55 protein-coding genes and 2 pseudogenes (1 of these 57 cut by a window edge) are annotated in these 57,671 nt (G+C 41.1%); 40 read left to right on the top strand and 17 right to left on the bottom strand.

Going from position 1 to position 57,671, the window contains the following annotated elements; translation table 11 throughout:
* The 7 genes and pseudogenes from CXF95_RS29730 to CXF95_RS24620 form a co-directional block, all read left to right on the top strand.
* Window positions 1–594: the final stretch of a hypothetical protein gene (locus CXF95_RS29730; protein ID WP_157828236.1), read on the top strand. Its footprint begins 765 nt before the window's first position; only the last 594 of its 1,359 coding nucleotides appear in the window; its start codon lies off the left edge, out of view; the stop codon is at window positions 592–594.
* Window positions 595–752: 158 nt separating this feature from the next.
* Window positions 753–1,067 carry a DUF2956 domain-containing protein gene (locus tag CXF95_RS24635; RefSeq protein ID WP_101201147.1) on the top strand — a complete coding sequence of 105 codons (315 nt, stop codon included), beginning with the start codon at window positions 753–755 and terminating at the stop codon, window positions 1,065–1,067.
* A 165-nt stretch (window positions 1,068–1,232) separates the two neighbouring features.
* A complete protein-coding gene (locus CXF95_RS30095; protein WP_198556694.1) occupies window positions 1,233–1,409 on the top strand; it encodes a hypothetical protein in 177 nt (58 codons plus the stop codon).
* 32 nt (window positions 1,410–1,441) lie between these two features.
* Window positions 1,442–1,564, top strand: a complete 123-nt coding sequence (locus CXF95_RS31225) for a hypothetical protein (protein ID WP_255418956.1) — start codon at window positions 1,442–1,444, stop codon at window positions 1,562–1,564.
* 94 nt (window positions 1,565–1,658) lie between these two features.
* Window positions 1,659–2,285 carry a hypothetical protein gene (locus tag CXF95_RS24630; RefSeq protein WP_101201146.1) on the top strand — a complete coding sequence of 209 codons (627 nt, stop codon included), beginning with the start codon at window positions 1,659–1,661 and terminating at the stop codon, window positions 2,283–2,285.
* A gap of 95 nt (window positions 2,286–2,380) precedes the next feature.
* A pseudogene (locus tag CXF95_RS24625) lies at window positions 2,381–2,725 on the top strand (cold-shock protein); the annotation flags it as partial.
* Window positions 2,726–3,123: 398 nt separating this feature from the next.
* Entirely contained in the window at window positions 3,124–3,843 is a 720-nt protein-coding gene (locus CXF95_RS24620) for an extracellular solute-binding protein (RefSeq protein ID WP_157828235.1), read from the top strand.
* Here the strand turns inward: CXF95_RS24620 and CXF95_RS24615 are convergent, their stop codons facing one another.
* Window positions 3,844–5,283, bottom strand: coding sequence for an IS66 family transposase (locus tag CXF95_RS24615; RefSeq protein WP_101197042.1), 1,440 nt, complete (start codon window positions 5,281–5,283; stop codon window positions 3,844–3,846). It abuts the gene before it with no gap.
* 89 nt (window positions 5,284–5,372) lie between these two features.
* Here CXF95_RS24615 and CXF95_RS24610 point away from each other — a divergent pair, with 89 nt between their 5' ends.
* The 7 genes from CXF95_RS24610 (at window position 5,373) to CXF95_RS24580 (ending at window position 14,554) form a co-directional block, all read left to right on the top strand.
* Window positions 5,373–5,819: a hypothetical protein gene (locus CXF95_RS24610; protein ID WP_101201144.1), complete on the top strand. Its 447-nt coding sequence runs from the start codon at window positions 5,373–5,375 to the stop codon at window positions 5,817–5,819.
* Window positions 5,816–7,876: an EAL domain-containing protein gene (locus CXF95_RS24605; protein WP_198556693.1), complete on the top strand. Its 2,061-nt coding sequence runs from the start codon at window positions 5,816–5,818 to the stop codon at window positions 7,874–7,876. The genes CXF95_RS24610 and CXF95_RS24605 overlap by 4 nt, the downstream gene beginning before the upstream one ends.
* 192 nt (window positions 7,877–8,068) lie before the next feature.
* A complete protein-coding gene (locus CXF95_RS24600; RefSeq protein WP_101201142.1) occupies window positions 8,069–9,583 on the top strand; it encodes an Hsp70 family protein in 1,515 nt (504 codons plus the stop codon).
* 296 nt (window positions 9,584–9,879) lie between these two features.
* A complete protein-coding gene (locus tag CXF95_RS24595) occupies window positions 9,880–11,043 on the top strand; it encodes a histidinol-phosphate transaminase (RefSeq protein WP_232788024.1) in 1,164 nt (387 codons plus the stop codon).
* A 206-nt stretch (window positions 11,044–11,249) separates the two neighbouring features.
* Window positions 11,250–11,705, top strand: coding sequence for a (2Fe-2S)-binding protein (locus CXF95_RS24590; protein WP_101201141.1), 456 nt, complete (start codon window positions 11,250–11,252; stop codon window positions 11,703–11,705).
* A gap of 21 nt (window positions 11,706–11,726) precedes the next feature.
* Window positions 11,727–13,922 carry a molybdopterin cofactor-binding domain-containing protein gene (locus CXF95_RS24585; protein ID WP_101201140.1) on the top strand — a complete coding sequence of 732 codons (2,196 nt, stop codon included), beginning with the start codon at window positions 11,727–11,729 and terminating at the stop codon, window positions 13,920–13,922.
* Between the two features lie 272 nt (window positions 13,923–14,194).
* Window positions 14,195–14,554 (top strand): DUF2750 domain-containing protein, encoded by a 360-nt coding sequence (locus tag CXF95_RS24580; protein ID WP_101201139.1) that lies wholly within the window; start codon window positions 14,195–14,197, stop codon window positions 14,552–14,554.
* A gap of 43 nt (window positions 14,555–14,597) precedes the next feature.
* Here CXF95_RS24580 and CXF95_RS24575 read toward each other — a convergent pair whose 3' ends face one another.
* Entirely contained in the window at window positions 14,598–15,479 is an 882-nt protein-coding gene (locus CXF95_RS24575) for an AraC family transcriptional regulator (protein WP_101201138.1), read from the bottom strand.
* Window positions 15,480–15,708: 229 nt separating this feature from the next.
* On the opposite strand from CXF95_RS24575, the gene CXF95_RS24570 reads away from it, so the two are divergent.
* The 4 genes from CXF95_RS24570 to CXF95_RS24555 all read left to right on the top strand — a co-directional run bounded on the left by CXF95_RS24570 (window position 15,709) and on the right by CXF95_RS24555 (window position 20,158).
* Window positions 15,709–16,992, top strand: a complete 1,284-nt coding sequence (locus tag CXF95_RS24570; protein ID WP_369809346.1) for an MATE family efflux transporter — start codon at window positions 15,709–15,711, stop codon at window positions 16,990–16,992.
* Between the two features lie 214 nt (window positions 16,993–17,206).
* Window positions 17,207–18,142: a glutathione S-transferase family protein gene (locus CXF95_RS24565; RefSeq protein WP_101201136.1), complete on the top strand. Its 936-nt coding sequence runs from the start codon at window positions 17,207–17,209 to the stop codon at window positions 18,140–18,142.
* A gap of 37 nt (window positions 18,143–18,179) precedes the next feature.
* On the top strand, window positions 18,180–19,085 hold the full coding sequence (locus CXF95_RS24560; protein ID WP_101201135.1) for an oxidoreductase: 906 nt from the start codon (window positions 18,180–18,182) through the stop codon (window positions 19,083–19,085).
* Between the two features lie 179 nt (window positions 19,086–19,264).
* Window positions 19,265–20,158, top strand: coding sequence for a sulfotransferase domain-containing protein (locus tag CXF95_RS24555; RefSeq protein ID WP_101201134.1), 894 nt, complete (start codon window positions 19,265–19,267; stop codon window positions 20,156–20,158).
* 194 nt (window positions 20,159–20,352) lie between these two features.
* Here the strand turns inward: CXF95_RS24555 and CXF95_RS24550 are convergent, their stop codons facing one another.
* Together CXF95_RS24550 and CXF95_RS24545 are read right to left on the bottom strand one after the other, a co-directional pair.
* A complete protein-coding gene (locus CXF95_RS24550) occupies window positions 20,353–20,730 on the bottom strand; it encodes a hypothetical protein (protein ID WP_157828234.1) in 378 nt (125 codons plus the stop codon).
* Between the two features lie 62 nt (window positions 20,731–20,792).
* A complete protein-coding gene (locus CXF95_RS24545) occupies window positions 20,793–21,287 on the bottom strand; it encodes a hypothetical protein (protein WP_101201132.1) in 495 nt (164 codons plus the stop codon).
* Between the two features lie 316 nt (window positions 21,288–21,603).
* Here CXF95_RS24545 and CXF95_RS24540 point away from each other — a divergent pair, with 316 nt between their 5' ends.
* Window positions 21,604–21,819 (top strand): tautomerase family protein, encoded by a 216-nt coding sequence (locus tag CXF95_RS24540; RefSeq protein WP_101201131.1) that lies wholly within the window; start codon window positions 21,604–21,606, stop codon window positions 21,817–21,819.
* 102 nt (window positions 21,820–21,921) lie between these two features.
* On the opposite strand, the gene CXF95_RS29725 is transcribed toward CXF95_RS24540, so the two are convergent.
* On the bottom strand, window positions 21,922–22,098 hold the full coding sequence (locus CXF95_RS29725; RefSeq protein WP_157828233.1) for a hypothetical protein: 177 nt from the start codon (window positions 22,096–22,098) through the stop codon (window positions 21,922–21,924).
* 250 nt (window positions 22,099–22,348) lie between these two features.
* Between CXF95_RS29725 and katG the strand changes: the two genes are divergently transcribed.
* Window positions 22,349–24,622: a catalase/peroxidase HPI gene (gene katG / locus CXF95_RS24535; RefSeq protein ID WP_101201130.1), complete on the top strand. Its 2,274-nt coding sequence runs from the start codon at window positions 22,349–22,351 to the stop codon at window positions 24,620–24,622.
* A gap of 81 nt (window positions 24,623–24,703) precedes the next feature.
* On the opposite strand, the gene CXF95_RS24530 is transcribed toward katG, so the two are convergent.
* A complete protein-coding gene (locus CXF95_RS24530; RefSeq protein WP_101201129.1) occupies window positions 24,704–24,952 on the bottom strand; it encodes a DUF6482 family protein in 249 nt (82 codons plus the stop codon).
* 89 nt (window positions 24,953–25,041) lie between these two features.
* Between CXF95_RS24530 and CXF95_RS30915 the strand changes: the two genes are divergently transcribed.
* The gene (locus tag CXF95_RS30915) at window positions 25,042–25,569 is read left to right on the top strand and encodes a DUF4403 family protein (RefSeq protein WP_232788022.1); all 528 of its coding nucleotides are present in this window, start codon (window positions 25,042–25,044) and stop codon (window positions 25,567–25,569) included.
* 246 nt (window positions 25,570–25,815) lie between these two features.
* On the opposite strand, the gene CXF95_RS24520 is transcribed toward CXF95_RS30915, so the two are convergent.
* Window positions 25,816–27,552, bottom strand: a complete 1,737-nt coding sequence (locus tag CXF95_RS24520; RefSeq protein ID WP_101201128.1) for a gamma-glutamyltransferase family protein — start codon at window positions 27,550–27,552, stop codon at window positions 25,816–25,818.
* A 390-nt stretch (window positions 27,553–27,942) separates the two neighbouring features.
* Between CXF95_RS24520 and CXF95_RS24515 the strand changes: the two genes are divergently transcribed.
* The 3 genes from CXF95_RS24515 to CXF95_RS24505 all read left to right on the top strand — a co-directional run bounded on the left by CXF95_RS24515 (window position 27,943) and on the right by CXF95_RS24505 (window position 29,951).
* Window positions 27,943–28,860, top strand: coding sequence for a M14 family metallocarboxypeptidase (locus CXF95_RS24515; RefSeq protein ID WP_101201127.1), 918 nt, complete (start codon window positions 27,943–27,945; stop codon window positions 28,858–28,860).
* 66 nt (window positions 28,861–28,926) lie between these two features.
* Window positions 28,927–29,466: a hypothetical protein gene (locus CXF95_RS24510; protein WP_101201126.1), complete on the top strand. Its 540-nt coding sequence runs from the start codon at window positions 28,927–28,929 to the stop codon at window positions 29,464–29,466.
* Window positions 29,467–29,735: 269 nt separating this feature from the next.
* Window positions 29,736–29,951: a hypothetical protein gene (locus CXF95_RS24505; protein ID WP_101201125.1), complete on the top strand. Its 216-nt coding sequence runs from the start codon at window positions 29,736–29,738 to the stop codon at window positions 29,949–29,951.
* A 283-nt stretch (window positions 29,952–30,234) separates the two neighbouring features.
* Here the strand turns inward: CXF95_RS24505 and CXF95_RS24500 are convergent.
* Window positions 30,235–30,438: pseudogene (locus tag CXF95_RS24500) on the bottom strand (hypothetical protein); the annotation flags it as partial.
* A gap of 422 nt (window positions 30,439–30,860) precedes the next feature.
* Between CXF95_RS24500 and CXF95_RS24495 the strand changes: the two are divergent.
* The 4 genes from CXF95_RS24495 (at window position 30,861) to CXF95_RS24480 (ending at window position 35,526) form a co-directional block, all read left to right on the top strand.
* On the top strand, window positions 30,861–31,049 hold the full coding sequence (locus CXF95_RS24495; protein ID WP_101201124.1) for a hypothetical protein: 189 nt from the start codon (window positions 30,861–30,863) through the stop codon (window positions 31,047–31,049).
* A 560-nt stretch (window positions 31,050–31,609) separates the two neighbouring features.
* Window positions 31,610–33,322, top strand: a complete 1,713-nt coding sequence (locus CXF95_RS24490; protein ID WP_101201123.1) for a diguanylate cyclase — start codon at window positions 31,610–31,612, stop codon at window positions 33,320–33,322.
* 191 nt (window positions 33,323–33,513) lie between these two features.
* Window positions 33,514–34,164 (top strand): signal peptidase I, encoded by a 651-nt coding sequence (gene lepB / locus CXF95_RS24485; protein WP_101201223.1) that lies wholly within the window; start codon window positions 33,514–33,516, stop codon window positions 34,162–34,164.
* Between the two features lie 381 nt (window positions 34,165–34,545).
* Complete coding sequence (locus CXF95_RS24480) at window positions 34,546–35,526, top strand: SDR family oxidoreductase (protein ID WP_101201122.1); 981 nt, start codon at window positions 34,546–34,548, stop codon at window positions 35,524–35,526.
* A 109-nt stretch (window positions 35,527–35,635) separates the two neighbouring features.
* Here CXF95_RS24480 and CXF95_RS24475 read toward each other — a convergent pair whose 3' ends face one another.
* The gene (locus tag CXF95_RS24475) at window positions 35,636–36,475 is read right to left on the bottom strand and encodes a DUF2797 domain-containing protein (RefSeq protein ID WP_101201121.1); all 840 of its coding nucleotides are present in this window, start codon (window positions 36,473–36,475) and stop codon (window positions 35,636–35,638) included.
* A 437-nt stretch (window positions 36,476–36,912) separates the two neighbouring features.
* Between CXF95_RS24475 and hpf the strand changes: the two genes are divergently transcribed.
* From hpf to CXF95_RS24435, 8 genes are all read left to right on the top strand, one after another.
* The gene (gene hpf / locus CXF95_RS24470) at window positions 36,913–37,269 is read left to right on the top strand and encodes a ribosome hibernation-promoting factor, HPF/YfiA family (RefSeq protein ID WP_101201120.1); all 357 of its coding nucleotides are present in this window, start codon (window positions 36,913–36,915) and stop codon (window positions 37,267–37,269) included.
* Between the two features lie 192 nt (window positions 37,270–37,461).
* A complete protein-coding gene (locus tag CXF95_RS24465) occupies window positions 37,462–37,776 on the top strand; it encodes an EF-hand domain-containing protein (RefSeq protein WP_101201119.1) in 315 nt (104 codons plus the stop codon).
* A 131-nt stretch (window positions 37,777–37,907) separates the two neighbouring features.
* Window positions 37,908–38,906 (top strand): oxidoreductase family protein, encoded by a 999-nt coding sequence (locus CXF95_RS24460; protein ID WP_101201118.1) that lies wholly within the window; start codon window positions 37,908–37,910, stop codon window positions 38,904–38,906.
* On the top strand, window positions 38,903–39,322 hold the full coding sequence (locus CXF95_RS24455) for a DUF2177 family protein (RefSeq protein WP_232788021.1): 420 nt from the start codon (window positions 38,903–38,905) through the stop codon (window positions 39,320–39,322). Before CXF95_RS24460 ends, CXF95_RS24455 begins: the two co-directional genes overlap by 4 nt.
* Window positions 39,319–39,738 (top strand): hypothetical protein, encoded by a 420-nt coding sequence (locus tag CXF95_RS24450; protein WP_101201117.1) that lies wholly within the window; start codon window positions 39,319–39,321, stop codon window positions 39,736–39,738. The genes CXF95_RS24455 and CXF95_RS24450 overlap by 4 nt, the downstream gene beginning before the upstream one ends.
* 168 nt (window positions 39,739–39,906) lie before the next feature.
* Entirely contained in the window at window positions 39,907–41,655 is a 1,749-nt protein-coding gene (locus tag CXF95_RS24445) for an ABC transporter transmembrane domain-containing protein (RefSeq protein ID WP_101201116.1), read from the top strand.
* Between the two features lie 193 nt (window positions 41,656–41,848).
* On the top strand, window positions 41,849–42,367 hold the full coding sequence (gene def / locus CXF95_RS24440) for a peptide deformylase (RefSeq protein WP_101201115.1): 519 nt from the start codon (window positions 41,849–41,851) through the stop codon (window positions 42,365–42,367).
* Between the two features lie 68 nt (window positions 42,368–42,435).
* Window positions 42,436–43,683, top strand: a complete 1,248-nt coding sequence (locus CXF95_RS24435) for a lytic murein transglycosylase (RefSeq protein ID WP_101201222.1) — start codon at window positions 42,436–42,438, stop codon at window positions 43,681–43,683.
* 98 nt (window positions 43,684–43,781) lie between these two features.
* Here the strand turns inward: CXF95_RS24435 and CXF95_RS24430 are convergent, their stop codons facing one another.
* The 6 genes from CXF95_RS24430 to CXF95_RS24405 form a co-directional block, all read right to left on the bottom strand.
* A complete protein-coding gene (locus CXF95_RS24430) occupies window positions 43,782–44,687 on the bottom strand; it encodes a hypothetical protein (protein ID WP_101201114.1) in 906 nt (301 codons plus the stop codon).
* A gap of 5 nt (window positions 44,688–44,692) precedes the next feature.
* The gene (locus CXF95_RS24425; protein ID WP_101197018.1) at window positions 44,693–45,577 is read right to left on the bottom strand and encodes an IS1595 family transposase; all 885 of its coding nucleotides are present in this window, start codon (window positions 45,575–45,577) and stop codon (window positions 44,693–44,695) included.
* Window positions 45,578–45,774: 197 nt separating this feature from the next.
* Entirely contained in the window at window positions 45,775–47,388 is a 1,614-nt protein-coding gene (locus CXF95_RS24420; RefSeq protein ID WP_101201113.1) for a M56 family metallopeptidase, read from the bottom strand.
* Window positions 47,389–47,392: 4 nt separating this feature from the next.
* Window positions 47,393–47,794 carry a BlaI/MecI/CopY family transcriptional regulator gene (locus CXF95_RS24415; RefSeq protein ID WP_101201112.1) on the bottom strand — a complete coding sequence of 134 codons (402 nt, stop codon included), beginning with the start codon at window positions 47,792–47,794 and terminating at the stop codon, window positions 47,393–47,395.
* Window positions 47,795–47,935: 141 nt separating this feature from the next.
* Window positions 47,936–49,141, bottom strand: coding sequence for an NnrS family protein (locus tag CXF95_RS24410; protein ID WP_232788020.1), 1,206 nt, complete (start codon window positions 49,139–49,141; stop codon window positions 47,936–47,938).
* A gap of 16 nt (window positions 49,142–49,157) precedes the next feature.
* A complete protein-coding gene (locus CXF95_RS24405; RefSeq protein WP_101201111.1) occupies window positions 49,158–49,379 on the bottom strand; it encodes a hypothetical protein in 222 nt (73 codons plus the stop codon).
* A gap of 52 nt (window positions 49,380–49,431) precedes the next feature.
* Between CXF95_RS24405 and CXF95_RS24400 the strand changes: the two genes are divergently transcribed.
* The 3 genes from CXF95_RS24400 to CXF95_RS24390 all read left to right on the top strand — a co-directional run bounded on the left by CXF95_RS24400 (window position 49,432) and on the right by CXF95_RS24390 (window position 53,481).
* Entirely contained in the window at window positions 49,432–49,926 is a 495-nt protein-coding gene (locus tag CXF95_RS24400) for an Rrf2 family transcriptional regulator (protein ID WP_232788019.1), read from the top strand.
* Window positions 49,927–50,115: 189 nt separating this feature from the next.
* Window positions 50,116–52,425, top strand: coding sequence for a YgiQ family radical SAM protein (locus CXF95_RS24395; protein ID WP_101201110.1), 2,310 nt, complete (start codon window positions 50,116–50,118; stop codon window positions 52,423–52,425).
* Window positions 52,426–52,593: 168 nt separating this feature from the next.
* A complete protein-coding gene (locus CXF95_RS24390) occupies window positions 52,594–53,481 on the top strand; it encodes a prenyltransferase (protein WP_232788018.1) in 888 nt (295 codons plus the stop codon).
* A 247-nt stretch (window positions 53,482–53,728) separates the two neighbouring features.
* On the opposite strand, the gene pckA is transcribed toward CXF95_RS24390, so the two are convergent.
* Together pckA and CXF95_RS24380 are read right to left on the bottom strand one after the other, a co-directional pair.
* Complete coding sequence (pckA, locus tag CXF95_RS24385) at window positions 53,729–55,327, bottom strand: phosphoenolpyruvate carboxykinase (ATP) (protein ID WP_101201109.1); 1,599 nt, start codon at window positions 55,325–55,327, stop codon at window positions 53,729–53,731.
* Window positions 55,328–55,572: 245 nt separating this feature from the next.
* Complete coding sequence (locus CXF95_RS24380) at window positions 55,573–55,965, bottom strand: phasin family protein (RefSeq protein WP_101201108.1); 393 nt, start codon at window positions 55,963–55,965, stop codon at window positions 55,573–55,575.
* A 266-nt stretch (window positions 55,966–56,231) separates the two neighbouring features.
* Here CXF95_RS24380 and CXF95_RS24375 point away from each other — a divergent pair, with 266 nt between their 5' ends.
* Complete coding sequence (locus CXF95_RS24375) at window positions 56,232–57,470, top strand: serine hydrolase domain-containing protein (protein ID WP_101201107.1); 1,239 nt, start codon at window positions 56,232–56,234, stop codon at window positions 57,468–57,470.
* Window positions 57,471–57,671 lie beyond the last annotated feature (201 nt).

Genomic DNA, 57,671 nt, shown 5'->3' with positions numbered 1-57,671 from the left:
GGGAAAGAGGAAGATGACGTCCAAGCCACACTAAAATTAACCGAAGACGAAATGCTAGAACGGCAACAATTGGCATTCAAAAATGTTGAGCGAAGCAGCCTAGGTCAAATCATATTATTGCTAGCTTTGGGTATTTCAGGTGCATTTCTTGGGGGCGAAAGTATTGCCGATTTTGCTTCAGTCGCAATAGAAGAAATGGGACTCAGTGGAATTGTCGCGGCAATGATCCTGGCCGGTTTTGCTGGTATGAGTGAATACGTAATATTGTGGACATCTCATCGTAAAAAAGAATACGGAATAGCTTTGGCAAATGCCTTTGGTGGCATTGCACAGTTACTATTTTTGATTGTGCCTTTTACCTTTCTTGCCATCGCTTATTATCAAGCATTTGTTAACCCAACCCAACCCGATTTACCTATCTTGTTTTCGGTGCCAAATATTTTACTGTTAATATTTCTGTTTCCTACCTTACATACTCTGGCGTCGCTATTAGAAAATGATCATACAATGGACATTCTTGATACCACAATAATGGTGGCGCTGGTGGGGTTACTGCTAATACTGCTGGTAGCCTATGGGACAGCCCCTGGATAAAACCCCGTGAACAAAAAAATCATGATTGAGTTAATCTGATTTTTTTCCTACGCAAATTAGCAAGGCCATTAAGATGATAAACATTAAAAAAGTACTTGTCTTAAAGTCACTCATAAACTGCTAATATTCGGATAAATTCTTATATACTAAATCCAAAAATGAAACATAAAGTATCTCCTGAAGTTGAAGTGCAAGCGATGAAAATGGCCAAAGGCACCCAAAAAATGGGTCAAACTAAAGACCAAACTAAGTTAATAGCTCAAGGTATTGAGAAGGGGATTGCTGAATATAAAAAACAGCAGGGTAAAAAGTTACGTGAAATAGATAAACAGCGTAAACAAAGAATAAAACAGCGAGATAATGAAAGTACCGAAACCGTGGAATCGGCATCTAATCATAATCCTATGAAGGCTTTGCCATGGATATTGCTAGGGTTAAGCTGGTTAGGTTTTACCGCTTATATTGTTCTGTAACACTTAAGGTTTCGGGGCAAGGTATAGAGGCACGTTGTAAGCCGTTACCAGTGAAACAATAGTGGATATTCTTGACGCATTTGACACCAATTATATTTGCGTATATTGTTTGTATATACATTGTGTAGCATGTTCGAAAGCTCTCCTTATATGGTTATAGATTAGATGATCAAAAAACAGCGGACTAAGCTAGGTAAAAAAGATAGCCAATTGGTTATCCGTATTAATAGCAAAGAAAGAGACGAATTTGTATCACTTTGCGAAGACTTAGATTCCAGCGCAGCAAGGGAACTAAGAAAATTTATTCGTCGTTTTGTGGCTGAACATAAAGCGGTAAATTAAAATGTGCAATTTTGCACTTAGGAGAAAATGAAATGGCTAAAGCATCCAAAAAAGTAACTAAGATCAAAGATGAGATCAAATTAAGAAAAGCAAAAATGAAAAAACAGGCAAGTAAAATAAGCAAACTTAAAAAAGCGTTGAAGAAGGCAGCCTAACGCTGTTTTTTAAATAAAGGAAAGGGCGGAGAATTACAACGTCCTTTAGACTTCACTTTTTTCTTAAACCCTTCTGAACATTTAGAGCCTTAAAATGACTAAAAAGACCGCAAAAAAATCTGCAAAGAAAGTAACAGTAGAAAAAACCAAAAGTGCAGCTACTTTAAAAGAAATTAATAATACACTTACGTCGACCAAAAAAGATCTAGAAACTCAAGTAGAAGACTTAAGTGCCCAATTAAAAAAACTGCGTAAAAAATCAGGTAAAAAAGCATCGAAAATGCTTAAAAAATTAGATGCAAGCTATCACCGAAGATTAGTTCATTTGCAAACTGAATTCGAACAAGGACTTGCGGCGTTATCAACAGTGCAGGATAAGGTGCTTGAAAGTTTACCCAATATTTTCTCTGTCAAAAGCAATCCAACTAAAACTGGTAAAGCCAAATCCACTAAACCTGTCGCTCTCAAAACTAAAACGCCAATATCAAAACCACGACCTAAACCGCCTGTTAAGACTCCGACCATTGCATCAATCAAAGGCATTGGACCAGTCATGCAAAAAAAACTAGCTGAACAGGGTATTACGACCCTTGCAGATATTGGAAATACCCCGAAAAGTAAAATTGAGGCATTAAAGCAGTTTGAAAAGGAAAGAGGATTTAATACCTGGAAAGAACAGGCAAAGACACTGTTAGCCAATAATGAATCTAAAAATAGTTAATTGTGAGCAGACTCTTTGTTCCTTTGAATGATAGTTTTAACTTTCACCATGATTAGGCTAAATTTTTATTAGGAACAGAGGGCAATGTTGATAAGGCCTTTGGTTTTATCCAGCCAAATGCTGGTGGTGATGATATTTTTATTCATAAATCGGCATTATTTAATAGAAAACGTACTCCACAGATTAACGACATTATTAGCTTCTCAATGTCTAAAGGTAAAGACGGCAGACGTTGCGCAAGCGATGGGACTTTTTCAGGTGAAAAGCTAAAAAACTTGCAGTCAAAAAAGAACAAGTCGCTCTCAACGTATCTATCATTGTTGTTTTTAACAGTGATAACCACGGCTTATTATGCTGGTCAATTCCCTCAAAAATTGTTACTGAGTTATTTTTGCTTCCTTATCATTCGCAAAGTTGACGTTACGAATTGGAAAGATTAACGTTTGTATTCTACGAAAACGCTATATATAAACTTCATGTTAGAGGTGTTACTTTGATTACTTCAATCCCAACTAAGTTTTTGAGATGTTACCACTGCCGATTTTAGTTGTAGAACAAAGTGAAGAGACTCTTAATCATTCCACTGTGTATATAAATTCAAGCTTTATTAACATTATTGGTTGGAGTCTAGATGCCTCTTTCTTAAACTTCACCTCAGATTGAATTTTTTACATTTGTTACTATTTAATCGCGGACAAAAACTATGTAAAGTTAAGTAAAAAAATTAGAAGTCATAGCACTCCAATGCGTAACTTTTTTTTTCTTGTCTTATTCAATGCTAATCGAATCCTTAATATTCGTTAACGTCTGTTTTAAATAAATGGAGTTTGCATCAACAATGTTAAAATACATCGCCCAAAAGCTCGCATTCATTTGCATGGGAGTATCTATTAATATTGTTTCTGTTTGTGTATTTGCAGAAAAACAGCAAGTACTCCGTTTACTGGTTTGGGAAGGTTATGCACCCGTAACACAGCGTGAAAAATTTAGAAAACTCATATCTGAAAAGTATTCTATTGATGTCATATTAAAGGTAAATTATATAGTAGATGCAGAAGATGGCTTTGCTGCACTACGATTAAAAAAAGCAGATATTGTTAGTCCCGCTCATAATCGTATCAACGATAAACGTTTTAAAATGATTGATTCAGGACTATTGCTCCCGCTTAACCTTGATAATTTGCCAAATTACCAACAACTTAACCCCTCCTTTAAATATTCAAAGTATTTGGTTAAAGATGGTGTTCATTATGGTTTGCCCTTTGCCTGGGGACCTTATGGACTGGTATATAACACAGCGTATTTTGATGAGCCACCTCAAAGCTGGAATATACTTTGGGATCCTAAATATAAGGGGCAATATAGTGTTGCTGATTACGGTGAGATTAATGTTTATCTTACGGCTTTAGCAATGGGTTATGACAAAAAGGCCCTAAGTGATTTTGATCAGTTAAATAATAAAGCATTCCAAGCAAAATTAACTTCATTGATAGCCAACGCAAAATCTCTATGGGAAGGTGTTGATACTGCAGATGATTTAATGCAAAACAAATTGTAACTATTCAGGTCGCGCAGATGAAAAGATGTCAGGAAGCCTGCCCTTGAACAATAGTCGCAACGCCTCACTTGCTGAAACATCTTGCTTGCGACAACTGGATATGTAACTGCGAAGCAAACAAAACATATCCGCACCGTTTTGACTTCTGAAACATCCCGATATTTTTTGATGTACTTTTGTCATTCGAATATCGTTTTCCCCTTGATTGTTAGTAAAGGGGACATCTTTTATTTCGATAAATCTAAGCGCATCATTTTCAAATTCTCTGAGCCGTTCAAGCAAGGCGCGCGCTTTGGTTCGTTTTAAACGACCCCGTTGTCCTGCTGGTCGGTCCTCCTCATTTGGTGGCGGACACTCCTTATCACCCTCAAAGAGTATTTCACGGTACTGTTCTCTGGCGACGCGGGCAGACTCTGGCGTTAACTTACCGTCATTATCCTTCACGTCCTGACAAAGCTTGGTCAGCAGTGCACGCATTTCATTGGCCCATTTCTGCTTGTCTTGCTCCCACGCTCTTTCCAATTCTCTCAAATGATGGGCATTGCACAGAGAATGTTCACATAGGATATATTTGTAGTAAGGTTTCCAGTGGTCATGGCACAGAATGCCCGTAAAGCATGGCAGTATCTCGGCCGCATCCATGGCCTCTTTCCCACGTTTATCGTGGGCATGGAAATACGTCCAGGTAAGTGATGAGGCACAATGTAACCAACGCCGCTTGCCGTTAATGTTGACGCCTGTTTCATCAACATGCAGCACGGGTGATGCTCGTAGTGCGGCTTTGATCCGATCCGCGGCACCTGTTTGCTCAATTAAATCTGACGCTTTTTGATTGAAGTTAAACAAGGTTCCCGCACTGATCGGAATATTGAGTTGATCGGAAAAATACTCTTCAATACGTTTATAAGGCAGCAATTGATATTGTGACAGGTAAACCGCGTGCGCTTTAATGCCATCGCCATATTGGATAGCACTGTTAACACCTTGTGGAAACTCAGCTGTGAATTTCTTGCCTGTTTCGTTGAGCAGTATTTGCGCTCTGTATTCGGTGACCATGCGTGATATTTCTATGTCAACCACTTGACGACACTGGACGCCAGCATCACGATACTTCCCAGGAGGCAATAGCGCCCTGTTTACGGGAATATCCTTGACTACATCGGGCTCTTCGAACGGGCTCAGCGTTTTACCCTCCCGCCCTTTCTGGCCGCCGGCCGGATTGTCAGATTTAGTCCTTGAATTCTTCTTTCTATCAAAATCTGTGGAGGGTGGTTTACTGCTGTTTTGGCTATTTAGTCCTAATCGATTAGCAAGCAAAGACACAACCAGCATGATCAATTCAATTGCCGCTCTTAAGGCCGGCGAAATTGATTTATCCTCTGTAAGCAACTTTTTTGTTGAATCGATCACACTGTCGATTTCAATGCCGTCAATCTTCATTGGTTAATAACTAAAGTGATATTAAGGCAAGTCTGACATCCTAGCGGGATCAGTCAATACGATCGCTGGGATCGTCAAAATATATTTTCATGAGGCTGAATAGTTACAACAAATTAGCGTCTTCCTGGGGGTTTTCTCTACCAGAGTTAAAAAAGCGCGGTGAGATTTGGAAATGGGCTTACCCTAGAGAAGGTGTTCCTGGCTGGATTGATAATCACGTATTAAGTCAAGAGCTCGCAGATAAGCCAGAATTGAAACGTATTGCAGAGGAATGGATAAATTTTACTATCAGTACTGAATTCCAGAACAGTGTACTAGTTGAAGCATTAGGTACTAACCCCGTTAATATGATGACAGTCGAAACGGCTACTGAGGCTCAGAAGCGAGGGTTCTACGCTACGTCTCTGAGTGAATCAAAAGCTCTAATCGTGCTCATGCCCCAGCTTGATCGGCGAACTCGCAATGGAATCGACAATTTATGGAATACAGCATTAAAACACTTTTCAGAAAGTTCAAAAGGTTCAAACACCCAATGAGACAAAGTAGCCAGCCTTTTACTGATAGTTTGTCATACACGCTGGCTAAAAATAGTGTTTTAGTGACACTATTAGTTGGCTTTTCTCTTAGTTGCATTCAGATTGCTGTTGATTTTGTGCGTGAACAGAATGAGATAGAACAGTTTGCCTCGGAAATTCTGGCAGCTAATCAGTTTGCTGCGGCTGATGCTTCTTTCCACCTTGACGCACCTGCCGCTGAAGAAGTAGCTAAAGGTATTCTTCAGTATTACTCTATAACATCAGTCACTATTACTAATGAACGTGATGAGGTGCTGACTCAACTGGCTTCTGAAAAAACTGGGAGAACAAACCTCACTCAGGGGTTTGAAATCTTTGGGGAAATTAAAGGTTTTAACCAACCTTTATATTTGAAAAGTGGTGAGAACATTGGTAATTTGAGAATTTATATTGACCCAGCTTTAGCCTCAGACAGATTTATTGATCGTTCTATATTGGTTATTTTGTCTGGATTAGTGCGAAATATTCTTTTGGCTTTTATCCTTGTCTTTTTGTTTTATCGAACCACAACAAAAAAAGTTATTGCTATAGGCGCAGCGCTCAATGATTTTGATCTAAACAATCCCAGACAGAATCGTATTCCCCCAGTTAATAAGAAGCAAAAAAATGAACTTGATGATTTAGGCGACTCAATCAACCGATTATTAGACATTATTTATAGTGATATAAAAAAGCGTGAACAAAGGGAACAAGCGCTTCATGTCAGCCAAAAAGAACTTACCTATCAAGCTAATCATGACTTACTGAGCGGCCTAGTCAATCGAAGAGGTTTTGAACTTCATTTATTTCAAGCAATGCAAAGTAGACAGGCCGAAAATTATGAACATATATTTTGTTACCTCGATTTAGATCAGTTCAAGGTTATCAATGACACTTGTGGTCATATCGCAGGTGATGAATTATTGCGCCAAATAAGTCGGATACTAAAAACGCATATCCGTAGCCATGACGTATTAGCCCGTTTAGGGGGGGATGAATTTGGTATTTTGATGCTAAATTGTAATATTAAAAACGCCAAAGAGGTTGCTCAAAAACTGATTGATAAAGTTAATCAGCATAGGTTTTTATGGGAAAATAAACCTTTTGCTATTAGTGTCAGTATCGGTATTGCACCCATTAGTGAAAGTATTAATAACACCAATGACTTACTCCGTAACGCAGATATTGCATGTTTCGCTGCAAAAGATGCTGGTCGTGATTGTTTCCGTATCTACACTGAAAGTGTTTCCGACATAGCCAAGGTTCATGGAGATATGCAGTGGGTGACAAAAATTAATTCGGCTCTAGAAAATAATAGCTTTTGTTTGTACGCCCAAGTTATCCAACCCAATAAACCAACTGATAGAAATGGACTTCACTATGAGGTGCTTTTGCGTATGGTTGATGAATCTGGTTCGCTTATTTCGCCCAATATTTTTCTGCCCGCAGCGGAACGTTATCATTTGATGACAAAAATCGACAAGTGGGTGATCGAAAACCAATTTAATTATCTATCCAAACATCCAGAACATTTGGCCGCACTTGAACTGTGTTCAATTAATTTATCTGGACCATCACTTACGGCGTCCGGCTTTCTAAAGATTGTGATTGATTGTCTTGATCATTACCAAATTCCGGCAAAGAAGATATGTTTTGAAATCACAGAAACGGCGGCTATCTCTAACCTCTCCGATGCGACAACCTTTATCGAAGCAATGCACAGTAAGGGTTGTAGTTTTGCACTAGATGACTTTGGCACTGGATTGTCCTCATTCGCTTACTTAAAATATTTACCAGTCGATTTTTTAAAGATTGATGGTTTGTTTGTTAAAGGAATAGTGGACGACCCCATCGATTATGCCATGGTAAAATCAATTCACGAAGTGGGTCGTGTGATGGGTAAAAAGACAGTAGCAGAATTTGTTGAAAACACTGAGATTGGATTAAAACTGAAGGAAATAGGCATTGATTATTCGCAAGGATATGGCATCGCTAAACCTTGCCCAATTAATGAATTGAAAATAACGGGGCATTCTTGACCTCTATAATTTAATGAGATAGGTATCATCCATTTATCTTGACCTGATATTGTTCTTTATTTATCGAGAATGCTATTTTGTTTAGATTATATTTCTTTTTTTTTGATTCCATTTATGCCAAATCATCTAATGAATTCAACGTTCATTTCAATTACAATTCTCGGCCTAATTTTTAGGTGACGAACGGCGGATATGGCAGCAATAGGTATAGATTATGGGACTTCGAACTCCGAGGTGGTGTATTTTGATGGTCAGCAGCATCATTTTGTTAAACTCGATCCTAGTCTAGAAGCAGTAAACAAAATTCGTTCATCGGTTTTTATTTATTATAAAGACGAGTTACCTACACCACCTATTCCAATGATTGAAGGAAAAATCGCGCAACTAAAGCGCGCTATTTCTGACAAAATTGATAAAGCCAAAGATGGATATTACGAGGCTTCAGAACCAAAAGAGCAGCGTATACACAGCACAAGAATAAATGAACTGCGGGCTGAATTTCATGATGTTCCTGCTTTGCAAGAGCTTGCTATTGAGCTTTTGTTGGAAAACATGACAGTGCAAGATTTGCCTCTACAACAGCTAGTTGAAACGGGTGAGTTTGCTTTTGGTGAAGATGGATTTAGACGATATTTGAAAACCCCTGAAAAGGGTCGGCTCATCTATTCTCCCAAAAACTTTTTAGGTGCCAACTTAGTGGCAGGCCAGCATCAGGCATTTGTCGGTTTGATAGCCAAACAATTAGAATTTTTCCGTTTAAGTGCCGAACAACAATTAGGACAATCTGTGGATACTGCCGTTATTGGTCGCCCAGTACGCTTTCATGGTACACGCGGGCTAGATGGTAACAACCAAGCCATTGATATCATGACTCAAGCAGCAAAAATTGCAGGTTTTACCCAAGTTGACTTCCTTGAAGAGCCTATAGCCGCTGCATACAAGATTGAACGTACTCTTGATAAACACACTAACGTATTAGTAGTGGATATTGGTGGTGGTACTACGGATATTTGCTGCATTAAGTTGTCACCAGAGAAACTAGCCAATGTCGATCGTCAACAAGATGTGATGTCGGTAACCGGCACTCGCTTAGGCGGCATGGAATGCGATAAAAACCTAATCATAAAATCCATTGCGCCAACGATGGGACAAGGTTTATTGATGTATAACGGCTTGCCTGTGCCACCTGCTTATTTTTCTGATATGTGTGCAGTAGACGACATTCCAAAACTCAATCGGTTTTTCTCAGAAGAGTACTGGTTGGATATTGCTAACACAAAATCCTTGGTTAAAGAGCCTAAATTGTTAGAGCGGTTGTTAGAAGTACAAGAAGAAAAACTCTCAGCTAGGTTAGTGAATTCATCACGCTTAGCCAAAGAATTACTATCTTCAAAAGATGAGATCATCTTACCATTGCATTATATAGAAGAAGACTACGATGTTAAGCTGAACGTTGCGGAGCTTAAACGCTCAATGCAATCCTGGTTAGCTAGGGTGAAGAGTTTAGTGACCGAATGTTTAGAAAATAGCTCGGAACCACCAGAGATGTTATTTATTACTGGCGGTATGAGTTTGTCGCCTATAGTCAAAAAAGAGCTATTAGACATGTTGCCCGGTTTGCCCCTTATGGAAGGAGATGCATTTAACTCAGTGTGCGAGGGTTTGGGCATTCAAGCTGCAAAATTATCTAGTAACAATTTATCCTAACGCATACAAACCTCTAGCTTAATCTATTTATGTGGGGTGGGTTGTGTTGAATTTCAACGAACCTGCTGCTCTTCCCTCTAAGCGCTGATGGAGGTGTCTTAACCAAAGATATATTGGCTTCTTCATACACTCCTACCACTTGGGCAGAGGCATGCATAACCCGTCACAATACCTAATCATTAGTTAACCTGAGCTCGGGTTAGTTAAGCAATAAACGCAGGTTTGAGCATTTGCGTCATTTCTTTTTTGCGCAAACCCCTTTAAAGTTGTTGTAATTCAAGAAAGGAATACAAACAATGAAGACTTTGGGTATGCAACCTTCTCGTAGACAATTTATACAACAATTAGGTTTAGGCGCTGCTTGGTTAGGACTGGCCGCGAACACCTCATTTGCATTGGCTAACAACACGCCCATTTTACCTTTTCGCCAAAACGCTTCGCCTCTTTTGTTGCATTATAATGAAAACTCTCTTGGCATGTCGCCCAATGCCTTGTCTGCGGCAAAATTTGCCATTGAACGTTATGGTAACCGTTACCCAAGTGAGTCAATTGATGAATTCAAAGTTAAACTCGCAGACCATCATCAGGTTAAGCCCGAACAATTAATTTTTGGCAACGGTTCAACTGAAGTATTACAAGCCATTGCTACCTATGCTGCTCGACAACACGCTACTATGATTGAACCTTCGCCTACATTTGGTGCGCTCAGAGGATATTGTAAAGCAGAAAACTTGAATGTTATTCAGGTCCCTGTTGCTCAAAATTTCGAAATGAATATCGCGGCTATGAAAAAACAGGCAATGGCACAGTCTGGCCCAGTCTTGATCAATATCTGTAACCCTAATAATCCCACCGGAAACATTGTCGATTTCAGCATCATGTTCGACTGGATAAATAATGCCCCTGATACCCATTTGTTTTTGCTCGACGAAGCCTATTTTGACTACGCCCAAGCTAATCCCCGTTATAAAAGCGGATTAGATTTAATTAACCAAGGTAAAGACAACGTGGTGATCAGTCGAACGTTTTCTAAAGTGTTTGGTATGGCGGGTATGCGAATGGGTTACGGTATTACTACCATAAAAACAGCGAGTAAAATAAAACCCTTTGCCGCAGGATTTAACCTAAGTGCAGCGGGTATCGCTGCCGCTTCTGCAGCACTGGATGACAAAGCATTTTATAAAAAGAGCATTGAATACAATCAGGTTTCTAAAACGATATTAATCAATACCTTGAATGAATTGGATCTAGAGTCTATTCCCAGTGATACCAATTTTGTATTACACAGGATTGGCACGCCATTGGTTGATTATACCGAGCATATGCAGCGTAACGGTGTGCGCGTGGGTAGAAAAATGACCGTGGACGATCGCTGGAATCGGATATCCTTGGGCACGCCTGATGAAATGAAGATATTCGCTCAAACCTTAATGGCATTCAGGCAAAATGGCTGGGTGTAGCGCCGCTTTTATTAGAAAGAAAGGACTCGTTTTATATTCCAGAATCAACAACAGTTGAGCTAGCCAATTCTACAATGGAGTGTATTGGAAGCTTAATAGAAGCGTATTAAAATCTAATTACGCTGTTATAGAATAGGCATAATATGCGAATAATTTCTGTATGAATTAGACGTTGATAGCCATGTTATTTTAAATAAAGGTAAAACATGATTGAACTCAAGGTTAATGACCAAATACAACAAGTTGACGTAGCAGCCGACACGCCACTTTTGTGGGTTATCCGTGAACAACTGAATCTGGTCGGCACCAAGTTTGGCTGTGGTATGGCTCAATGTGGTGCGTGTACGGTGCATCTCAATGGTCAACCTATCCGTTCTTGTGTAATGCCTGTTTCTGCAATCGCAGGGCGAGCCATTACCACGATAGAAGGTATCGCGGATGACAGCGGGCAGTTATCCAAGGTGCAACAAGCATGGATTGATGAACAAGTACCACAATGTGGTTATTGTCAGTCAGGTCAAATTATGTCTGCTGTGGCTCTGCTTAAAAGCAATCCCAATCCTTCTGATAGTGATATTGACGCCGCAATGAGCGGTAATGTGTGTCGCTGCGGCATGTATGGCCGCATCAAACAAGCAATCAAAAACGCTGCGTCGGTTTAACAATATTGCAAGGGTAACATTATGAGTAAATTGACACGAAGAGCTTTTTTGACCGCTGGCCTTATTGTTGGCGGTGGACTGATTGTTGGTGTGGCGATCCGGCCCGGACATCGCACCCCTAAATTGGCTAAATTTATGGAGCATAACGATGAAGTGCTGGTCAACGCATGGGTTAAATTACTCCCAGACAACAGTGTCACAGTCATAGTGTCTCACGCAGAAATGGGACAAGGTGCGCAATCAGCGCTAGCTATCATGTTGGCCGATGAAATGGACGTTGACTGGGACTCAGTCACAATAGAAGAAGCGCCCGCTCATGATGAATATGCCAATTTTCATATGGCCAGAGAATTTTTGTTACCAGGAAAAATGCCCGGTTTTGTTAATCAAACTATCAATGGTGTGTTTCTGACAATTTCTAAATCCATCGCGCTGCAAGTCACAGGCGGTAGTTTTTCTGTGCGATCAACCGGTGAGCGTGGTATGCGTGTGGCGGGGGCTGCAGCAAGAGAATTGTTGGTGCAAGCGGCAGCGCAAGAATGGCAGGTTGCGGCATCTGAAATTAGAGCAGAAAAAAGTTACTTGTATCATGACGGCAGTAACCGCACCGCACCCTATATAAAATTCGCTAAAATGGCGGCTGAGCAACAAGGTCCTGAATTTCCAACCCTCAAAACACCAGAACAATTCAACTTAATGGGCAATGAAGATATTCAGCGTTTGGATATCCCTGAAAAGGTGGACGGCACAGCCAAATTTGGAATTGATGTGGTGTTGCCCAGTATGAAATACGCAACGGTTAAAACCTCACCGGTGTTTGGTAGCAAAGTTGACTCAATCGATGGGGCCGCGGCAGAAAACATGCAGGGTGTTATCAAGGTGGTTAATCTTGGCGATGGAGTGGGTGTGATTGCGGATAGTTATTGGCAAGCAAAAAAAGCTATCGCCGCTGTCACCGTCACTTATTCAGCGAGTGAGTGGGATAACACCAGTTCCCAAAGCATCATGGCACAATTTCGTTTAGACATGGACCAAGCGGTCACCAACGGCGATGAGGAAGAGGATTTTTCAGAGGGTAATGCTCGTAACGTTATCCAAGCAGCCACTCACGTTATTACAGCGGAATATAGCGTCCCTTATTTAGCGCATGTCACTATGGAGCCGATGAACAGCACCGCTTGGGTTAAAGACGGTGAAATTGAAGTTTGGGGTGGCACGCAAAACCCATTAGGGGTCAAAGCTGCAATAGCAGATTATTTTGATATCGCTGCAGAAAACGTGGTGGTTAACAATGTTTACCTTGGTGGTGGATTTGGGCGCAGAGCCATGACAGATTATCCTATTCAGGCGGTAAAACTGGCTAATGCCTTGCCTGGGGTACCGGTCAAAATGATTTGGTCCCGGGAGGAAGATGTGCAACATGACTTTTATCGTCCTGCAATTGTAAGCCGTTTCAAGGCAGCGTTGGGGAATTCTGGTTTACCCATTGCTTGGGAAAATCAATACGTTGATAAACATGAGCCAAAAGAAGCGCCGTATATTCCTTATCAAGTCGATAATCAATTTGTGCATTACACCGAAAGTCTGACTCACATTCCCTTTGGAGCTTGGCGAAGTGTTGATCATTCCCAACATGCGTTTTTTACCGAATCCTTCATTGATGAACTGGCTCATGCAGCAAACCAAGATGCGCTTTATTATCGACGTAAACTGTTGCAATCAGAACCCCGTTACCTAAAAGTACTTGATGCGGTTGCAAACATGTCAGACTGGGAGCGCCCATTACCAGACGGATGGGGTAGGGGAATTGCCATTCATGGTTCATTTAATAGTATTGTTGCCGAAGTAGTCGAAGTTGACATGTCTGAGGGCTCACTAAGAGTGAATAAGGTTTTTTGTGTCGCTGATGCAGGTTTCGCTTATTGCCCAAATGCGTTTAGGGCACAAATGGAAAGCGGCATTATTTTTGGTTTATCTGCCGCCTTACATGGAGAGATCACTATTAAAAATGGTGCCGTCATGCAGAGTAATCTACACGATTACAAAATGGTGAGAATGGATACTGCACCAGATATATATGTTGAAATCATCAACAGTGGAGAAAGAACAGGTGGTGCCGGTGAGCCCGGGACCCCACCCATTGCACCTGCATTAACCAACGCTATATTCGCGGCAACAGGAAATAGAATTCGAGATCTACCTGTGAAAATAAGCTAAGTACATGCGGTTTTTAAAGCGCCATAGAGATTTAATCACAATTAAATACGCAGTTTGTTAGCGCTTGGTCAGATTAGGCGAAATGGAATCTGATCAGGTTGGTTCCTGAAGTAAAACAGAAGTTAAAATATAGATTTGATTTTCAATAGTTCTAACCTTGTAGATCCCAACCCAACTCTGATCTCGTTTATGAACAAAGCTAAGTTTAGCGTTGTTCGTACCTTATTAACTCCGTATGATTAACCGCATACCTAGACAACAAAGAACTCATTATGACAGATACCAATTCTCCACCTGCCGATTTTATGGCTCAAGTAAAAGCCACTCAAACATTATGGGCATTGCAAGACCAAGCCAGCGAAGGTTGGGTGGTTCTCGATTCCGTTAATTTTGAAAATGCAGATGTGATGCCAGTATGGTCAACCATTGAATTAGCCAAAAGCCACTGTGTTGACGAATGGCAAGATTACGTACCTATGGCTATTACGTTAGCTGACTGGTTGGAATTTTGGGTAGAAGACTTAGCCGAAGATAATGTGTTAATAGGCGTGGAATGGCGTGATGGCGGTGAATACATAGAATTAGAGCTGGTGGAATTTAGCCAGATGGTGGCTAAATTGGAAACCTTGTAAAGGTGAATCTTAGGGGCAATTTCATGGGCCCAAGCACTTGATTTCAAATCACGTTTTCATTATTACGCCATCGCCCAGGACTAAGTTGATAGAGTTGTTTAAAGCGGTGGGCGAAGCTGGCACTGTCGGCATAACCTACAGTATCGGCTATTTGCTCTAGACTGTAATTGGTATAACGCAGCAGGTAGCAGGCATAACCCATTCGCGCTTGGGTCAGTAATTTCATAGGGGTCTTACCTGTTTCTTTTTTACATAACCGATAAAATTGTGGCTCTGACATGTGGAGTTCAGATGCGAGAGCGCTTACTGTCCATGACAATTGCAACTGTTTGTTAACGTTACGTATTAGTGTATGAAAACGCTGCTGCTGCGCATTTTGTGTAGGGGTTTTATTTAGCGTCTGTTCAATCTGGTAAAGCAACACTTCGATGAGTCTTAACTGAATGTCGGGCTGGAAACGGCCATCACTGTGATCAAAATCCCTAATCAATGCCATGGTTTGATATAACAACAATGTGTTATCACTTTGCCAAACTCCTGCCTTGAGTTGGTGGATAAACTGATAATCTGGGCAGTCATGCAACAACATCCAGCACATGTCCCAATGATCAGCGTCAAGCTCATACAGAAAAGGGGTCCCTGCTGGGATCAGCATCATGGTGTTTGGGGTAATAGATTGGCAGCCTGAGTCTAGAGTGAGTTTGCCTGCACCTGATTGGGTTGAAATTAAGTAATGGACATGAACTGAATCATTTTGCCGACCATTGAAATACTCACCCTTACCTGTTTTTCCTATCTGATAGGTCTTTCTTAAGTGTGATACGCCCGCGCAGGCAATAAAGGCTTTCCCGTTACCGGGAAGTGATTCAAAGTTAAGGAAATATTCTTTACAACTAGGGTCGATATTAAGAGTTTCACGCCACATATTTTTATTCAGATGATAGTTTTAGACATAATACATGATATTCGTAATGATGTTTATTTGCTCGCACTCTTATAAAATACATCCTAATGTCGCTTATCTGCCCTGAATCAATTTTTTATCAAAAAATATGCTAAATAACAACACATCAACACTGCGGCAAAGCCTTAAACTTGCCTGGCCCATTTCGTTGCAAAGTATCCTAGTGACCATGCTGGGAATGAGCGACATCATGATGGTGGGGCATTTGGGCGACACAGCGGTGGCTTCTGTTGGTTTAGGCAATCGGATTCAGTTTGTGGTGCTGATCATTTTGTCTGGGTTAGCCACAGGGGTGGGGGTGTTGTCTGCTCAGTACTTTGGGGCAGGTAAAAATGGCCGTATAAGTCCAATCATTATAAAAACCCTCGTTATTGGCGCTGGGGTGTTATTGCCTGTGGTATTGCTGACCTTTGCCTTTGGGGATCTTCTTGTTGGGCTGGGAACCACTGACCAAGTCATCATCAATACAGGCAAAGCCTATTTGTGGGTCACTATGCCCAGTTTAGCGTTTGTTGTAGTGGTCATGGTTTTTGAGAATGCCTTGCGTGGGCTCGGTCAGGTTAAGTTTTCTATGATGCTTGGAATGATTGCGATTGTTATCAATATCGCTCTGAACTATTGGCTAATTAATGGCGGTTTAGGGATTGATGCGCTGGGTGTGGCAGGTGCTGCTTGGGCAACCTTTATTGCCAGAGGTCTTCATGCGTCACTAATTGTATTCTGGCTGTATAAAAGAAAACATGTTGTCTTTCCTACTCGCCCAATCGGTAACGAGTTGTATGACAAAGCACAGTGGGTTCATTTAATTAAATTAGTGTGGCCGATGATGGTGAGCTTTGGTGTGTGGTCATTGGGTACCTTTGTTTACCAGCTTATTTACGGTCGTATTGGCACCCAAGAACTTGCCGTAATGAGTCTTATGGCACCATTGGAAGGTTTATTGATTGCCTTCTTTTTTGGTTTTGCTTCCGCCTGTTCGATTATGGTGGGTCAACGACTGGGGCAAAATGCATTTAGTTCTGCTTGGTCTGTGGCCAGAGGTTTTGCTATTAGCGCACCTATTGTCACCTTTTTCTTAGGTCTAGTGATGTGGAGTCTGGAATCTATTGTTTTCATGCCCTATGACAATCTGGATCAGGATACCTTAGCTGTCGCCCATGATATTTTTATGCTCATTACGTTTGGCACCTGTATCAAAGTGTTTAACATGACAGCTTCAATGGGCATTTTGAGAGCTGGGGGCGACAACAAACACTGCCTGCTTATCGATTTTTCTGGAATGTGGATCATAGGCATTCCGTTAACCTTTGCCGCCGCATTTTATTTTGCCTTACCGATTTACTGGGTCGTGTTGATTACCTATTCAGAAGAGGTGGTTAAATCGGTCTTGTTTGTGTCTCGTCTGAAAGCAAAGTACTGGCTGCGTAATCTAACCATGGATATACCATCAGCAACGTCTACTCCGTCAAATTAGCCGTATGCCTGCTCTTTCCATGACTAGTTAGAGAGCGTTTCTTTTTGTTTTTTTTAAACACTCTGATAAATGTTTTGTGCACACCACTATTGCCAGTATCAATAATCAAATATTCAATGATTGAATGAGTCTTCATTGCTCGTGCACGCTATAGTCAATCACAATTTTAGCCAAGTGCTACTATGGGTCAGAATACTCACAAAGGATACTGTCGATGAATGAATTTATTTTACACCATTATGATGCCTCTCCCTTTGCGGAAAAAATCCGCATCTTGTTAGGACATAAAAACGCACACTATAACGTGGTTAACATTCCGATAATTATGCCCAAACCAGACCTTGTGGCACTAACTGGAGGTTATCGTAAAACCCCGGTGTTGCAGCGTGACAATCACATCTATTGCGATACGCGCCTAATAGCTAGGGTAATTGACGAACAATTTGGTACAGAGAGTATATTCCCTCCTGAGTTATCACTCACCGCCAATATCTTGGCTCAATGGGCTGACCAACACTTGTTTAGTGTTGCCGCGGCCCTGGCGTTTTCTCCCGCAGGATTTGAAGCGTTTCGGCAACGGGTTCCCGAAAAATTTGTGGAAGCCTTTGTGAACGATCGAGCGAAAATGCGCGAAGGTGGCAACGGTTTATCTATGGATGCCAATACCGCGTTGCAGCTTATCCCCATTTATCTGCAACAGATGGAGCAACAACTTAGCCGGGGCGGTCCTTATATTTGTGGCGATCACATTAGCATTGCAGATTTTTCTATTTATCACTGCCTCTGGTTCATTAACAATAACGCAGGTGTAAGTCCGTTATTGGCAGGTTACCAAAAACTGCATCAGTGGTTTGAAACTATAAAGGCCATTGGGCACGGCACACAAACAAGTATCGATGCGACAGCGGCAATTAATATTGCGCACTCGGCACCGAAGGTATTGTTTTCGCAAGATGATTTTTTAGTGGTAAATGGTATTACGTTTGGTGAGTGCGTCGAAATTGTACCCACTGACTATGGTATTGCACCAGTAACTGGCGAATTGATTGTGTCTAAGAGCGATGAAATTGCGATTAAACGAATCGATGAAAAGGCTGGAGAGGTTTATGTTCACTTTCCCCGCGTTGGCTACAAAATAGTCACCGCGTAATATGACGACAAGTATGACGACAAAGATGGCGATAAATATGACAGGTTTTACAGCAGCAGACGTGCCGGATCAAACAGGAAAAACAATGGTTGTTACTGGTGCGAATACAGGTTTGGGGTTTGAAGCAGCAAAAACCTTAGCGAGTAAAGGCGCACGAGTATTACTTGGGTGTCGCTCTCAGTCGAAGGCGCAAGCAGCCAAAGACAAAATACTTGCTGCTTACCCTAAAGCTGACTTGGTAATTGTCGAATTGGACTTAGCTAGTCTGGCGTCCATTCAAAAAGCAGCACAGCAGATTAATCAAGAACTTCGATTGGATGTATTGATCAACAACGCAGGTATTATGGTGCCACCACTTGAATACACACAAGATGGTTTTGAATCACAATTTGGGGTTAATCATTTAGGGCCGTTTGCATTAACTTCATTATTATTGGATAAAATCCGTGCTACCCCTAATGCCAGAATTGTGAGTACCGCCAGTATTGCCCACAGAAAAGGGAAAATTAATTTTGACGATATTAATGCCAAAAAATCTTATCGTGCTTGGGCGCGTTATGCTCAAAGCAAAATAGCAAATGTGTATTTTGGCTATGAACTACAACGTCGTTTAAACGCCAAAGGTGATGACACTATTTCAGTTGTGGCTCATCCTGGTGTTGCCGATACAGAATTGCCTCGATACATCCCAAAACCCTTTATGTTAATGATGCCTGTTTTAAAATTGTTTTTTAATTCGGCCGAACAAGGTGCCTGGCCAACTTTATGTGCAGCCACTATGGAGGGGGTAACGGGCGGAGAATACTACGGACCTTCGAAACGAGGGGAAATTGCGGGCCCAGCGATTAAAGTCAAGTCGAATCGGCGCAGTCACAACGAAGCGATTGCAAAAAAGCTATGGGATTTGTCTATTGAAATGACTGGGGTTCATCCAAACTTATAAGCTGTATATAGAGTTGAAGACACCCAGTTAGTTGACCACTTCGACTAACTGGGATCTATTCCACCCGCTCCACTATGAGTGGGTGGAAAAATGCTAGCGGTATATTTAAACAATGATTAAACTGTAATGTTATCTTTAAAAAATTCGCTAAATAATAATATGGCAGGAGCACCGATAACATGACGAATTTACCGATAAAAACCAGAGAAATGCATAGCCATCACTTTGACTCAACAATTTGGAATGATTTTAAATTTCGCAATGACGATATTGTTATTTCCACCTATGCCAAAGCTGGAACAACTTGGATGCAACAAATCATTGCCCAATTATTATTTGGTGGAGATCCCAAGCTTGAAGTGGCCGAAATGTCGCCTTGGATGGATCTTCGATTGCCGCCCAAAGAGATTAAGCTTGAGTTGGTTGAAGCTCAGACTCACAGGCGTTTTCTAAAAACGCATTTGCCTGTTGATGCGCTGTGTTTTTCCGATAAAGCAAAATATATCTATATCGGTAGGGATGCCAGAGACGTGATTTGGAGTTTGTATAATCACCATGCTAACGCTAATCAAATGTGGTACGACGCTCTTAACAAAACACCTGGATTAGTTGGCCCCGAAATCGGAAAACCCACTGAAGACATAAGAGAGTATTGGAATGAGTGGTGCCAAAAGGATGGTTTTCCATTTTGGCCATTTTGGGAAAATGTTAGAAGCTGGTGGGAAATTCGTGATCTACCCAATGTGATGCTCATACATTTTTCTGATCTTAAAAAAGATATGCCAAGTGAAATTCGCCGAATAGCTGCTTTTCTAGAGATTGAGATTAACGACCAATATTGGCCCAAAATTCTAGAATATTCTTCCTTTCAATGGATGAAACAAAATGCGATTAAATCTGTGCCTCTTGGTGGCGCGTTTTGGGATGAAGGTGCGAAAGTCTTCATCAACAAAGGTGTTAATGGCCGGTGGATGGATACATTGACCCCCGCAGAGGTCACAGAATATGAAAGCCGAGCCAAACTAGAGCTAGGAAATGAATGTGCTGAATGGCTTAAAAATGGAGATAGCTGATATGGTAGATAACCTCAGCCACCATTAGCCACCATTACGACCGTTCGCTGGTCCTGATTTAATCGATTTTTTAGACCCAACAGTGGCATTTCATCGGCTCTGCCCTAAAGGTTTTTAGCTAGTTAATCTGAACTAGGGTTAAGACGTGCCGCTGGACAGTATGGCTTATTCCGAGCTCAGGTTAGTTAACTCACTTAAGCAGGAAACCCTGCTTTAATCATACGTTCACTAAGTAATTTGCTTTTATTTATATCCTGATAAGTTTCGAATTGGGTGAAGAGCTTTACAGAAGAGTTTGGTGCTAACTCCAATGCTCGAGCACAAGTCACTTTCGCATCAGCCATTTGATTATTGGCGACCTGACAAGCGGCAATAAAGGCTAAATCATAGGGTCCTAATTCCCAGTTTCTCTCGAATGCGACTATGGCAGTGTCGAACTTATCCATACTGTAATACACCACCCCTAATTCTTGAAAATACCAACCTGGGTGCAAAGGATTAAGAAACATGGCATGCCTTACCAAAGTTAATGCTTCATCAAGTTGATCTGTAAAAGCCAGATAACGCCCCATTTTCACAGCAATATGCGCATCATTTGGGCTTAGTCTGCGTGCCTCACCGTAGTGGTAACCGCTTAATCGATAAACTCTTGGCGAGCAATCTTGAAATTGTTTTTACTGGTATAGCCATTTTTGTGGGCTGAAAGGCTACGGAGTAAATGATCGTAGGCACGTAAGTTAGTCGTTGCTCGATTTTTGGCTCTGACCATTTCCACTTTTTGAATTTGCCCACTAAGAGTTGAGACGATAGTTTCGACTATTTCATCTTGTGTCTGAAATACTTGTTGCAACGAACGATCATATTTCTCAGCCCAAATAGTATGGCTTGTCGAGGCATCAATTAGCTGCACATTGATTCTAACTCTGTCGTTTGAGCGTCTTACTTTGCCTTCTACTAAGTAATTCATATGACGCTTTTCACTAAAATACTCAGTTGCTGCGGATGTATCTTTTAACTGACATGCGGAGTGGCTTGAAACTACTTGGATATCAGAAAATCTGGATAGCTCAGTGGTAATGTCTTCGCTCATGCCCTCGGCAAAAAATTGTTGTTCAGGGTCGTTGCTCATATTCTGAAACGGCAACAAGGTAACTTAGCAAGTCAAAGACCTGTGGTTCCAGCGCTACCGACTCGCCTAGTTTTGACACGGAAAAATTATGGGTGTCGAGCTCAAAGTCATCAAATTTATATATCATTAAATTATCAAAAAAGACGCGTCAGATTATCGTTAAGTCAGTTTAACTCTGAATTGCATAAATGTAATCTCCAATTAATCCCCACTTTTCCCCCATGTTTGCTTTTAAAAAGGGGGCTAATCTTGTGTGCATGTTGACGCAACGGCGGAAAACATAAATTTACTTATTAACTATTTTAGGAGCAAGACCATGCCACTTATCGACATACATGTAATTGAAAACGTATTTAATCCAGCTCAGAAAAAAGAAATCATAGAAAAGATTACAGACACTATGGTGCAAATTGAAGGTGAAGCTTTGCGGGGAGTCACTTGGGTCAGAATTAAGGAAACAAATGAAGGAGATTGGGCTATTGGCGGCCAACAACTCACGGCTGCTGCGATTCATGCAATGCAACAAGGTTAGCAGTATACGAAACAAATTAGGCCGGAGTCTTAAACCTTCGGCCTTTTCCCCAAAGTCTATGCTGTCGATTGAGCAAGCTAAATCATCTTAAATAGCATACTGCTAAGTGTCTAGATACTGCAGTACAAAACCGCCCCAAAGGAACAGATTTAAGAGTGAATTACGAGGTTTAGATGACTCATAGGCAAGTTGAGTATAATTGACGCTGTTGGTTAATCCCATGTTGGTATCATTGCAAACAAAATCGTTGAGCATCTCGCCTATGCAAATTACTTTCATTTTTCTTCAATTCTAATTTTACGATTAAACAAATCGTTTTTTTTCAAATTCCTTTTTACACATTATTAACTAAGCTACATGAGAACTTTAACTCTCTGACCTAATTCCTGATGAGTATTTTTAGGGGAGAATAAGTCATGAAAATCCACGAACGTCTGTAAAATAAGGTGTATTTACAGTAAATACGGGGGTTAGCTAAGTTGTCTAAAAAATAGACGAGTCATTACGATCTAGTACGGAGTAACAAAAAATGAAAAAACAACATGTCTTCTTAAAATCAACCATAGCTGGCTTGGTCAGTATGGTTTTGATGACAGGAAGTGCCGTTGCTGAAACCGCTGAAATGACCAAACCCAAAGGGGCTATGGGAACGGGAAATGCTAATACTAAAGACGGTCAGCCAAAATCCAATCAATTTTGGTGGCCAGATCAACTCGATTTATCTGCTCTTAGAGATCACGACACTAAATCCAACCCTTATGGAGCTGAGTTTGATTATGCCAAGGCATTTAGCAAACTGGATTTAGAAGCGGCAAAAAAAGATATCGATACTTTACTCACCACGTCACAAGACTGGTGGCCCTCAGATTTTGGTAACTATGGGCCGTTTTTTATTCGTATGACTTGGCATAGTGCAGGTACCTACCGCACCTTAGATGGTCGTGGTGGTGCAGGAGGGGGGCAGCAACGATTTGAACCACTGAATAGCTGGCCTGATAACGGTAACCTAGATAAAGCAAGACGCCTTTTATGGCCCATCAAGCAAAAATATGGTGAAGCGCTTTCATGGTCTGATTTGATCGTGCTGGCGGGTAATGTCGCCCTAGATAATATGGGTTTTCAAACCTATGGTTTTGCTGGTGGCCGAGCCGATGACTGGGAACCTGATTTGGTCTATTGGGGCCCAGAGATAGAAATGCTGGCCAGTGATCGTGAAGACAGAGACGGTAAATTACAACGGCCACTGGGTGCCACACACATGGGGTTGATTTACGTGAACCCCGAAGGCCCCAAAGGTGTGCCTGACCCAATAGGCTCTGCTAAAAATATTCGCGTCGCTTTTGAACGCATGGCGATGAATGATGAAGAAACTCTGGCGCTTATTGCTGGTGGCCATACCTTTGGAAAAATGCATGGGGCACGCAAACCCGCCGACTGTTTAGGACCAGAGCCCGCCGCTGCAGGCATTGAAGAACAAGGCCTAGGTTGGATAAATAAATGTGGCAAGGGTCACTCTGAAGATACCACCACCAGTGGGCTAGAAGGTGCATGGACCCAAGCACCCACACGTTGGACATCTTTGTATTTGAGTAACTTATTGAACTTTGAATGGAAGCAAACTCGCAGCCCTGCTGGTGCCATTCAGTGGATACCCACAGATGAATCGATGCAAAACGTGGTACCTGATGCGCACATCAAAGGTAAGTTTAATGCACCCGTTATGACCACTGCTGATTTGGCGTTGAAGTTTGACCCAGAGTACAAAAAGATTGCTGAGCGATTCTTGGCTGATCCAGAAGAATATCGCTTAGCTTTTGCAAAAGCTTGGTACAAGCTAACTCACAGAGATATGGGGCCAGCCCGTAATTTCCTCGGAAATGACGTGCCCAAAGATATGCATATTTGGCAAGATCCTATATCTCAAGACAGCCAATCTAATATTGATGCTGATGCTGTGAAACAGATTAAAGCTAACATTCTTGATTCAGGACTTTCACCTGCAGAATTAGTGCGCGTGGCCTGGGCTTCTGCAGCAAGTTATCGTGACACCGATATGCGAGGTGGCGCAAACGGAGCACGTATCGCGCTTGCACCGCAAAAAGATTGGGAAGTCAATAACCCTGCTGAAGTTGCAAAAGTGTTGAAAGTCTTAAAAGACATTCAAGATGACGCCACTAGCGGTTTGTTTAATAGTGACAAAGTGTCGCTGGCAGATTTGATTGTACTGGGTGGAGCAGCCGCTATCGAAAAAGCAGCAAAAGACGCTGGGTTTGACATCACTGTGCCCTTTACTCCAGGTAGAGGTGATGCGACCCAAGAGCAAACTGATGTGAACTCATTTAGCTTGCTTGAGTTAAATTCAGATGGTTTTCGCAACTACTTTAACTCTTCGGCTAGTTATAAGTCGCCCACAGAAATGTTGGTTGATAAAGCGGACCAATTGGATTTAAGCGTGCCAGAAATGACAGTGTTAGTCGGTGGTTTACGAGCCCTGAACGCAAACCATAGTCAAGCTGCACATGGTGTGCTGACCAATAAACCCGGGACATTAAGTAATGACTTTTTTGTGAACTTGCTTGATATGGCAACCCTATGGGAAAAATCCGACACTGATGGTGTCTATATAGGTGTAGACCGTAAAACAGGGCAAGCTAAATGGACTGCTACCTCTGTGGATTTAATCTTTGGCTCTAACTCAGAACTACGTGCTGTGGCAGAGGTATATGCCTATGACACCTCAAAACAAAAATTTGTAGACGATTTTGTTAAGGCATGGACTAAGGTGATGAATTTAGACCGATAATCTAGACTTGACTCACATTGGGTTGCGGTTAAGGGATTAACCACAACTTAATGTATTTCTATTTATTCATACATCTAACCGCTAATGCCAATCAATCAACATTTCTAATTTTTCATTTTTGTCATCTAACCCACACATTTCATCGTAAGGCGTGTTTTGTTTTAACCATACTTGGTCAAAATGTTTATTCTTAAAATGTTTTTTTATCTCGTTAAGACAATTAAATTTCATGGGTTTACTCTTACGATCTCGGACAAGATTGTGTTGGTCTTTTTCCCCCACTGCAGCTAGATAAGTCCCGCCTTCAATCGATTCGATGTATAATTTCATTTTATGGTTCTCTGTTGGTTTTTTTTTGAACGAAAAGCATGATTATTAAGATCATCAAATCAAACAACTATTAAAAATTGAGATACAAAATGAAAGTTTGCATACTACTAGGCCTGATTGTGGGTTGTGTACAAGCTGTTAATGCCCAAAGCGTGACTGACCAGTTAATCGTGGCTTTGGTGGACAAACACTTGCCTCAAGTCTTGCATCAAGAAAAATCCACACCTTGGGAAATGGGTACTTATGATTTAACCGTCAATAAAACCGGCGGTGCAGTATTTTCTAGTTCTCTTAATTATTTGAGCTTAACTGTGCCTATTAAAATAGTGATGACAGGCCAAGTAAATAAAGAATTTTTAGGGCAAAAAATTCTACTTAATTGTTCGTCTGAGATAGTCACTGAAGCAACATTAAATATTAAACCGATGATAGACCCGCCAACATCAAAGGCCAGTGTTGCAGTGTCGGTCCCCGTGCCTGATTCAAATTTAAATTGTGATGGGTTAATACTGTCTATCAAGCCATTGCTTGAGCAGTTGGTTGCGAGTAAAAAACAACAATGGGAGCAGAAAATTGAAAAAGACATTCTCACTATGTTTAAACAAGTGGGGATATGATGTTTGACGAGCTACGAGCTACGAGCTACGAGCTACGAGCTACGAGCTACGAGCTTTCGGACGAGGAATAGATCAGTCGGGTGAGACAGATTTAGGTCAGTTGATTGGTACATGCACCCCGTTTTGGCTTGGCCAGCATATGTGTTAGTTTTTTTAGTTCGTCTGGATTGTCTTGGCGAGAGATGACTGCAATTTTTCATTGCAGTCATTCATGTTTAGGCCGTAAATTTATCAGCCACTAGTGATTTATAATGTGCCGATCACCCCTTCACGCCGTTTATCTGCTGCGCCTTCTAGGGTGCCATCTGGTTTACGTAAAATGACACTTAACCCTGAATTTTCACCCCGAGATGCGTCTACGTTGAGACCAAAGTCTCGTAAGGCTTGGATTAAAGAGTCGGGGGTGGCGTCTTTTTCTAATCTCACTTTTTCGCCCCGTGCCACCAAGTTTGGCAGATCTACTGCTGCTTGTGGGCTCAACCCCCAGTCAAATACACCTACTAATGTTTTTGCGGTATAGGCGATAATATTGTTTCCACCGGGGGAGCCGGTAGCCATCAAAAATTGCCCTTTATTGTCTAACACTATGCTCGGTGACATGGATGAACGAGGTTTTTTGTTTGGCGCCACTGCATTGGCAATAGGTAAGCCTTTGTCATCGGTGTGTCTAAAGGAAAAGTCAGTTAATTCATTATTTAAAAACATGCCACCCACCATACGCGTGGTACCGAATATACTTTCAACTGTTGCAGTCATTGATACAACGTCACCCTGTGCATCAACAATGACAAAGTGAGTCGTACCGTGTACGTCTTGAGTGGCATCTATTCCATTAACCTGAGCAGTGGTAGCGGTGTTATATTTCCAAGGATCACCAGCAGAAATAGACGGCATGGCTGAGTCTTTAGATATCAGTTCGGCGCGTTGTGCAAGGTAGTCAGGGTGCAACATGCCCTGAAGTGGCACATCAATTTGACTAGTATCAGCGACATACTGATCTCTGTCTGCATAAGCCAGTTGCTGGGCTTGAGCAAATAGCGCCCAGTTCATTGGGTCTTCAGCACCTTTTTCTGAGAATCCATGGCTGTTTTCTAATATGCCTAAAATCATACCCACTGCTACCCATGAAGACGGCGGAGGAGCGCCACAAACCTGAACATCTTTATAGGGCTGACATAAAGCGTGATGTTTGACCGCTTTGTAACCGGCTATATCTTCTACTGTCAATCTACCAGCACGAGGAGGCCGCTGCACCATCTCAGCAATTTGTGCCGCAATAGGGCCCTTATAAAATGCAGACACATCTGCGGCAACCAATTTTAAGGTGTTGGCATAGTCTGGATTTTTTAATAAATGGCCCACAGGATGAGGTTGGCCATTGTCACCAAAAAAATACTCATGTGCCTCAGTAGGCCCTTCTTCTAAGGTAGCTGGAATATATTTGCCATAGCGCTCTAACATGCCATATAAACGTGGGGAAATATTAAAGCCGTCTGTTGCCAACTGGGAGGCACGCTTAAACAGTAAACTCCATTCTAATAAACCTTGGTCTTCATGGGCAAGTGACAACATTGCTAACAGACCAGGTACACCAGTAGATAAACCGCTGGTTTTGGCATCAAGAAAACCCATAGGTTTATTGTCTGCATCTAAAAACATATCTGCAGTGGCGGCAGCAGGAGCCGTTTCACGGCCATCAAATACAGAGATTGCATTTTCTGAGGCGTCAAAATGCACCATAAATCCACCACCTGCTAGGCCAGAGCTCTGTGGTTCTACCAAACTAAGTACCGCTTCAATAGCGATGGCCGCATCAACAGCAGAGCCGCCAGCTCTTAATACTTCTAATCCTGCCTCAGTGGCGTGGGGATTTGCCGTTACCACCATCATAGGTGATTTTTTTTCTTCCGTGGGCGCTTTTTCACTAGAACATGCCATAAGGCTTGTGAACATAAACAGACACAAAAAACTGTATTGATTCATAAGGTGTGACCTTTTAAAAATTAAAGAATGATTTCTGAAAAATGATTTAAGCTATGAATAACAACAGTGTTTGCGTTGGATTCAAAGAAGTATTGCTCTTGGATTTTACCGAGATATAGACTATTTACAAACAAACAAACAAACAAACAAACAAACAAACAAATCAATTCCCACAGTCAAGCCTGTTTGGATCAACAGTCGATAAAGAATGATAAACTGTTTGCCATCACGGGAGATTCTTAAGCGCTAGAACCAATGCATAGAATAATAGAGGCTCAGGTTAACTATTAATATGCACTTGTAGAGTCTTTGATGACTGAATTAATCAAATGTGAAATCAACTAAACATCTTTACTGAATAGTATTAAAAAATAATTAAGGAAATGTTTTATGGAAAACAACGACACCTATGCAATAGGTCAAGCCGGCGTGAAATGGGGATCTGCAGAAAAAGCTCAGTGGTTGGCTTTGCAAAATGTTAAACGTTCATATGCTGATGATGTGCTGAGTCAATTAGACGCATTAAGAAATCAATTTGATATAAAAAAATACGCAAATTTGGAGTATGCATCTGCTTCCTTTCCGCTATTTTCATTGAGTAGCCTCACTTGGGATAAGTCGAAACCCAATGTGTTAATAACCGGTGGTGTACATGGTTATGAAACCAGTGGTGTACATGGCGCATTACGTTTTGCTGTATCTGCAGCCCATGAATATTATGATAAGTTTAATATTATGATCGTGCCTTGTGTTAGTCCCTGGGCTTACGAAACGATTAATCGTTGGAACCCAAATGCTGTCGACCCTAATCGATCATTCTGTATAAATAGCCCTGCGCCAGAGTCTGCGGCTTTGATGAATTTGGTTTCAGGCTTAGAATTTCTTATACACATAGACTTACATGAAACCACAGATACCGATAACTCTGAGTTTAGACCTGCTTTGGGCGCAAGAGATGCGGTAGAGCATAAAGAATGGGCCATCCCAGATGGTTTTTATGCAGTGGGCGATACCTTAAAACCTTGCCCTGAATTTCAGAAAGCCATCATTGAGTCTGTTGAAAAAGTCACCCACATCGCTCCCGCTGATGAAAGTGGCAGACTGATTGGAGAAACGTTGCAGCAAAAGGGCGTGATTAACTATGCCACTAAATCTTTAGGATTATGCGCAGGGTTAACCAACGCCAAGTTTGTAAGTACCACAGAAGTGTACCCAGATAGTCCAAAAGTAGATGCTGAAAACTGCATACAAGCCCAAGTTGCTGCCATAATAGGTGCCTTGAATTTTGTAGATAAAAATGAGTCTTAGTCTAATGAATCCTTTCTCGGTGTTTAACTATAAACATATGATTAACTAATATAAGCGATTGATATAATGAAACAATGTTATAAATCATTGGTGTTGGTATCGGTATTTGTATTGTTTTTTAGTAGTTGTGCTAATTACGAGTACCCTAGCCAAGTGACCATTGGCGATAAAATGATTGCAGCGACGGGTCAGAGTTTGGAAGGCAATCCAGTGGTTATCCCGCAAGATTTTGCCGGGCAAGAAACCTTACTATTGTTTGGTTATAAACAAGACTCACAATTTGATATCGACCGCTGGTTAATCGGTTTAGATATGACGCAAACTAAGGTCGCTGCTTATGAAATTCCGACGATCCAAGGCATGTTGCCACGTATGTTTAGCGGTTTTATCGATAGCGGTATGCGTAAAGGCATCCCTAAAGATTTATGGAAAGGTGTGGTCACAGTATATGAAGACGGCGATAAAGTGCAGCGTTTTACTGGCAATCTAAACCCTAACAATGCCCGTGTTATGTTGCTCGATACACAAGGGAATATTGTTTATTTCTATGACCGAGGGTTTTCTGTTGAAGCGTTGAACGAGGTGCGTAGTCAATTAACTCAATAGTTCTGCTAATGATTATGGATAGTGAATAAGCCTTTTTTACATTTTAACCAAGTTAGGACATCTCTCTAGGCTTAGTGCAAGCGAGGGCCTAGAGAGGTAGTCAATGATGCTCTCCATAACTGTCATTATTTCCGTAGCTTCGCTAGTTATGCAAATGAAGCAAAATGATCACCCAGAAGATGAAAATAAGTATCTTGACTAACGTATAAAAATGTCCAAACTGCTCAACTTCGAAAATCCCGCTTCTTAACGACAAACAGGTCATCATTATGCAAACAGAAATTAGTTATCGTTTTGAAAGAGCACAATTAGCCAATCGATTTTTAAACGAACTCAAACACTGGACAGTGGCAGATGTAAAAGCCAAATTATTTAACGGGTCAGATACCGTCAAGATCATCTATGAGTTTGACGGAAAGGGTTTTGATTATACGTGTTCAGAACTGGATGATTTGGCGAGTAAATATGGGGGTGAAGAGGTGTAATATAATGCCGGTTTATGCAAATGTCTTTAGTGCTTAAATAGCGTCTTTAGTAAACGAACAAAAATATGATGACACCCACAATAATAAACCACCAAAAATACACTCGACCAACAAGGTTTAATTTATCGAATTATGGGTAACAAAAAAATGGTAGATATCAAGATATCTGTTTTTAGATAAATTAGTTTGAAACCAGCCTGGGAATAATGTTTTTCTAGAATTTAGAACAAGTCCTTATCTCAATCACTACGATTGATATTCGTTAAACTTTCAAAGGGTAGATTTAGGCGTGTTTTAACAACGTTTTCGCTTTACCTATGCCTCGTATTCTTTGGTGTTGAGTATGAATACCAAATTGGCGCATCAGGTGTTCGCTGCCTACCGCTGTATTAATACGATGTTGAATACTGGTATGGTCTGAGGTTTCTGGGGTTTTGGCCATATTGGCGCGAATAGGATTTAGGTCTACATAAACCACCACCTTCAAAAATCTACGGTACACATACCCTAGTTCACTATTTTATCTATTCAACTATTTGTGGGTGTCTGCTTAGCAGCAGTAACCTTCAAAGCTCAGGTGATTTAATGGGTCCTTTTTAGCCATATACCACAAGGGTAATACGCAGCTCATGTTTCCATTTGTGCGAGCATTTTCAAATCCAACTTTTTGTTGATATTGCTCATTGGTGAAAGGCTTGTATGCTCTTATTTATATGAGGTTGTGAAAGATAGTAACCGGCTAGCAAAGTAAAAAGGTACTTACCAGCCATTTCTATCAATATTGAATTGAGGTTGACGACGGTCAAGATTTGGTCACTTATTATTTGAATCCAAGCTTTCATATTTGACGAATAAATAGCCACACCGTAGATTTAAAGCCCAATCTATTTCTAATCAAAGATGAAAATTATGTCAGGGTACTGCCCACCACCCGTTTTAGTACAAACTTGGCTTATGTTAATTAATTTAAGTTCTTCTGATGAAGCTAGAGACCATGCTAAAAGAATGATTAATAGAAACTTTGGCAGTGTTGATTTGGCAATCACTTATCTTGAGCAATCACAAAGCGATAATATGCTGGTAAAAGTGGGTATGTGACACCGATTTACTCCCTTCTTTACCGTACGAGGTCCGCTACAGTTAAAGGCTGCTTTTCGACAATCAATTTTTGCTGATCTGACTCGTCATTCACAGCATCAATAATACTTGGTCTTTTTCTAGAGGCTTTACTTTGAATTGGTTTAGCTCGGATGTTTGTTATTATCATTTCGTTGGATTAATCACTTGTCGATTGAATTTTAACTAGAGAATGAGAAGCAGCAAGCTTGATATTTTAAGCTGCTCTTTGTCGGTGAATCTTCCGCTTTAAATTTAAAAGCAGACTAAAGTACTACGCCTAGCGCCAGCAAAGCAGCAATATAAGCATAAAACAGGTTCGATAAGTCCCGGTAGAAGTTGAGTTATAAACGTATGTGTTAATTTCTTAAGTTAATGACATTGATGCGTCGTGGCGAAAAGGTTTCCGGAGCTTGACGGCCTTAGTCTGTAGCACATCGGTTAACGGTTTACATGTCTTTGGCGAGAAATTCAGTTACACTTAGGCCTGAAAAAAATAAGCATAAGGATAAGCATAAAAATAAAAATAGGTGTAGCTGGTTATGAAGTTATCTGTGAAAAAATTAATGGGCCCAATACTATACCCATTGATTTTTGTGTTATGTGTGGTCATTACCATGTGGGCTACATTGTCGTATATTGAAACCAACTCAAAACAAAACATTCATAAATCGCTGAATACGGTGTTGCAGATTACCCAGGAAGCACTGGAACTTTGGGTAAGCAATCGACTGGATAATTTGATCTACTTTGCAAAAGATCCATCGCTGGGTGACTTGAGCAAAACTCTACTCAATGAATATGACAGCGGCATAAGCAGTATGGACTCTGAGGCGCTGCAAAAAATCAGAGCTATGGTGAGTGAGAAAATGCGGCGTCATGATGACCTCGATTTCTTCATCATCGCCCCTGACAGGGTGAGTGTCGCCTCTAAACTGAATGCCAATATCGGCAGCGAAAATATCATCAATCAACAGAGCAAAGCTTATCTTGACCGAGTGTTTTTGGGTGAAACCCTGTTTATTAACAATGTCGTTGCAGATATACACTTAAAATCTATATCAGTAATAATGCCCAGTAAACAACACTGTATTTTTATCGCGACCCCAATATTGGATGAAACAAAAAATGTGATGGCGGCTTTGATAATCCGCCTCAATCCCATTACCGGTTTCTCCCGCATTACCCAGTTGGGCAGAGTGGGTGAGACCGGCGAGACCTACGCCTTCGACAATGAGGGGTGGCTCATCACCCCAAGCCGATTTAACGATCAATTAAAAGCGGTCGAGGCCATTGCTGACGATGGAAACGGCATATTATCCATTCGGTTGACCGACCCCGGTGGTAACCTGCTTAAAGGGCATATGCCCAAAAAATCCAAGGACAACAGACCATTAACACGCATGGCAGCTAGCGCCATATCAGGTGATAATAAGCCTTATCTTGAAACCTACCGGGATTATCGTGGCGTGCCTGTTTTTGGTGCATGGTTATGGAACGACAGATTAGGATTTGGTCTAACAACCGAAATCGACGGCAAAGAGGCGCTACACCCCTTAGAAGTGACACATATTGTGGTCATCATGGTGATGGTGGTGGTGATATTACTCACGATTGGACTGGTGTTTATCCCTTTATGGGTTCAAGCAAGACAGACGGAAGCTTTAAAAAAGTACAGTAACGACCTTGAAAAAATGGTGTCGGCGCGTACTTCAGAACTGGAAGAGGCCAATATAACACTTAAAGAATTGTGTGACATCGATCCACTGACCCAAATTGCCAACCGCCGTCTATACGAGCATACTCTAGGCGAGCTGATTGCTTTGTCTAAAAGAACGTCTCAAGTGATGTCCCTGATGGTCATCGACATCGACTTCTTTAAAACGTATAACGATAATTACGGTCACGACAAAGGGGATACCACCTTAACAGAAGTGGCTCAGACGATTTCGAACTCATTAATTCGCAGCACCGATTTTGTTGCACGTTACGGCGGAGAAGAATTTGTGGTGCTAATGCCCGCCACCGATTTACAAGGCGCTAAGATCCTAGCCAAACAAATCAAGAAAAATATTGATGCACGGGGGATAAAACACGAGTACTCCAAAGTGGCTGATATAATTACGGTTAGTATGGGCATCTCCTCTCTTAAAGGAGAGGCTTTGGACGAAAAAAAATTATTCAAACACGCTGACAATGCCTTATATCAAGCCAAAGAAAATGGTAGAAACCAGACGATAATCTTTGAGAAATAAGTCCCTGTCACGACTCGGCTAATAGCGAACTAAACAACGTAACAATGCCCAGGTGTCAGACTTCCACTACTTTGGCCGGTCGGCGTCAATTAGCTTTGCCAATTTTTAGACACAAAGGGTTACAAACTGCTTATAAACTTTCATCTATTTTCTCGGTCTTATACCTCACAACTCTTCCAAATGATTACACAATGAATATCAACATTTCATTTAATAAATTAGTAAAAGAAAACTGGGGTATTTTGCTTTTTACTGTTGTGTTATTTGCCTCACGTAGCAGTTTTGCTGATTGGTATGTGGTGCCTACTGGATCGATGTTACCGACTATTGTGGAAGGTGATCGGATTTTTGTAGATAAAATGGCTTACCGCTTAGAAGTGCCCTTTACCGATATTGAGATTATGCAAACCGGTCAGCCCAAAAGAGGTGACATAGTGGTGTTTAATTCTGAAAAAGCGGGTAATAGATTGATTAAACGCTTGATTGGAGAGCCGGGCGACAGGGTCGCGATGTTTGATAATAAATTGATTATCAATGGTGAACCCATCCTCTACGAAGACAACAAAAATACCCTTCGCAAAACCGAGTATTTAGGGAATGTTGCGCATCTTGTGCAATTTATACCCGTAGCTGAAGCCCGTGATAATTTTGCTGAAGTGATAGTGCCACAAGGGCATTATTTAGTGTTAGGTGACAACAGAAATAATAGTGCAGACTCTAGGTACTACGGATTTGTGCCAGCCATAGAAATTCAGGGCAAGGCGAATAAAGTGTTGGTATCTCTGGATCCTGAAAACTATTCTTTACCTCGTAAAGAGAGGTTCAATAAGCCGTTGATTTAGTTATAAAATATCAGGGTGGTTTGCTATTGATATGTTTTTTTAGAGAGCAAGCAAGATGTAAGGGGGGAATCTGCTCCCCTTAGTCTTTAAAGTAGTACAGTTGTCATGATACCCAGCTTTTATTCCCAGCTTATTCCCACCCTTGAAATTTCAAAATAACGTCTATGGTGTACAGCGTACTCTTTTTCGCCTCTTCTTTTTATCTCAGATTTAATGTTGCATGGGACCTAATCAACTGCGAGAAACTTAAAATAGCTATGGGTAATGTTTACCTATAGCAGATGTAAATGTAGCCAATCAGTACATTCCCATATACTGACTGCTATTACGACTCAATATGTCGAATAATCCACCCTAAACATTACCCAAAAAGGAATATTAATGAGAATATTTGGAATTGTCCTGCTTAGCATAACTTTATTCATCAGTTTCAATGGCAACAGTGCTCATCACGGTGACGCAAATTCGCATCAAAAAGCAGTCTTGGTGACAGGCTCCAACTCGGGCCTTGGATTAAGAATGACCCAAGAATTGAGTGAAAATGGCTTCTACGTATACGCTGGCGTTTTGCATAAAGACGAAATGAAAGCAATGAATGCGATGGACAATGTTACTGCTGTGCAATTTGATGTACGCAACCAAGCTGAAATTGACGCAGCGGTTACCTTCGTTGAAGCTCAAGGCCGCGGCTTATATGGGCTAATAAATAACGCCGGCATTAACGTTTTTGGCCCGTTGTTAGAAGTGCCAGTAGAGCAACTACATTACCAGATGGATGTTAATGTTTATGGCCCGGTGCGTGTAACTCAAGCATTTGCACCGCTGATAATCGAGAGTAAAGGTCGTATAGTCACTACGGGCTCTGTCGCTGGCATTATCACTCCCCCTATATTTGGGGCTTATAGTATGAGTAAACATGCAATTGAGGCTTTTAACGACACGCTTGCTATAGAAATGGCGCGATTTGATGTCAGCGTACATGTCATTGAGCCAAGTACCTATAAATCGAATATAGGCGTTGCGGCGAAAAAACTAATGGATGACGCCAACTATTGGACTGAAGACACTGCATATCCTCAAGAGCTTGCTTATCTGCTTGATGCTTTGACCAAAATGGACCAACAACCAGACCCAGCCCCAGTAGGTAAAGCGGCGCTAAATGCTATGCAAAGTAACGCACCTAAAAGTCGTTATATGGTTACAGGAACAGTGGCCCAAGCTGATCGAGTTTTGCGTCGCCAAATTAGCAAGATGTTAGAGCTTAATGATGGGCAAGTTCACCAATTTGATCGTGCAAGGTTAATTGAAATGCTTGATGAAGAAATCGCTAAAGGTTCAAAAAACAACCCTGCTGCAAAATAACCAGAACACTTAGCTAAACGAAATATTCCTCGCTGCGCACAGACTAATATCAGTGTGTTGCGCAGTATGAATAGATGTTTGGTTCGTATTGTTTTTATTGTGAAAACAGCTAAGCTATTTCAACCTGCAAATTATAGCCAGAATATTTGCGCATATTGATAACACGATCGCCATCCAGCATAAGATACTGGCCTTTAATACCCAGTAGGGTGCCTTCAAAGGTCAGTTCTTTATCTAAGTTGATAGACTTTACTTTTTCGGGGTATTGCTTAACGGGATAACAAATATCAATAGCGGGAGTATTGGTGATATCAATCGCTTGAAAGCCATATTCTTCAATGATTTCGTCTAAATCAGCTTCAACTTGCTCCAGTAGTGATTCTTTTAGCGCGGCTAAATCCACTTGTTCGGGCTGACTTTTGAGCATAGTGCGCCAATTGGTTTTGTCGGCAATATGCTCTTTAAATGCCATCTCAACTAAGCCACTGGTTAACCGGTTTTGTACCCGCATGATAGCAATAGCCTGAGTGGCACCTTGATCTATCCAGCGGCTAGACACACCATCACTAACATGGCGGGTAATACCTACTTTTATGGTACCGGTATTGGCTAAATAGACAAAATGGTCTGATAAACAGTTAGCTTCACCCCAAGCGGGCTCGCGGCAGGTCCCTTTTTCGTAGTGACACAGTTCTGGTTTGATAATACAGGTATCACACTGTGCTAATTTCATTAGGCAGCGATAACAGTATCCTTGATTAAAACTCTTTTTGGTTTTTGTCCCACAATGCACACAATGTATCTCCCCGCCATACACAACCTTGAGTGATTGGCCTATCAACGCATTCATATTAATTTTGTCATCGCCAATGGGCAGAGCATATTGCGCAATATTGTTTGAATCAGCACTCACACTCATCTTGCGGGTATTACCTTGGTACAAGGTCATATAATTTATCCAAGAATGGTCACAATAAAATATGGCAAATTTAACACAGACCCTTTGGGAAATAAAAAATATCAAACAGTATGATTTTTTATATTGATTTCTCCTTGTTTTTTGCTCATCTTATCCCAAGCTCTATGTGTAGATGTTGTTCTCTCATATGTTATGAGATTTTCATCAAAACGTTCTCAGTCAAGGCAAAAGCAGTGAGTTTTGGCTATCCAAATACACTGGTTTAACGCAGGATGGGGATGTTTTGAGGAAAACCCTTGAGGCTGGAGTATTTGTTCGCTTGATTTGTTTAGAATGACTAAACTTCAAGATGGGCGCCGCGCAATTAACGCGTTGCAATAAAAACAAATGATCTCAGTCTCGGCGATGTATGCGGGAGCTATACGCTCTCGACAATAAAAATGTAATCAGAGCAAAGAGGAAAATCTATGAAAATAAATGTTTCAGGTCATCATTGTGAAATCTCAGAGTCAGTTAAAGAAGATATTCATCAAAAGTTCTCTAAAATAGCCAGCCATTTTCCTACCCTTATCGCCATAGATATCATTGTGACTAAAGAGCACGGTGAGTTTAGTGCAGAGGTTGCCACTAAATATGAAGGGACCAGTATTGCGGTAAAAGGCAAAGGCGATGTGATGTACCCAGCTATATCCCAAGCAGGTAAAAAATTAGATGCAGCACTTAAACATCGTAAAGGACAGTTAAAAGGTGATTTGCATGAAAAACCCAGTGTTACCACCCCTGAAATTGCCCATGAAATTATTCAGGGTATGGATCTAACCTAGTCACACTTAACTTGCCCCGCGGGCTCAGGTTATTAACGTTAACCTGAGCCCCATTCCCGTTATCACGCTTTTACCCTTCCTTAGTTAGTTTGTTGCACATTTGTTACACATTATTTGCTGGTTTCTTGCACACTGTTTGTTTACATTTTCGGTAAGCTTTACCTGAATTTAAATCAACATGTAGGTCATATTATGAATTTTGTTAACAGTGTAAAAAAGAATGGATCGGTAAAGTTATTAACACTTTGTTGTTTGATTGGAATTTCTCTAAGCCTATCTGTACATGCTCAAGATCGCGGATCAAATGATAAGCCAGAACACGAACGCCCACAATTCTCGTCTTTAGATTTGGATGGAGATGGCACAGTCACATTCGCCGAGTTTGAAAAAAGTGAAGTGCCAAACGATGATTATGCCACTATTTTTGGTCATATTGATGCAAACGGTGACGGTGTCTTGACCGAAGCAGAATTTACCAGTCATAAGCCGCCACGACGCGAGAGATAGATATGTCGCGATAGATAAATATTTAGAATAGATAAAGCGACAGTTCATAGTTGTTTTATCTATTCGCTCTTCTTCGTGTTTTCTGTTTGGGGTAAGCTATTGACAGTCAGTCAATTTTACAAACACAACGGATGCCAGCTATCGATGTTTTAGCCCAGCTTAAACAGCATTTTGCGGACAACTCATTACATAAATTACAAACCGTGCAATCTCTTTGGAGTGGCTATGGGGATATTTCACGATATATAAGCCCAAGACTTAACACTACTTTTATTGTTAAACATATTTCACCACCCATCGAGCACGCTCATCCAAAAGGTTGGAATACGCAAACCAGCCATCAACGTAAATTGCAGTCCTATCAAGTTGAAGCCAACTTTTATCGAGATTACGCATCCTTATGTGATGATCATTGTGTGGTACCTAAACTGTTGGCAGCGTTTTCAGAAAACCAACAACAGATATTAGTATTACAAGATTTAGATCAAGCTGGATTTTCGCTGCGTAAAGACCAAACTGGAATGGCTGACGTGAAGTTAGGCATTAAATGGTTGGCCTATTTTCATGCTAGGTTTTTACAACAAGACAATTGTGACCTTTGGCCTGTCGGCACGTATTGGCATCTGGCTACACGTCAAGATGAGTTTGAGGTGATGCAGGCAGGTCAACTCAAAGATGCTGCTCAGACTTTAGATACCGCATTGAACCATGCCCGCTTTCAAACGCTGGTGCACGGTGATGCGAAGCTGGCTAATTTCTGTTTCTCTGATAACAATGGCGCTAACAGATTAGCCGCAGTGGATTTCCAGTATGTGGGTAAAGGAGTCGGCGTAAAAGACCTTGCTTATTTTCTAGGTGCTAGTCTTAATCAAGATGATTTATTCAAACATGAACAACATTTACTAGATGAGTATTTTTTGCATCTTAAAAATGCGCTTTATCACTACCAGATTAACGTGGATTTTATGCCATTACAGCAAGAGTGGCGCATGTTATATCCTTTAGCGTGGGCCGACTTTTATCGGTTTTTATTAGGCTGGAGCCCCGGCCACTATAAAATTAATGCTTACATGCACAGGCAAACCGATATAGCTTTAGCTATTTTAGACAACAGATTAGAAGCAAAATGAAAGCGAATATTTTAACTTACTTAACACTACTATTGAGCCTACTTATTCTTGATGGCATTTGGTTAGGTTTGGTTGCAAAGGACGGTTATCAGCAGGCGATGGGGCATATTATGCGAGAGCAGGTCATCATTTGGCCTTGGATTGTTTTTTATCTGTTGTACCCATTGGCTATTTTGATCTTAGCCATTAAGGTTCAACTAAGCACTCAGTCTAGATTTTACTTTCTCTGGCGAGGTTTTGTTTTAGGTGCAGCGGCTTATGGTACTTATAACTTAACCAACTATGCACTAGTGGTAAATTGGCCTCTTTCTATTACGATTAAAGACTGGCTCTGGGGCGCTATATTGACATCAATTTGTGCGATGCTAGGTGGACATGTGTGGTTAAAATACCCCCTTCAGAGCAAAACTAAATGATATCCAAGCAATCTAATGGTGCTCGACTAGTCAGTAATATTAAAAGTGCTATAGGCGCTAATTTATTACCTGGCCTATGTTTACAGCTGTTCGCTTTAACAATTGGATTAAGTTATTTTTATTGGCCTGCATCCCAGCAGACTTTTCAATTTTTTGCTGACTTAAAGGCAGAATATGGTGCTATGTATGCTGTCATTTCTACTTCTATATTCGGTGGTTTGCTGCCTTTTTTATATTTGTTTCTAAGTGGTAAAATTCGATTCTCACCTTTCATACAACTGCTTTTTTATATCAGTGTCTGGGCAGCGTTGGGTGGGATAATAAATGGATTTTATGGCTTTCAAATTCCGTTGTTCAATTTGGTGTTATGTTTTTTTGTGTTGATACTGGCTATTTTGAATGTGGATGAAAGATAGGCATACATATCATTACCTTGTTATAGGAACTGTTAGCATATTACTCAGTATAGAGTCGATAAATAAAGATCTGTAACAGTTTGATACTTATTACTTTGGCTGCCGTATCGAAATATGTCCCTCATGCCCCCATACTAATTCTTCTGCCAAAATTAAAAGAGACATACCTTGCAATCCCCTAAAACCAGCACCGTAATGAAATGGCTATTTGGGCAACTTCGTCCATACAAATCAAAAGTGGCTTTTGCCATTTCAGCATTAATTGTAGGCGCTGGATCTTGGCTGCTACTAGGTCAAGGTATTAAAGCTGTGGTGGATGAAGGGTTTATTGCCAACAATGCTGACAAGCTAGATCAAACGATGTTCATGGTCATGGGTATTGCCCTTGTAGGCAGCATTGCTGCTTATTTCCGATTTTACTGGATGATTTGGTTGGGTGAGAGGGTGAGCGCAGACATTCGTCAAAATGTGTATGGGCATTTGTTGACGTTATCCCCTGCTTTTTTTGCTAAAACGCGAACCGGAGAAGTGATCTCTCGTTTTACCGCAGACACCACATTATTACAGTCAGTGGTGGGAATGGGTTTGTCTATGGGCTTACGCTCATGTATTACTTTTATCGGTGCGTTATTTTTGATGCTCTTTTCTAGCCCAATGCTGACTTTATATGTATTAATTGCGGTGCCAATAGTGTTACTACCGATTAGAGTATTTGGCGCAAAAGTAAGATTACACTCCAAAAACAGTCAAGATAAAGTCGCAGATGTGGGCGCTTATGTAGATGAAACATTACATGAAATTCATACTGTGCAGGCCTATTCTCATGAAGAAATAGACAAGACATTGTTTCAATCTCGTATCGAAGGCGTGATGGGGGCTGCGCAATTAAGGATCAAATACCGGGCTTTGCTGGTGGCATTTATTATGGCTATTAGTATTATTGCTATCACGTCAGTAGCATGGATAGGTGCACAGCAGGTATTAACGGGAGAACTGAGTGCGGGGGAACTCACTGCATTTATGTTTTACGCGGTGATGGCTGGCGGTGCGGTGGCGACAATTAGCGAAGTAATTGGCGAAGTTCAAAAAGCAGCGGGGGCTAGTGAGCGTTTAATGGAACTGCTGAACACCCAAACCAGTATTCAGTCGCCGGTCTCTGCTATTGCGTTACCCAATCAAGTCAGTGGTGAGATTGAGCTACAAGATGTAAATTTTTATTATCCTCAAGCCGACACGGTTTCGGTGATAAAAGACCTGAATTTGAAAATAAAAAGTGGTGAGCGTGTTGCTTTGGTAGGTCCAAGCGGGGCAGGTAAGTCTACGTTGTTTCAATTATTACTGCGTTTTTATGACGTCAGCAGTGGTCAGATAAAATTAGAAAACAAAGACATTAAATTGTTAGATGTCACTGCATTGCGAGATCAATTTGCGTTGGTGCCTCAAGAATCTGTGATATTTGCCAGTAGTGTAAAAGATAATATTGGTTATGGTCGTACCCATGCTAGTCAGTTAGATATTGAAAACGCTGCAAAAGCGGCCCGTGCCCATGACTTTATTAGTGAGTTACCCCAAGGTTATGATACTAATTTAGGCGAACGCGGGGTGCGTTTGTCGGGTGGTCAAAAGCAGCGTATAGCGATTGCTAGAGCCATTTTAGCCAATAGGCCAATTCTGTTGTTAGATGAAGCCACGAGTTCTTTGGATGCCTCTAACGAGCAACATGTTAAATTAGCGCTAGAAGAATTGATGAAAGACAAGACAACCTTGATTATCGCCCATAGACTGGCGACGGTTATCAACGCAGACCGGATAGTGGTAATGGACAAAGGTGAGATAGTCGCCATTGGCACTCATCAAGAATTAGTGGCAAGTAATGCCCTGTATAGAGAATTTGCGCAGTTGCAGTTGGTGAGTTAAGAGCAGCATCGAGCTGCGAGTTACGAGCTACGAGCGAACAGATAAAAGCTAAAAGAATTTGAACCACAGAGGAAAATGAGATCACCGAGGACAAGAACAATAAGTTCAAATCTGTTTCTCTGTGTAGCGTCAGTGCTCTTTTTCCTCGGTGGTTTAAAACTTTTTTTATTCAATATTTAAAGGAAGGCAGTTTATGAAAATTGCGCAGGTAGGTGAGGAGATACTTAGGACTCCAGCTAGACAGGTTTCAGAGTCTGAGTTTGCTCAAGAGGCACTGGTTACCTTTATTGATGAGTTGTTGGCAACTATGCTTGAGGCTAACGGTATTGGCATTGCTGCACCACAAGTGTTTGATCCTAGAGCCATTATGATTATTGCTTCACGACCTAATCCTCGTTATCCAGATGCGCCTGATATGCAGCCTTTGGTCTTGATTAATCCGCGGCTTAAACAAAGTAGCGAAAATAAGGTCTGGGAGTGGGAAGGGTGTTTGTCAGTGCCAGGTTTACGTGGGCGTATTGAACGACCGGATTGGGTTGATGTGGCCTATTTTGACAGACAAGGAAAGGCTCAAAATATCAAGCTTGAAGGTTTTATCGCACGGATATTTTTACATGAGTTTGATCATTTAATTGGCAAAACATGGCTGGATCATATAACCAGTACAGAAAATATTATGGCGAATGACGTATGGGCGGCGAAATTTGCTTAACGATTTTTATTAAGTCGGGTAGCATAAAACTAAGATCAACAATTTCTAACACTTTTTGGATAGTCACATTGATTTCTTTTTCTTCATTTAAAACAGTTTTTATCGCCGCAGGCCTAACGTCTGTGGCTTTTATTTCTCACGCTCAGCAAAGTCAAATAACTGAACTGGAATCGTTTCCACAGTGTATTGAACGTTTACAGCAACTAGCTCGGAAGGCTGGGGTGTCTGAAAACACGACCGTAGATATTTTAGGGCATGTTAAACCTTTGCCAAAAATTCTAGGTTACGACCGCAATCAACCAGAATTTGTACAGACTTTTTCTGGCTATTTTTCAAAACGAGTGACTCATTGGCGGGTTAATAAAGGTCGTGAAAAATTAGCAGAACATCGTGAGTTTTTAGCTAAGCTTACCCAGCAATATGGTGTACCAGCCCATTACCTGATTGCATTTTGGGGGCTAGAAACTAATTTTGGGGGCATTAAAGGTAAAATCCCCACTATCCCTGCTTTGACAACACTGGCTTGTGATCAACGCAGAAGTGTTTATTTTTCTGAAGAATTAATACAGGCTTTGTTGTTGCTTGAGCGTGAAAATCTTGATGAAAAAGACATGATTGGTTCTTGGGCCGGCGCAATGGGGCATACCCAATTTATGCCAACAGCCTATATGAAATATGCCAAAGATGGTGATGCAGATGGCAAAGTCGACTTATGGAACAATGAATTAGATGCACTGGCATCTGCTGCACACTTTTTGCAAAATTTAGGCTGGAAAACCGGCTTTAAATGGGGTCGCGAGGTATTATTGCCCCCAGGTTTTAATTATCAATTAGCAGGCAAATCCCATCCGCAAACGTTGTCTTTTTGGTCACAGCAAAATGTAACGCAAGTGAGCGGTAAAACGTTCGATGATAGTGACTTAAAAGCAGCCATACTTGTTCCTGCTGGACATACTGGCTCTGCGTTTATGGTTTACCCTAATTTTGATGTGATCCTGCGTTGGAACAATTCCGAATATTACGGCATAGCAGTAGGCCACTTGGCTGACCGAATAAAAGGACAAGGTACGTTATCCAAACCTCTGCCTAAATTACCCAATTACACATTAGTCGAAATGCAGCAATTCCAAGAAAAACTGAATCAACTAGGTTTTGATGTAGGTGAGGCTGATGGCATTTTAGGTCCAGCCACACGCAAAGGTGTACGCGGATTTCAGGTGACTGTTGGTTTAATTGCCGATGGTTATCCATCAAAAGAAACGGTTGAAGCAGTGATGAATGCGCCTTTGAATATCGAAGCGGAAATAAATAGTTGAGAGTTTGTAAAGTATATATCGCACATTGGATCATCACTTAAATAGCAAAACAGGTAAGGAGTCATTAAACCTCTATCTGTTTTGTATTAGGGCATAGTTCATTTTTCAAAATCACTTAAATTGAGTTTGATTTCGTCTTTGTTTGTTCTATTGTCTGCTTCAATTAAGCCACTTTCAGAGCTGATAGGTGGCTTGTCAGTTTCAGGCGGATTTATTAAGCCTCTGTCAGCAACAGATAAATCATAACTGTGTTTGCCTACCTCAACACCTGTTTTGAAGGCTTGTCTTTGATGGATAGGAATATTTAAACTTACATCAATATCTTTGATTCTGTTAAAAGTTTCAAATCCGAGTTGATAAGCTTCGTCGTTTAAAGCTGCGTACTGTTTCATAGAAGCTTCTACTTGCCTAAGTCTAGCCATCTGCATAAATGCCTGTCGATCTTCAAATTCTTTATCTAGTTTTTTTTCTTTTGCCAAGGCAGCCTTATCCAACATGTCTAACACTTTTTTATTAGACTTGTCCATTTCCTGTAAAATATCATTCTGAACATAGGCTAAAAATATAGCCATTTTGTTGGGAGTACCACTGTTGTGCAACGCTATAACTATTGACACCTGCATTTGGACGTCAACATATTTGTTTTTACTCTCCCATTCACTTCGCTCTCCGAACACCCAACGTATTGATGCTAAAACAACGGCTTTTGTATAATTCGGTTGATCGTCATCGGCTAGATGTCTGGTGCTGACATCATCAAAAATAGGAAAAGTTACAACGGATTTGAGCGTTGAAAAATAACTTTTCCCAATAGGTTTATGAAGTACCGTTTTTGATAGCCAGAGCGGAGTGTTGTGGCTTGAAGCCGCTAATAAAGAACTTGAAATAGTGCTTGCGGTCAAAAGGAAGGCTACAGCACCAAGTTTAACAAGCGTTTTTTTGGGAATATTGGCTAGCTTCGAACTCTGATTATTAGTATTAATAAAATTTACATGCTTCTCCATTTAACTCAGGTTGATTTTAAAGGAGTATGAATAATTGCCAAGTTTAACAATCGATTAGGTATTTGTTTTTCCACAAAACGGCGATTATACCGATAACAAAACTCATTCAAGTATTCTTGTAAGTAATTACCCGTAACGCCATGAAACGTGCCCAACAAAAACGTTTTCAAATTACCTATCGCGATATGAACCCAAGGCAACCATTCGTCTACCTTTTCACTTGGCGTGACTCTTGGCTCATGTTGCTGTGTTTTATCTATAATATTTAACGCAGGATAAGCATCCGTTCTGACATGCTGATTAGCTAAAAGGTGATGTGATACAAATTCTTTTACTGTTTTAAAATTCACATTTTTAACCGCTTTCATTGCGATAAACCCTGCCTTTTTATGCTTGTTTTCACATGCTATGATAATGGGGGTTTTCCCTTCTGCTCCACGACCACGCTTGCCTTTGTGCTTACCGCCAACAAAGGCATCATCTAACTCTATTGTGCCCGACAATCGGTAGAGGCTATCCCTGTGTCCCATAGCCGCTCTCACTTTCGTTAACATAAGCCGAGCAGTCTTCCAATTCACTTCAATAAGCTTGCTTAGCCTTAACGCTGAAATACTGCCTTTGTCTGAGCCTATAAAATACAGTGCCCAAAACCATTTGAGTAACGGTAGATGACTACCATGAAATAAAGTACCTGACATCACCGATGTTTGCTTATGACAATGGCTGCATTCGGTTAATTCTCGGCAGTGAAGGTCAATCCCATTGTCGTGACCACATTGAGGACACATAAACCCATTAGGCCACTTCATTTCCTTCAGATACTGGAGACAATCTTTATTCGTTCTGAATTGCTGTTGCCACGTTAAAAAACTGGCTTCTGGCGTGTTCATGTTCGAACTCCCTTAAACTGTTTATTTTCATATACAGTTTAGTTCATGCCTGAGCAAAGTGGAGAAGCATGAAAATTTATTTTAGTTAGCTTCATATACCCCCCGTAACTTTATTCTGGATCTACTATATCTAATCAAATACAAAACACATAGCGAGTGTTTAACTCGTTATGTGTTTTGTATTTAAGCGACCTTGGTTAACGCTTTTGGGATAAGTCGTTAAGCAGCTTTTCGTTTTTATCACTTGGAAACAACATAGCTATTTTTTCTTGTACAGCGATGGCTTGAGTCGCGTTTTTATTCTCGACATAGTTTGCCATTAACAGATTCAACCAATTTTCTTTGGGTTGAAAACCTTGGGTTTCGCTGATTAAGACTAGCTCATTCAACAAAGGGATGGCAGTGTCATATTGCTGCAAAGAATAGTGCGAGACTGCGGTCATAAACAAAAGTTCTTTTTTGTCTACGTTATTATCTGCAATTTCAAACCACTTGTTTGAGTAGCTCAGCTGTTTGTCCCATCGCTCTTGGCTTGCGGCTAAAGCTTGTGCCATTTGAAGAATGGGTAAAAGCTCACTTGCTGATAGCGAATCTTCAAGGGCTACCGCTTTATCCATGTAGGCTATTATTTGTGGGTTTTTGGCATCTAACTCATATAATACGTGAGCGTGCAGTTTCCAAATTTTAGCCTGTTGTGAGGTGTCGAAACTTTGCACATTATTAGCTAATTTACCTAACTGTGTTTGTGCCCCGATAAAATCTTGGTTGTTGATTGTATTAAGCACGTTAACAAGACTCGCTGTTTGCATCTCATGACTAGCTGGTTGCTGTGTGTTGCCCTGTGTGTTGCCCTGTGTGTTGATAGTGGCATTTGAAAAGCCAATCCAACCTGTTAGTGACAGCAATGATGCCATCACAACTACATATCGTTTTTTCATGTTATGTTCCTCATTGAGTTTATTGATCCGTTGTAAATTAAATGCCGGTGTACCACTCATTTGTAAGACTGCTGGCATAGGCAGAGAGTGTTGCTGCGTATTTACCTGTAATGTCAGTTTAATCAACTGCAGTTGATAACGGCCTTCGGGTAAATGCTTTTTGCACTGCTCATCGCAGCTTAATTCTATTTGTTGCCTAGCGTAATGTGCGGTAAACCAAATCAGAGGATTCCACCAAAACAAACGTTGTACTAGGTTAATCGCCCATAACCAATAGGGATCATGCTGACGAATATGGGTGAGTTCGTGCAATACAATAGTGCGAATTTTTTCTGCGTCATGTTGATTACTGTCTAGCCAAATAATAGGTGTAGTCAGGCCAGTCGTCATGCCTGGAGCGTGTGAATTGATGCGACGAATATCACAGTTAGGCTGAGCGATTTGTGCCGTATTCCAAGTTTGATTGTCTAGTGTTGAGTTTTTTATCCAGCGTTTATGTAATTTTAAATAACTCACTGCGTCTTTCAAAAACAATACTAACCCTATTGAGAATGCGGCCAGCCATAAACTATAGAATGTAAACAATGAAGAAGATGATTGTGCTGTTACTGGTGCAACTAACTCAGTGTTTTGCGTTTTGGCAGCTGACTTCACCCAATTGAATTCACTCAGAATATTTAGCGGTAAGGTGAAAGTGTCGAAAGCGTTAGACACCGTCTGAAATTGCATAAGCTGCCAAGGTGTAAGCCAAGTCACCAATATCAATAGGCAAATATAGAAACGTAAACGGGCGGGAGCACCGCGCAGTAATAGAATGGCTAAGCCGCAGAGACTGCTGATCAATAGGGTGATTGTGAGATAAGAAATCATCATAGCCTCACTTTTTAGTGCTATGTTTATTTTTAGCTTTTTGTGCAGCCAGCATGTTTTCAAGCTGCTCTATTTCACTGTTATCAAGTTGTTCATTAGCCAGTAATTGCGCCACCATTTTGTGTGGATCACCAGCAAACATACGTTTTAGAAACCCTTTTAGCAAAGGTGTAGAGAGGGCTTCACGTTCAATCGCTGGAGCATAATATATGGTGCGACCTTGTTGATCGGCCCGGGTTAAGGCTAGTTTTTGTTCGAGGCGGTCGATAATAGTTTTAACGGTTGAGTAACTGACGTCTTTGTCTAACTTGATCTTTTGATGTACTTCAGGCGCAGACGCTTTACCGGCTTGCCATAGGATGTTCATGACATCTAATTCAAATTCACTGAGTTTAATATCGGCTTTCATTTCTATCTCTACATTTGTCGAGTTTACATCTACGAATGTAGAGGTAGAAGGTTTGTCTGTCAACTATTTAATGAAATAAATGTATTTTTATCATTGGAATGGAGTGTCACGCTTGTATAAAAACGTGCTCAAGCATCCAGCCTAACCGGGCTTACCATCAGGTCTTGGAGTGGTCAGACTGGGTGCATAAACAACAACATATATCCCAAAGGCCAATGCCCATAAACAAGCGGACACAACATGTAAGTTGAAGTTGAAATATAACTGAATATAAGGAGAGAGAAGCCGAATGCCGCCGGCTAAAATTATTAGGCTAAAGGCATACTTCATTAGCCAGTGAGGTGTCAGTGGCCTACCTGAATGACCTAAAGAAATTCGCGCTATCATCGCCAATATCAGTGAACTCATAGCCCCTGCGGTTAACCCGTGTAACGCATTTGATGTGGATATATTTAGACCTGCATAGTGTAAAGCGAACAACAAAAAACTAATTGGGATAAACCAATAAGCCAGATGTAATGACCACACTAAAGGCGTGTTAAAGGTTACCTGAGGTCGCCAGCGTATTGCTCGAATGCTGTGGCCCAGCGAGCAAAAGATAAATAATAAAACCGTTAGTTTGCTGGATATTATTTGCTGTAATCCGAAGAAATGTATCAGCAGTGCTATGGCAGTTACACTAATCACTGACTTTTCCAACCAAGCCAGATTATCTACTTTTTTTGTTTGGGTGCCATTTGCAGTAAACATCGGAAACACTCGTCCTGCGACAACCGTCATTATCAGAGTGATAATCATCACAGTGCTGTATATGCCTTGAGTATAAAAATGTATCTCGCCAGTCATAACTGATAAATGTGTGAACAAGTTAGCCGTTGCCAGCAAAAGTAATATCGGCACAAAAATAAGATTTCGGTACTGTTTAACTTTTAACACTAGCTTTGCCATAAAAAACGCGGCTAGTAGTAAAAAGCTGATATCAATTAGGGCGGTGATCCATTGCATCGAAAAGATGTCTAACAACATACATACGCGAGCTAATAACCACAGGGTAAAAAGTATAATGAGTGGCTTGCCATGTGTGGCTCTCAGGCCAGTCCAACTCTGAACTGCGGTAAGTAAGAAGCCGACAATAATAGCGGCCACAAATCCGAACAACATTTCGTGAGCATGCCAAAAAGTAACGCCACCGTATGGCATAAAGTAAAGTTCACCAGCCTGTACCAAAGCCCAAGTAACCATTGAAAATATTGAAAACAGACAAGCAAATAAGAAAAATGGCCGAAACGCCTGTCGCCATAGAGGTACTATTTTTTGTTCTTTATTTGGTTCTGAAATATTAATCATTATTGATACTCAATCTTTAACGAATGGCTAGGCCGAGTTGTTGCTGAGCGACTAGACGCACCACGTAAGACAACTTAAAAAGCCCAGCAAGGAGAATTTGCCCGACGTGTAACAGTGTAAGGCCAAGCAGTGGGAAATGGTTATTAAATCCGTAAGCGAGAACAGCATTGATAACAAAAGCCACCAATGTTGTCAGCATAGAGGCGTTTGCTAGTTTCAGTAATAAAGTGTTGTTCATAACATGCCTTTAATAAGTATCTTTTATAAGGTGCATATTAAATGTATTATATATGAGTGTCAAACAGGCTTTAAATTTAACCCCATCATTTGGATCACTGAAAAAACATATGCAACTTACTCGTTACACTGACTATGGGCTACGAACCCTTATTTATCTTGCTTTATTGCCTTCAGGCAGACGCGCTAGTATCGATGAAATAAGTAAAACTTATGACATCTCCAGAAATAATGTGAATAAAATTGTGCATCAATTAGGTAAGGCAGGAATAATCGAAACTAAAAGAGGCAAGGGTGGTGGTTTCTATTTAAAAAAAACGCCACAAGAGTTAAATATTGGTGAGTTAGTGGTGTTGCTTGAAAACACATTACAAGTAGTTGAATGCACAACACCAAAATGCCGAATACTACCTGCCTGCAAACTTAAAGTTATATTGGGGCAAGCCACTCAAGCATTTTTAGATAGCTTAAAAGCTTATACTTTGGCCGATTTATTAGAAGATGAGTCTAAAGCACTGATCCAAATTCTGAATATTCAGTGCGATTAATATGCAAGTATCGCAGGTTGGCTAATTTGAAAGTGTGACTCATAGGGTAACCCATATAACCATGTAAATTTTGGGGTAATTATTGGCTCACCAATACAATCTAATTCTGCTATAATTCTGCCGATTTTTTGCACAGCTAGTCGCTGCATTTTTTAGGCGTATTTTTAGCCGTATTTTTTAGAGAGTTTCATGCCAACCATTCAACCAGCCTCGAGATCCAAACCTGTCGCCCGTATGAAAGCGGAGCGCGGCTTGTTTTCCTTCCCTAAATATTGGGCAGAATGTTTTGGTCCTGCGCCGTTTTTACCTATGTCGCGAAAAGAGATGGATGAACTTGGCTGGGATAGTTGTGACATTATTCTGGTTACTGGTGATGCCTATGTTGATCATCCGAGTTTTGGTATGGCTGTTATTGGTCGTACGTTAGAGGCACAGGGTTTCAGAGTAGGGATTATTTCCCAGCCTGATTGGCATAGTAAAGATGCATTTATGCAGCTTGGTGAGCCTAATCTGTTTTTTGGTGTGACTGCAGGTAATATGGACTCGATGATCAACCGTTATACGGCTGAGCGTAAGTTGCGTCATGATGATGCCTACACCCCAAACAATGAGGGCGGTAAACGTCCCGACCGTGCGGTAACGGTTTACACCCAGCGTTGTAAAGAAGCCTATAAAAAACCTGTAGTGATTGGTGGCATTGAAGCCAGTTTAAGGCGGATTGCTCACTATGATTATTGGTCAGACAAAGTGCGCCGTAGTGTGTTGTTTGATTCAAAAGCCGATATGTTGATGTTTGGTAATGCCGAACGCCCTTTGCTTGAAATGGCACACCGTTTTGCCGCTGGCGAAACCATTGACCAAATGCAAGATATTCGCGGCACTGCGGTTATTCGTAAAGAACCTTTGCCCGGCTGGCAAGGAGTGGATTCCACCCACCTAGACAGCATAGGCAAAATTGAAGCTATTATTAGCCCTTATCAAATTATTGACGATAAATGCGCTGTTAAGTCTGAAGCTGAAAGACAAGCGGCAATCGAAGAGCAAAAAGCGCAGCCAATCGTGGTTCAGCCTTTTACCTCGAAAACCCAAAGAGTGAAGCCTTGGGATAAAACCTATGTGTTATTGCCCGCTTATGATGTGGTACGCGCCGAAAAAACTCATTACGCTCATACTTCTCGTATTTTACATAAAGAAACCAACCCCGGCTGTGCCCGTGCACTGGTGCAGCGCCATGGTGATCGCATTATTTGGATCAACCCACCTGCGTATCCATTAGAAACCGAAGAAATGGATGCCGTGTTTGATTTACCTTATGCCCGGGTGCCACATCCTAGTTACGGCAAAGCCAAAATCCCAGCATACGACATGATCAAAACCTCGGTGAATATCATGCGTGGCTGTTTTGGTGGTTGTACTTTCTGTTCGATTACCGAACATGAGGGCAGGGTGATCCAAAGCCGCTCAGAAGAATCCATTATTCGTGAAATCGAAGAAATTCGTGACAAAGTCCCCGGTTTTACCGGTGTTATCTCCGATCTTGGTGGCCCAACGGCGAATATGTATAAGTTGCGTTGTAAAAGCCCTAAAGCAGAACAAGCTTGTCGCCGTTTGTCTTGTGTATGGCCAGAAATCTGTGGGCACTTAGATACCGACCAAACCCCAACCGTTAATCTTTACCGCAAAGCTCGGGAAGTGGAAGGGGTTAAAAAAGTTCTGATTGCCTCAGGTGTGCGTTACGATTTGGCCATTGAAGACCCAAATTATGTCAGAGAACTAGTCACTCATCATGTGGGTGGATATCTAAAAATCGCCCCAGAACATACCGAGAAAGCCCCCCTAGATAAAATGATGAAGCCGGGTATGGGGACTTACGATAAATTTAAGGAATTGTTCGACAAATACACCAAAGAAGCGGGCAAAGACCAGTATCTTATTCCTTATTTCATCTCAGCTCATCCGGGTACTGAAGATATGGATATGGTGAATTTGGCGTTATGGCTTAAAGAGCGCAACTTCAAGTTAGACCAAGTGCAAAATTTCTATCCGTCACCTATGGCTAATGCCACCACTATGTATCACACGGGCAAAAACCCGATACATAAAGTGAATCATAAGAGTGAAGAGGTTGAGGTGCCTAAAGGCGAAATCCATAGGCGTTTACACCGTGCATTTTTACGTTATCACGATCCCGCTAATTGGCCAATATTGCGTAAAACGCTCAAAGAAATGGGTAAAGCCCACTTGATTGGCAATAGCCCTAAATGTTTAGTGCCTGCTGAAAGTCGCAATGAACTAAAAGGCCGAGATCAAAAAGAGTTCGCCAAACGTTCCGGCAATAAAGCATTTGCCAAAGGTAAAACCGCGAATGCCGTAAAAGCGCAGAAGGGCTTAACCCGCTTTAGTGATAATCAACCTCACAATGAAGCAGCCAAGGCGGAGAAGGCGAGTCATGGCAAGCCAAAGAGTAAAAATCGCAAACCTCGTTTAATCACAGATTAGACTCTCGCCAGCTTTGGGTTGACTTACTCTTTTGTTCCATAAGTTCAACCCAAAACTGACTGCATATTTTGCCATTCTGAATCAATGGGAATTGGCCAGCGATAAGTCGTCACGGATGCCTGTCAGTAGTTATAATTCCCTTAAACTACATACCTACAAGGATGGACAATGCCTTTTGCCACTATATTGAAATCCATGCGTTTGCCCTTTGTTATTTTGAGTCCAGTTTGTGTGTTTTTAGGGGCAAGTGTTGCGAATTTTGAAGGGGGTAATAGCGATTACCTCAACCTAGGCTTGGCTCTCTTAGGGGCAGTGCTGGGACATATCAGTGTTAACTGCCTCAATGAGTATTCTGACTTTAAAAGTGGATTGGATCTCAATACGTTTAAGACGCCTTTTAGTGGCGGCAGTGGAGCTTTGCCCGATAACCCTTCTTACGCCCGTTTTGTGTTGTTGGCGGGGGTGTTGTGTTTGATGGTGATTTTGAGCATTGGTAGCTATTTTTTATACTTGTATGGATTTGCCATACTGCCCCTAGGTTTAGTGGCAGTGTTTTTGATCCTGGCCTATACCAATTGGCTCAATAAAAACCCTCTTCTGTGCCTGATTGCGCCCGGTATTGGCTTTGGTCCGCTGATGGTAGGAGGCACTCACTTTGTTCTTACAGGGGCTTATTCAAACCTAAGTTGGCTGGTTTCTTTGGTGCCGTTTTTTCTTGTGAGTAATTTGCTGCTACTTAATCAATACCCTGATATTGAAGCTGACAAAGGGGCTGGGCGACGACACCTGCCTATCGCTTACGGCGTTAAAGTTGGCAATATGGTGTACGCAGCTTTTATCATGGCGACATTACTGGTAGTTTCACTGGGTACTTATTTTAACCACTTGCCGCCATTATCACTTATTGCTTTACTCCCCCTGATACTGGCTCTGTTCTCCATTTCTGGTGCAATTAAATTTGGGGCTGACATAGGTCAGCATCCTCAGTTTATGGCTGCGAATGTGGGAGTGAGTTTACTGACTCCTTTACTGCTTGGTATAGCATTGCAAGTCTAGAAATAACGAAAAACCACTTCATCATCAAGTCATGTTATTCATACTTTCGTGGTATTAATGCTGCCTTTGCCAAATGAAAATATAGTTCTAACACTAAATAGACGCTTTAATTATCGTATTGGGGCGCTGGTGATTGATACAGAAGGCAACATGATTGGCTTGCACTCACAAACCTAACCCGCGCCTTAAATTGCTCAATGTATTACAAATAGGTCCCCCCGGAGTTAATGGGGGGCAGCCAACTATTTTATAAACGAGGACCCGCCGAGGTAAGAGCTTTACCTTCTTCGTTATCAGTAAACTTAGTAAAGTTATCGACAAATAGTTTGGCTAATTGTTTCGCTTCTGTTTCCCATTCAGTTTCGCTTGAGTATGTATTCCTTGGGTCTAGAATGTGGCTGTCTACGCCCGATAGTGTTGTAGGGAAAGCAAGATTAAAATAGGGAAGATTTTCGCACTCAGAATCTTCTACTTCACCGCTTAATATTGCATCAATAATCGCCCGTGTTGCCGCTAAGCTAATACGTTTACCTGTGCCATTCCAGCCAGTGTTGACTATATATGCACTGGCGCCAGCATCAGACATTCTTTGCTCTAGCACTTCGGCATATTGTGTGGGGTGTAAGCTTAGAAAAGCCTGTCCAAAACAAGAAGAGAAGGTAGGCGTAGGATGATTGACACCACGCTCAGTGCCTGCCAATTTGGCAGTGAATCCTGACAAATAATGATACTTTGCTTGTTCGCTGGTTAAACGTGATACTGGCAGAAATACACCAAAAGCATCTGCGGTTAAGAAAATGACTTTTGTAGCATGTCCTGCTTTGCTAATGCCTAATACGCGGTTTTCAATATGTTCAATTGGGTATGAAACACGGGTGTTTTCTGTTCTAGAGTTATCAAAGTAATCAGGTATATTACCCTTTATTACCACATTTTCTAATAAGGCGTTACGTCTAATTGCGTTATGAATTTCTGGTTCTTTTTCAGCGTCTAAATCAATTGTTTTGGCATAACAACCGCCTTCGAAATTAAAGATACCCTCATCGTCCCAGCCATGTTCATCATCACCAATTAATGCCCGTTGTGGGTCGGCTGATAATGTGGTTTTCCCGGTACCCGATAAACCAAAAAATATAGCGGTGTCATTATCTTTACCCACATTGGCCGAGCAATGCATTGAGGCTATGCCTTGTAGAGGCAGAAAGTAGTTCATCATCGAGAACATGCCTTTCTTCATTTCGCCGCCATACCAAGTCCCACCAATTAATTGCATTTTTTCAGTTAAGTTAAATGCAACAAAGGTTTCGGAGTTAGTTCCGTGTTTTTCGAAGTGTGGATTTGAGGTTTTTGAGGCATTCATCACCACAAAATCAGGCTCAAAATTATCAAGTTGATCTTCTGTTGGACGAATAAACATATTTTTGACGAAGTGCGCTTGCCATGCAACTTGCATAACAAATCTGACTTTAAGAGCTGTATTCGAATTTGCACCACAAATGGCATCAACCACATATAGGTCGCTGTCTGAAAGTTGTTGCTGGCTGACTTCTTTTAACGCTTGCCAGGTTTCCGATGAAATGGGCTTATTGTCGTTGTTATTGTCAGCGGTCCTCCACCAAACAGTATCTTTGGTTGTATCATCTTTTACCAAAAACTTATCTTTAGGCGAACGTCCAGTATATATTCCGGTATCCACATTGACTGCACCTGAATCTGTCACTGTGCCTTTTTCATAACCCGTTAAGGCTTCATCAGTTTCGGCGGCAAACAATGTGTCATAACTTGGATTATGGATAATATTGGTTATAAGTACTGTGAATAAATGATTACAAAACTTAAAAATAATGAATTTGAACAGTGAATGGCATATAAAATGCGAAAATAAAAAAAAGAACCGCGATGAATGACTATCTATTGAAAGGTAATTTACATTCGATGAGCACAGCTATGACACTAGCAAGACTTATTTACATGATTTAAGTGTCAACTTACATGTACTAGAAAAGGTGATTGAGCGGTAAATCGGATAGTTAATTTTGCTTATAAAAAAAGAGAGCACTGGGGCTCTCTTCTTAATCCATCAGCTTGAAATTACGCTTTTTTCACTGCTGGTTTAGCTGCTAATTTAGCTACTGCAGCTGTCAATGCGTCAATTTTTTCACTTAGCTCTTCAATTTTTTTGTCAGTGTCAGTGTTGTTGAAACCAAGCTTAGTGCGAACTGTTTCGATGCGAGTTTCGATTTCAGTTTTTTCAGCTACTTTAGTTTGCACTTCTTTCACTTTATCTTTACCTTCAGTTTCAAGCTTTTGGCCTTTAACAACTAACTCATCAAATAATTTGTTTGAGTCAGTAGAAAGTGCTTCAAAACGGCCTTTCACTTCTTCGTAGCCTTTACCGTATGCACCAAGACCGGCTAACCATACTTTACGAGCCATTTCTTCTGCAGTAGCGGCTTTTTCTTTAATCATGTCGATATTATTCATAATATTTACTCCGTGGATGTTTAAAATTAAGTATCTTACTTCGATGAAATATATCTTACGGATGAAAATTAGAAATCGCATACTAATTAAGCAACTTTATTATAAGTTTTTAATAAAAGGTTGAATGTGAAATAAATATTGGGGTTTATTAGTGTCATTTTTACAGCCCAGTAAAGCCAGTTATTGCCCATTGCTTAGGTCTGGGATAGCTATTATCCTTTCTATACACCAGTCAGGATTTTATCTTTAACTTAAATGAGAAGTGTATGTCAGAAATTAATGTGAAGACTAAAGCGGGCACTGTGAGTGGTTTTTGCGATCCTAAATTCCAAAATGTCGCTGAAGAATTTGTGAAAAATTTTGAAGAACGTGGCGAGATAGGTGCATCCGTTTCTCTTAACGTCGAAGGTGAGACATTAGTTGATTTGTGGGGTGGCTATAGCGATCCTAATACAAAAACGCCTTGGGAAAAAGACACTCTATCACTGGTTTTTTCTTGCACTAAAGCCGCCACTGCATTGTGTGCCCATAGGCTCATCGATCAAGGTGAAATAGACCTCGATGCAAACGTAAGCCAGTACTGGCCAGAATTTGCTCAAAATGGTAAAGAGAATGTGACTGTTAGGATGCTGCTAAATCATTCTGCTGGGTTGCCAGCATTTCGCGAGCCAATCAAAGAGGGCGGTTATTATGATTGGGACTATATGATCGAGCGATTATCGGCAGAAGCGCCTTTTTGGGACCCAGGTACTCGAAATGGATACCACATGATGTCCTTCGGTTGGACTGTTGGGGAGCTTGTGCTGCGTGTGTCGGGGATCTCACTGGGTCGTTATTTTAAAGAAAATTTCGCAGAGCCTTTGGGACTCGATTATTGGATTGGTTTACCTGAAGAGCATGAGAAACGCACCGCACGCATGCTGCCTTACACTCCTAGTGCTGAAGATAAACCCACCGCTTTTATGACGAATATGATGACAAACCCCGCCTCTATTCAACACTTGTGTTTTTTGAATTCCGGTAACTATCAACCCAACTGCCGTGAGGCGCACGCCGCAGAGATAGGTGGTGGTGGTGGGATTGCCAATGCTCGGGCACTGGCGGGATTATTTGCGCCTTTAGCCAATGGAGGCAGCTTGAATGGTGTGACACTGCTATCAAGGGACCATATATCAAAGATGAGTGCCGTTTCTATGGCAACTATGGAAGATGCAACTTTGTTGATCCCCACGCGGTTTGCTCTGGGTTTTATGAAATCAATGGACAATCGTTACCGCAGCTCGGGAGAACTTGAAACCGCGATTATGGGTGAGCAGGCTTTCGGGCATGTTGGAGCTGGCGGTAGTATTGGTTTTGCAGACCCCGAATGTAAACTCGGATTTGGATATTCTATGTCCAAAATGGGAGCCAGTTTGATGTTAAATGAACGTGGTCAATCCTTAGTTGATGCAGCTTATAAAACATTAGGGTATCGAACTAATAAGCCCGGGCATTGGGTAAAGTAATTGTATAAATGCCTGCGAGTTCTATTGCAGGCTAAAAGGATTTGGCTGTGCATTATCAATATACAATGTGTATCTAATGGAATGTATTTGTTCGAAAATTAATGGTTGTTTATCTTTTCGTCTAATAATCAATCAAACACAAATCTTAGTATGATCCTCTGCCCTCACAAATCGTAATCTCACTTATAAATACATTTATAA

The organism is Paraglaciecola sp. MB-3u-78, from assembly GCF_002835935.1.
Lineage (GTDB): Bacteria > Pseudomonadota > Gammaproteobacteria > Enterobacterales > Alteromonadaceae > Paraglaciecola.
This window is presented reverse-complemented; position numbering and strand designations above follow the sequence as displayed.

Coding starts and splice junctions, on each gene's coding strand:
- CXF95_RS24635 (WP_101201147.1), top strand. CDS start 753: ATGAAACATAAAGTATCTCCTGAAGTTGAAGTGCAAGCGATGAAAATG.
- CXF95_RS30095 (WP_198556694.1), top strand. CDS start 1,233: ATGATCAAAAAACAGCGGACTAAGCTAGGTAAAAAAGATAGCCAATTG.
- CXF95_RS31225 (WP_255418956.1), top strand. CDS start 1,442: ATGGCTAAAGCATCCAAAAAAGTAACTAAGATCAAAGATGAGATCAAA.
- CXF95_RS24630 (WP_101201146.1), top strand. CDS start 1,659: ATGACTAAAAAGACCGCAAAAAAATCTGCAAAGAAAGTAACAGTAGAA.
- CXF95_RS24620 (WP_157828235.1), top strand. CDS start 3,124: ATGTTAAAATACATCGCCCAAAAGCTCGCATTCATTTGCATGGGAGTA.
- CXF95_RS24615 (WP_101197042.1), bottom strand. CDS start 5,283: ATGAAGATTGACGGCATTGAAATCGACAGTGTGATCGATTCAACAAAA.
- CXF95_RS24610 (WP_101201144.1), top strand. CDS start 5,373: ATGAGGCTGAATAGTTACAACAAATTAGCGTCTTCCTGGGGGTTTTCT.
- CXF95_RS24605 (WP_198556693.1), top strand. CDS start 5,816: ATGAGACAAAGTAGCCAGCCTTTTACTGATAGTTTGTCATACACGCTG.
- CXF95_RS24600 (WP_101201142.1), top strand. CDS start 8,069: ATGGCAGCAATAGGTATAGATTATGGGACTTCGAACTCCGAGGTGGTG.
- CXF95_RS24595 (WP_232788024.1), top strand. CDS start 9,880: ATGAAGACTTTGGGTATGCAACCTTCTCGTAGACAATTTATACAACAA.
- CXF95_RS24590 (WP_101201141.1), top strand. CDS start 11,250: ATGATTGAACTCAAGGTTAATGACCAAATACAACAAGTTGACGTAGCA.
- CXF95_RS24585 (WP_101201140.1), top strand. CDS start 11,727: ATGAGTAAATTGACACGAAGAGCTTTTTTGACCGCTGGCCTTATTGTT.
- CXF95_RS24580 (WP_101201139.1), top strand. CDS start 14,195: ATGACAGATACCAATTCTCCACCTGCCGATTTTATGGCTCAAGTAAAA.
- CXF95_RS24575 (WP_101201138.1), bottom strand. CDS start 15,479: ATGTGGCGTGAAACTCTTAATATCGACCCTAGTTGTAAAGAATATTTC.
- CXF95_RS24570 (WP_369809346.1), top strand. CDS start 15,709: ATGATGGTGGGGCATTTGGGCGACACAGCGGTGGCTTCTGTTGGTTTA.
- CXF95_RS24565 (WP_101201136.1), top strand. CDS start 17,207: ATGAATGAATTTATTTTACACCATTATGATGCCTCTCCCTTTGCGGAA.
- CXF95_RS24560 (WP_101201135.1), top strand. CDS start 18,180: ATGACAGGTTTTACAGCAGCAGACGTGCCGGATCAAACAGGAAAAACA.
- CXF95_RS24555 (WP_101201134.1), top strand. CDS start 19,265: ATGACGAATTTACCGATAAAAACCAGAGAAATGCATAGCCATCACTTT.
- CXF95_RS24550 (WP_157828234.1), bottom strand. CDS start 20,730: ATGGGGCGTTATCTGGCTTTTACAGATCAACTTGATGAAGCATTAACT.
- CXF95_RS24545 (WP_101201132.1), bottom strand. CDS start 21,287: ATGAGCAACGACCCTGAACAACAATTTTTTGCCGAGGGCATGAGCGAA.
- CXF95_RS24540 (WP_101201131.1), top strand. CDS start 21,604: ATGCCACTTATCGACATACATGTAATTGAAAACGTATTTAATCCAGCT.
- CXF95_RS29725 (WP_157828233.1), bottom strand. CDS start 22,098: ATGAAAGTAATTTGCATAGGCGAGATGCTCAACGATTTTGTTTGCAAT.
- katG (WP_101201130.1), top strand. CDS start 22,349: ATGAAAAAACAACATGTCTTCTTAAAATCAACCATAGCTGGCTTGGTC.
- CXF95_RS24530 (WP_101201129.1), bottom strand. CDS start 24,952: ATGAAATTATACATCGAATCGATTGAAGGCGGGACTTATCTAGCTGCA.
- CXF95_RS30915 (WP_232788022.1), top strand. CDS start 25,042: ATGAAAGTTTGCATACTACTAGGCCTGATTGTGGGTTGTGTACAAGCT.
- CXF95_RS24520 (WP_101201128.1), bottom strand. CDS start 27,552: ATGAATCAATACAGTTTTTTGTGTCTGTTTATGTTCACAAGCCTTATG.
- CXF95_RS24515 (WP_101201127.1), top strand. CDS start 27,943: ATGGAAAACAACGACACCTATGCAATAGGTCAAGCCGGCGTGAAATGG.
- CXF95_RS24510 (WP_101201126.1), top strand. CDS start 28,927: ATGAAACAATGTTATAAATCATTGGTGTTGGTATCGGTATTTGTATTG.
- CXF95_RS24505 (WP_101201125.1), top strand. CDS start 29,736: ATGCAAACAGAAATTAGTTATCGTTTTGAAAGAGCACAATTAGCCAAT.
- CXF95_RS24495 (WP_101201124.1), top strand. CDS start 30,861: ATGTCAGGGTACTGCCCACCACCCGTTTTAGTACAAACTTGGCTTATG.
- CXF95_RS24490 (WP_101201123.1), top strand. CDS start 31,610: ATGAAGTTATCTGTGAAAAAATTAATGGGCCCAATACTATACCCATTG.
- lepB (WP_101201223.1), top strand. CDS start 33,514: ATGAATATCAACATTTCATTTAATAAATTAGTAAAAGAAAACTGGGGT.
- CXF95_RS24480 (WP_101201122.1), top strand. CDS start 34,546: ATGAGAATATTTGGAATTGTCCTGCTTAGCATAACTTTATTCATCAGT.
- CXF95_RS24475 (WP_101201121.1), bottom strand. CDS start 36,475: ATGACCTTGTACCAAGGTAATACCCGCAAGATGAGTGTGAGTGCTGAT.
- hpf (WP_101201120.1), top strand. CDS start 36,913: ATGAAAATAAATGTTTCAGGTCATCATTGTGAAATCTCAGAGTCAGTT.
- CXF95_RS24465 (WP_101201119.1), top strand. CDS start 37,462: ATGAATTTTGTTAACAGTGTAAAAAAGAATGGATCGGTAAAGTTATTA.
- CXF95_RS24460 (WP_101201118.1), top strand. CDS start 37,908: ATGCCAGCTATCGATGTTTTAGCCCAGCTTAAACAGCATTTTGCGGAC.
- CXF95_RS24455 (WP_232788021.1), top strand. CDS start 38,903: ATGAAAGCGAATATTTTAACTTACTTAACACTACTATTGAGCCTACTT.
- CXF95_RS24450 (WP_101201117.1), top strand. CDS start 39,319: ATGATATCCAAGCAATCTAATGGTGCTCGACTAGTCAGTAATATTAAA.
- def (WP_101201115.1), top strand. CDS start 41,849: ATGAAAATTGCGCAGGTAGGTGAGGAGATACTTAGGACTCCAGCTAGA.
- CXF95_RS24430 (WP_101201114.1), bottom strand. CDS start 44,687: ATGGAGAAGCATGTAAATTTTATTAATACTAATAATCAGAGTTCGAAG.
- CXF95_RS24425 (WP_101197018.1), bottom strand. CDS start 45,577: ATGAACACGCCAGAAGCCAGTTTTTTAACGTGGCAACAGCAATTCAGA.
- CXF95_RS24420 (WP_101201113.1), bottom strand. CDS start 47,388: ATGATGATTTCTTATCTCACAATCACCCTATTGATCAGCAGTCTCTGC.
- CXF95_RS24415 (WP_101201112.1), bottom strand. CDS start 47,794: ATGAAAGCCGATATTAAACTCAGTGAATTTGAATTAGATGTCATGAAC.
- CXF95_RS24410 (WP_232788020.1), bottom strand. CDS start 49,141: ATGATTAATATTTCAGAACCAAATAAAGAACAAAAAATAGTACCTCTA.
- CXF95_RS24405 (WP_101201111.1), bottom strand. CDS start 49,379: ATGAACAACACTTTATTACTGAAACTAGCAAACGCCTCTATGCTGACA.
- CXF95_RS24400 (WP_232788019.1), top strand. CDS start 49,432: ATGAGTGTCAAACAGGCTTTAAATTTAACCCCATCATTTGGATCACTG.
- CXF95_RS24395 (WP_101201110.1), top strand. CDS start 50,116: ATGCCAACCATTCAACCAGCCTCGAGATCCAAACCTGTCGCCCGTATG.
- CXF95_RS24390 (WP_232788018.1), top strand. CDS start 52,594: ATGCCTTTTGCCACTATATTGAAATCCATGCGTTTGCCCTTTGTTATT.
- CXF95_RS24380 (WP_101201108.1), bottom strand. CDS start 55,965: ATGAATAATATCGACATGATTAAAGAAAAAGCCGCTACTGCAGAAGAA.
- CXF95_RS24375 (WP_101201107.1), top strand. CDS start 56,232: ATGTCAGAAATTAATGTGAAGACTAAAGCGGGCACTGTGAGTGGTTTT.